54 protein-coding genes, 3 tRNA genes and 1 pseudogene are annotated in these 56,260 nt (G+C 69.8%); 21 read left to right on the top strand and 37 right to left on the bottom strand.

Annotation, left to right across the window (positions count from 1 at the left end):
- Window positions 1-53: 53 nt before the first annotated feature.
- A complete protein-coding gene (locus ABIE44_RS11280; protein ID WP_209717970.1) occupies window positions 54-1,496 on the bottom strand; it encodes an NAD(P)/FAD-dependent oxidoreductase in 1,443 nt (480 codons plus the stop codon).
- On the opposite strand from ABIE44_RS11280, the gene ABIE44_RS11275 reads away from it, so the two are divergent.
- The 3 genes from ABIE44_RS11275 to ABIE44_RS11265 are packed head-to-tail and all read left to right on the top strand — an operon-like array spanning window position 1,495 to window position 3,313.
- The gene (locus ABIE44_RS11275) at window positions 1,495-2,610 is read left to right on the top strand and encodes an ATP-binding protein (RefSeq protein ID WP_354438014.1); all 1,116 of its coding nucleotides are present in this window, start codon (window positions 1,495-1,497) and stop codon (window positions 2,608-2,610) included. The genes ABIE44_RS11280 and ABIE44_RS11275 overlap by 2 nt on opposite strands.
- Window positions 2,607-2,993: a fluoride efflux transporter FluC gene (locus tag ABIE44_RS11270; RefSeq protein WP_209717979.1), complete on the top strand. Its 387-nt coding sequence runs from the start codon at window positions 2,607-2,609 to the stop codon at window positions 2,991-2,993. The genes ABIE44_RS11275 and ABIE44_RS11270 overlap by 4 nt, the downstream gene beginning before the upstream one ends.
- A complete protein-coding gene (locus tag ABIE44_RS11265; RefSeq protein WP_209717984.1) occupies window positions 2,990-3,313 on the top strand; it encodes a fluoride efflux transporter FluC in 324 nt (107 codons plus the stop codon). Before ABIE44_RS11270 ends, ABIE44_RS11265 begins: the two co-directional genes overlap by 4 nt.
- A gap of 21 nt (window positions 3,314-3,334) precedes the next feature.
- Here ABIE44_RS11265 and ABIE44_RS11260 read toward each other — a convergent pair whose 3' ends face one another.
- Both ABIE44_RS11260 and ABIE44_RS11255 read right to left on the bottom strand, forming a co-directional pair.
- Window positions 3,335-3,610 carry a helix-turn-helix domain-containing protein gene (locus ABIE44_RS11260; RefSeq protein ID WP_209717987.1) on the bottom strand — a complete coding sequence of 92 codons (276 nt, stop codon included), beginning with the start codon at window positions 3,608-3,610 and terminating at the stop codon, window positions 3,335-3,337.
- Window positions 3,607-5,082: an APC family permease gene (locus tag ABIE44_RS11255; protein ID WP_209717990.1), complete on the bottom strand. Its 1,476-nt coding sequence runs from the start codon at window positions 5,080-5,082 to the stop codon at window positions 3,607-3,609. Before ABIE44_RS11255 ends, ABIE44_RS11260 begins: the two co-directional genes overlap by 4 nt.
- 103 nt (window positions 5,083-5,185) lie before the next feature.
- Here ABIE44_RS11255 and ABIE44_RS11250 point away from each other — a divergent pair, with 103 nt between their 5' ends.
- Window positions 5,186-5,533: a metallopeptidase family protein gene (locus tag ABIE44_RS11250; RefSeq protein WP_354438013.1), complete on the top strand. Its 348-nt coding sequence runs from the start codon at window positions 5,186-5,188 to the stop codon at window positions 5,531-5,533.
- A gap of 61 nt (window positions 5,534-5,594) precedes the next feature.
- Here ABIE44_RS11250 and ABIE44_RS11245 read toward each other — a convergent pair whose 3' ends face one another.
- On the bottom strand, window positions 5,595-9,596 hold the full coding sequence (locus tag ABIE44_RS11245; protein WP_209717996.1) for an Ig-like domain repeat protein: 4,002 nt from the start codon (window positions 9,594-9,596) through the stop codon (window positions 5,595-5,597).
- Window positions 9,597-9,823: 227 nt separating this feature from the next.
- Between ABIE44_RS11245 and ABIE44_RS11240 the strand changes: the two genes are divergently transcribed.
- The 3 genes from ABIE44_RS11240 to ABIE44_RS11230 all read left to right on the top strand — a co-directional run bounded on the left by ABIE44_RS11240 (window position 9,824) and on the right by ABIE44_RS11230 (window position 11,442).
- A tRNA-Glu gene (locus ABIE44_RS11240) sits at window positions 9,824-9,896 on the top strand.
- 75 nt (window positions 9,897-9,971) lie between these two features.
- Window positions 9,972-10,045 (top strand) — tRNA-Asp (locus ABIE44_RS11235).
- Between the two features lie 86 nt (window positions 10,046-10,131).
- Window positions 10,132-11,442 (top strand): DUF7168 domain-containing protein, encoded by a 1,311-nt coding sequence (locus ABIE44_RS11230; RefSeq protein ID WP_209717999.1) that lies wholly within the window; start codon window positions 10,132-10,134, stop codon window positions 11,440-11,442.
- Window positions 11,443-11,460: 18 nt separating this feature from the next.
- Here the strand turns inward: ABIE44_RS11230 and ABIE44_RS11225 are convergent, their stop codons facing one another.
- The 11 genes from ABIE44_RS11225 to ABIE44_RS11175 form a co-directional block, all read right to left on the bottom strand.
- A complete protein-coding gene (locus tag ABIE44_RS11225; protein WP_209718002.1) occupies window positions 11,461-12,699 on the bottom strand; it encodes a hypothetical protein in 1,239 nt (412 codons plus the stop codon).
- Window positions 12,696-13,925, bottom strand: coding sequence for a cytochrome P450 (locus ABIE44_RS11220; protein WP_209718005.1), 1,230 nt, complete (start codon window positions 13,923-13,925; stop codon window positions 12,696-12,698). The genes ABIE44_RS11225 and ABIE44_RS11220 overlap by 4 nt, the downstream gene beginning before the upstream one ends.
- On the bottom strand, window positions 13,925-14,503 hold the full coding sequence (locus tag ABIE44_RS11215) for a TetR/AcrR family transcriptional regulator (protein ID WP_209718008.1): 579 nt from the start codon (window positions 14,501-14,503) through the stop codon (window positions 13,925-13,927). Before ABIE44_RS11215 ends, ABIE44_RS11220 begins: the two co-directional genes overlap by 1 nt.
- A 1-nt stretch (window position 14,504) precedes the next feature.
- On the bottom strand, window positions 14,505-14,873 hold the full coding sequence (locus ABIE44_RS11210) for a carboxymuconolactone decarboxylase family protein (RefSeq protein ID WP_209718011.1): 369 nt from the start codon (window positions 14,871-14,873) through the stop codon (window positions 14,505-14,507).
- 2 nt (window positions 14,874-14,875) lie between these two features.
- Window positions 14,876-15,742: an NAD(P)-dependent oxidoreductase gene (locus ABIE44_RS11205; protein WP_354438012.1), complete on the bottom strand. Its 867-nt coding sequence runs from the start codon at window positions 15,740-15,742 to the stop codon at window positions 14,876-14,878.
- On the bottom strand, window positions 15,739-16,488 hold the full coding sequence (locus tag ABIE44_RS11200; RefSeq protein WP_209718014.1) for an SDR family oxidoreductase: 750 nt from the start codon (window positions 16,486-16,488) through the stop codon (window positions 15,739-15,741). The genes ABIE44_RS11205 and ABIE44_RS11200 overlap by 4 nt, the downstream gene beginning before the upstream one ends.
- Window positions 16,489-16,572: 84 nt before the next feature.
- Window positions 16,573-18,027 carry an aldehyde dehydrogenase gene (locus tag ABIE44_RS11195; RefSeq protein WP_209718017.1) on the bottom strand — a complete coding sequence of 485 codons (1,455 nt, stop codon included), beginning with the start codon at window positions 18,025-18,027 and terminating at the stop codon, window positions 16,573-16,575.
- A complete protein-coding gene (locus tag ABIE44_RS11190; protein ID WP_209718020.1) occupies window positions 18,024-18,683 on the bottom strand; it encodes a nuclear transport factor 2 family protein in 660 nt (219 codons plus the stop codon). The genes ABIE44_RS11195 and ABIE44_RS11190 overlap by 4 nt, the downstream gene beginning before the upstream one ends.
- Window position 18,684: 1 nt before the next feature.
- The gene (locus ABIE44_RS11185) at window positions 18,685-18,879 is read right to left on the bottom strand and encodes a ferredoxin (protein ID WP_209718023.1); all 195 of its coding nucleotides are present in this window, start codon (window positions 18,877-18,879) and stop codon (window positions 18,685-18,687) included.
- On the bottom strand, window positions 18,876-20,285 hold the full coding sequence (locus tag ABIE44_RS11180) for a cytochrome P450 (protein ID WP_354438011.1): 1,410 nt from the start codon (window positions 20,283-20,285) through the stop codon (window positions 18,876-18,878). Before ABIE44_RS11180 ends, ABIE44_RS11185 begins: the two co-directional genes overlap by 4 nt.
- Entirely contained in the window at window positions 20,282-21,058 is a 777-nt protein-coding gene (locus ABIE44_RS11175; protein ID WP_209718026.1) for an SDR family oxidoreductase, read from the bottom strand. The genes ABIE44_RS11180 and ABIE44_RS11175 overlap by 4 nt, the downstream gene beginning before the upstream one ends.
- 165 nt (window positions 21,059-21,223) lie before the next feature.
- Between ABIE44_RS11175 and ABIE44_RS11170 the strand changes: the two genes are divergently transcribed.
- The 4 genes from ABIE44_RS11170 to ABIE44_RS11155 all read left to right on the top strand — a co-directional run bounded on the left by ABIE44_RS11170 (window position 21,224) and on the right by ABIE44_RS11155 (window position 23,802).
- Window positions 21,224-21,297 (top strand) — tRNA-Phe (locus ABIE44_RS11170).
- Window positions 21,298-21,363: 66 nt separating this feature from the next.
- On the top strand, window positions 21,364-21,921 hold the full coding sequence (locus tag ABIE44_RS11165; protein ID WP_354438010.1) for a GNAT family N-acetyltransferase: 558 nt from the start codon (window positions 21,364-21,366) through the stop codon (window positions 21,919-21,921).
- Window positions 21,922-22,024: 103 nt separating this feature from the next.
- Window positions 22,025-23,431 (top strand): RNA polymerase sigma factor, encoded by a 1,407-nt coding sequence (locus tag ABIE44_RS11160; RefSeq protein WP_209718032.1) that lies wholly within the window; start codon window positions 22,025-22,027, stop codon window positions 23,429-23,431.
- A 173-nt stretch (window positions 23,432-23,604) separates the two neighbouring features.
- Complete coding sequence (locus tag ABIE44_RS11155) at window positions 23,605-23,802, top strand: hypothetical protein (RefSeq protein WP_209718035.1); 198 nt, start codon at window positions 23,605-23,607, stop codon at window positions 23,800-23,802.
- On the opposite strand, the gene ABIE44_RS11150 is transcribed toward ABIE44_RS11155, so the two are convergent.
- Window positions 23,785-24,255 carry a winged helix-turn-helix transcriptional regulator gene (locus ABIE44_RS11150; RefSeq protein WP_209718037.1) on the bottom strand — a complete coding sequence of 157 codons (471 nt, stop codon included), beginning with the start codon at window positions 24,253-24,255 and terminating at the stop codon, window positions 23,785-23,787. The genes ABIE44_RS11155 and ABIE44_RS11150 overlap by 18 nt on opposite strands.
- Before the next feature lie 95 nt (window positions 24,256-24,350).
- On the opposite strand from ABIE44_RS11150, the pseudogene ABIE44_RS19630 reads away from it, so the two are divergent.
- The 3 genes and pseudogenes from ABIE44_RS19630 to ABIE44_RS11140 form a co-directional block, all read left to right on the top strand.
- A pseudogene (locus tag ABIE44_RS19630) lies at window positions 24,351-24,497 on the top strand (hypothetical protein); the annotation flags it as partial.
- A gap of 118 nt (window positions 24,498-24,615) precedes the next feature.
- The gene (locus tag ABIE44_RS11145) at window positions 24,616-25,530 is read left to right on the top strand and encodes a thiolase family protein (RefSeq protein ID WP_502912731.1); all 915 of its coding nucleotides are present in this window, start codon (window positions 24,616-24,618) and stop codon (window positions 25,528-25,530) included.
- A 1-nt stretch (window position 25,531) separates the two neighbouring features.
- On the top strand, window positions 25,532-26,482 hold the full coding sequence (locus tag ABIE44_RS11140) for an SDR family oxidoreductase (protein WP_354438009.1): 951 nt from the start codon (window positions 25,532-25,534) through the stop codon (window positions 26,480-26,482).
- A 19-nt stretch (window positions 26,483-26,501) separates the two neighbouring features.
- On the opposite strand, the gene ABIE44_RS11135 is transcribed toward ABIE44_RS11140, so the two are convergent.
- Window positions 26,502-27,674, bottom strand: a complete 1,173-nt coding sequence (locus ABIE44_RS11135) for a M15 family metallopeptidase (RefSeq protein ID WP_209718047.1) — start codon at window positions 27,672-27,674, stop codon at window positions 26,502-26,504.
- A 119-nt stretch (window positions 27,675-27,793) separates the two neighbouring features.
- Between ABIE44_RS11135 and ABIE44_RS11130 the strand changes: the two genes are divergently transcribed.
- Both ABIE44_RS11130 and ABIE44_RS11125 read left to right on the top strand, forming a co-directional pair.
- Entirely contained in the window at window positions 27,794-28,564 is a 771-nt protein-coding gene (locus ABIE44_RS11130) for a DUF4184 family protein (protein WP_209718050.1), read from the top strand.
- Window positions 28,527-30,032 carry a flavin-containing monooxygenase gene (locus tag ABIE44_RS11125; RefSeq protein ID WP_209718053.1) on the top strand — a complete coding sequence of 502 codons (1,506 nt, stop codon included), beginning with the start codon at window positions 28,527-28,529 and terminating at the stop codon, window positions 30,030-30,032. Before ABIE44_RS11130 ends, ABIE44_RS11125 begins: the two co-directional genes overlap by 38 nt.
- Before the next feature lie 14 nt (window positions 30,033-30,046).
- Here ABIE44_RS11125 and ABIE44_RS11120 read toward each other — a convergent pair whose 3' ends face one another.
- Window positions 30,047-30,823, bottom strand: a complete 777-nt coding sequence (locus ABIE44_RS11120) for a matrixin family metalloprotease (protein WP_209718056.1) — start codon at window positions 30,821-30,823, stop codon at window positions 30,047-30,049.
- Window positions 30,824-30,839: 16 nt separating this feature from the next.
- The gene (locus ABIE44_RS11115) at window positions 30,840-31,064 is read right to left on the bottom strand and encodes a hypothetical protein (protein WP_209718059.1); all 225 of its coding nucleotides are present in this window, start codon (window positions 31,062-31,064) and stop codon (window positions 30,840-30,842) included.
- 169 nt (window positions 31,065-31,233) lie between these two features.
- Here ABIE44_RS11115 and ABIE44_RS11110 point away from each other — a divergent pair, with 169 nt between their 5' ends.
- Together ABIE44_RS11110 and ABIE44_RS11105 are read left to right on the top strand one after the other, a co-directional pair.
- The gene (locus ABIE44_RS11110) at window positions 31,234-32,106 is read left to right on the top strand and encodes a patatin-like phospholipase family protein (RefSeq protein ID WP_209718062.1); all 873 of its coding nucleotides are present in this window, start codon (window positions 31,234-31,236) and stop codon (window positions 32,104-32,106) included.
- A 52-nt stretch (window positions 32,107-32,158) separates the two neighbouring features.
- Entirely contained in the window at window positions 32,159-32,923 is a 765-nt protein-coding gene (locus ABIE44_RS11105; protein WP_209718065.1) for a crotonase/enoyl-CoA hydratase family protein, read from the top strand.
- An 85-nt stretch (window positions 32,924-33,008) separates the two neighbouring features.
- Here the strand turns inward: ABIE44_RS11105 and ABIE44_RS11100 are convergent, their stop codons facing one another.
- The 5 genes from ABIE44_RS11100 to ABIE44_RS11080 all read right to left on the bottom strand — a co-directional run bounded on the left by ABIE44_RS11100 (window position 33,009) and on the right by ABIE44_RS11080 (window position 37,867).
- Window positions 33,009-33,218, bottom strand: a complete 210-nt coding sequence (locus ABIE44_RS11100) for a BldC family transcriptional regulator (protein ID WP_123229164.1) — start codon at window positions 33,216-33,218, stop codon at window positions 33,009-33,011.
- A 261-nt stretch (window positions 33,219-33,479) separates the two neighbouring features.
- The gene (locus ABIE44_RS11095; RefSeq protein WP_209718068.1) at window positions 33,480-33,677 is read right to left on the bottom strand and encodes a DUF3073 domain-containing protein; all 198 of its coding nucleotides are present in this window, start codon (window positions 33,675-33,677) and stop codon (window positions 33,480-33,482) included.
- A 165-nt stretch (window positions 33,678-33,842) separates the two neighbouring features.
- Window positions 33,843-34,898 (bottom strand): phosphoribosylformylglycinamidine cyclo-ligase, encoded by a 1,056-nt coding sequence (purM, locus tag ABIE44_RS11090; RefSeq protein WP_209718081.1) that lies wholly within the window; start codon window positions 34,896-34,898, stop codon window positions 33,843-33,845.
- 46 nt (window positions 34,899-34,944) lie between these two features.
- Window positions 34,945-36,507: an amidophosphoribosyltransferase gene (gene purF, locus ABIE44_RS11085; protein ID WP_209718085.1), complete on the bottom strand. Its 1,563-nt coding sequence runs from the start codon at window positions 36,505-36,507 to the stop codon at window positions 34,945-34,947.
- Between the two features lie 10 nt (window positions 36,508-36,517).
- Entirely contained in the window at window positions 36,518-37,867 is a 1,350-nt protein-coding gene (locus ABIE44_RS11080) for a dipeptidase (protein WP_209718088.1), read from the bottom strand.
- 98 nt (window positions 37,868-37,965) lie between these two features.
- On the opposite strand from ABIE44_RS11080, the gene ABIE44_RS11075 reads away from it, so the two are divergent.
- Complete coding sequence (locus tag ABIE44_RS11075) at window positions 37,966-39,255, top strand: oligosaccharide flippase family protein (protein ID WP_209718105.1); 1,290 nt, start codon at window positions 37,966-37,968, stop codon at window positions 39,253-39,255.
- 122 nt (window positions 39,256-39,377) lie between these two features.
- Window positions 39,378-40,568 carry an LCP family protein gene (locus ABIE44_RS11070; RefSeq protein ID WP_209718108.1) on the top strand — a complete coding sequence of 397 codons (1,191 nt, stop codon included), beginning with the start codon at window positions 39,378-39,380 and terminating at the stop codon, window positions 40,566-40,568.
- 12 nt (window positions 40,569-40,580) lie between these two features.
- On the opposite strand, the gene ABIE44_RS11065 is transcribed toward ABIE44_RS11070, so the two are convergent.
- Window positions 40,581-40,871, bottom strand: a complete 291-nt coding sequence (locus ABIE44_RS11065) for a sterol carrier family protein (RefSeq protein ID WP_209718111.1) — start codon at window positions 40,869-40,871, stop codon at window positions 40,581-40,583.
- Entirely contained in the window at window positions 40,871-43,117 is a 2,247-nt protein-coding gene (gene purL / locus ABIE44_RS11060; protein ID WP_209718114.1) for a phosphoribosylformylglycinamidine synthase subunit PurL, read from the bottom strand. Before purL ends, ABIE44_RS11065 begins: the two co-directional genes overlap by 1 nt.
- Window positions 43,118-43,316: 199 nt before the next feature.
- On the opposite strand from purL, the gene ABIE44_RS11055 reads away from it, so the two are divergent.
- The gene (locus ABIE44_RS11055; RefSeq protein WP_209718117.1) at window positions 43,317-44,681 is read left to right on the top strand and encodes a glycoside hydrolase domain-containing protein; all 1,365 of its coding nucleotides are present in this window, start codon (window positions 43,317-43,319) and stop codon (window positions 44,679-44,681) included.
- A gap of 45 nt (window positions 44,682-44,726) precedes the next feature.
- Here the strand turns inward: ABIE44_RS11055 and purQ are convergent, their stop codons facing one another.
- From purQ to ABIE44_RS11000, 11 genes are all read right to left on the bottom strand, one after another.
- Window positions 44,727-45,389, bottom strand: a complete 663-nt coding sequence (gene purQ, locus ABIE44_RS11050) for a phosphoribosylformylglycinamidine synthase subunit PurQ (protein ID WP_209718120.1) — start codon at window positions 45,387-45,389, stop codon at window positions 44,727-44,729.
- Window positions 45,386-45,631, bottom strand: a complete 246-nt coding sequence (purS, locus tag ABIE44_RS11045) for a phosphoribosylformylglycinamidine synthase subunit PurS (RefSeq protein ID WP_209718135.1) — start codon at window positions 45,629-45,631, stop codon at window positions 45,386-45,388. The genes purQ and purS overlap by 4 nt, the downstream gene beginning before the upstream one ends.
- A 93-nt stretch (window positions 45,632-45,724) precedes the next feature.
- Window positions 45,725-46,195, bottom strand: a complete 471-nt coding sequence (locus tag ABIE44_RS11040; RefSeq protein ID WP_209718139.1) for an SRPBCC family protein — start codon at window positions 46,193-46,195, stop codon at window positions 45,725-45,727.
- A 55-nt stretch (window positions 46,196-46,250) separates the two neighbouring features.
- Window positions 46,251-47,687 carry an LCP family protein gene (locus ABIE44_RS11035; RefSeq protein WP_209718143.1) on the bottom strand — a complete coding sequence of 479 codons (1,437 nt, stop codon included), beginning with the start codon at window positions 47,685-47,687 and terminating at the stop codon, window positions 46,251-46,253.
- 105 nt (window positions 47,688-47,792) lie between these two features.
- Window positions 47,793-49,364, bottom strand: coding sequence for a long-chain-fatty-acid--CoA ligase (locus ABIE44_RS11030; protein ID WP_209718146.1), 1,572 nt, complete (start codon window positions 49,362-49,364; stop codon window positions 47,793-47,795).
- A gap of 9 nt (window positions 49,365-49,373) precedes the next feature.
- The gene (locus ABIE44_RS11025; protein WP_209718149.1) at window positions 49,374-49,793 is read right to left on the bottom strand and encodes an SRPBCC family protein; all 420 of its coding nucleotides are present in this window, start codon (window positions 49,791-49,793) and stop codon (window positions 49,374-49,376) included.
- Between the two features lie 15 nt (window positions 49,794-49,808).
- A complete protein-coding gene (locus ABIE44_RS11020) occupies window positions 49,809-50,723 on the bottom strand; it encodes a phosphoribosylaminoimidazolesuccinocarboxamide synthase (RefSeq protein WP_354438008.1) in 915 nt (304 codons plus the stop codon).
- A gap of 22 nt (window positions 50,724-50,745) precedes the next feature.
- On the bottom strand, window positions 50,746-51,264 hold the full coding sequence (locus tag ABIE44_RS11015; protein ID WP_209718153.1) for a hypothetical protein: 519 nt from the start codon (window positions 51,262-51,264) through the stop codon (window positions 50,746-50,748).
- Window positions 51,265-51,290: 26 nt separating this feature from the next.
- A complete protein-coding gene (locus tag ABIE44_RS11010; RefSeq protein ID WP_354438007.1) occupies window positions 51,291-52,604 on the bottom strand; it encodes an MFS transporter in 1,314 nt (437 codons plus the stop codon).
- A 48-nt stretch (window positions 52,605-52,652) separates the two neighbouring features.
- On the bottom strand, window positions 52,653-54,902 hold the full coding sequence (locus ABIE44_RS11005) for an ATP-binding protein (protein ID WP_354438006.1): 2,250 nt from the start codon (window positions 54,900-54,902) through the stop codon (window positions 52,653-52,655).
- Between the two features lie 94 nt (window positions 54,903-54,996).
- A complete protein-coding gene (locus tag ABIE44_RS11000; protein ID WP_209718156.1) occupies window positions 54,997-56,253 on the bottom strand; it encodes a hypothetical protein in 1,257 nt (418 codons plus the stop codon).
- Window positions 56,254-56,260 lie beyond the last annotated feature (7 nt).

Raw genomic sequence — 56,260 nt, 5'->3', positions numbered from 1 at the left:
TCGTGACGTGCGCAGCGAGGTCACCACGTCTCGGCAAGCTCGACGATCGGAAACTAGACGGTCGCCTTGCCGCGCTCGTTGGAGTCCGTGAGCCGGACCTCTTCGCTCGCCTTCGCCTCGAGCTCCTCGCGCGTGGGGGCGGACGACGGCTCGCTGACCAGGACGCTCGTGCCGCCCTCGAGCCGACCGATCGCCTCCCGGGCGAAGATCTGCTGCTCGGTCGCGGTCCGCTCGGAACGGTCGTTGCCGATGAAGGTGACCGCCCAGTGCAGCAGCGCCGTGACCTGGTTCTTGAACCCGGTGATGTAGAAGAGGTGCACGGCCAGCCACATCAGCCAGGCGACGAACCCGGTGATGCGGAGCTTCCCGACCGTGGCGACAGCGCTGAATCGCGAGATCGTCGCCATGCTGCCCTTGTCGAAGTACTTGAAGGCCGCCTGCGGGGCCTTGCCCCGGACCCGACCGTCGATCTCGCGGGCGGCGTACTGGGCTCCCTGGATCGCGACCTGGGCGACACCGGGGAGGTTGTCCAGGGAGATCATGTCGCCGACCACGAAGACCTCGGGGTGACCCGGCAGGGTCAGGTCCGGGTTCACCGCGATCCGTCCGGCTCGGTCGAGAGAGGCGCCGGTCTGCTCCGAGAGCGTCTTGCCGAGCGGGCTCGCCTGGACGCCTGCGGCCCACACCTTGGTCACGGCCTCGATCCGGCGGCGGGTGCCGTCACGGTCCTGGACCTCGAGCCCGCGCTCGTCGACGGCCACGACCATGGCCCCGAGCTGGACCTCGACGCCGATGCCGTCGAGCTTCTTCTCGGTCCAGGCGCCCAGCTTGGCGCCGAACGGCGGCAGCACCTGCGGCGCGGCGTCGAGGAGGATCACGCGCGCCTTGCGGGTGTTGATCGAGCGGAAGTCCTTCTTGAGGGTCTTGTGCGCGACCTCGGCGATCTGGCCGGCCATCTCGACGCCGGTCGGACCGGCGCCGACGACGACGAAGGTGAGCAGGTGGTCGATGTCCTGGCCCCGGGCCGCCATCACCTCGGCGAGCTCGAACGCACCGAAGATCCGGCCGCGCAGCTCCAGGGCGTCGTCGATGCTCTTCATGCCGGGGGCGAAGCGCGAGAAGTGGTCGTTGCCGAAGTACGACTGACCGGCGCCCGCGGCGACGATCAGCGAGTCGTACGGCGTCACCAGCTCGCGACCGAGCACGTTGGAGGTGACCGTCCGGGCGGTCAGGTCGACGTCGGTGACCTCGCCCAGGAGCACGGTCGCGTTCTTCTGGCGCGCGAGCACCTCGCGGGTCGCCGGGGCGATCTCGCCCTCCGACAGGATGCCGGTGGCGACCTGGTAGAGCAGCGGCTGGAAAAGGTGGTGGGTCGTCTTCGCGATCATCGTGACGTCGACGTCCGAGCGGCGCAGTGCCTTGGTGCCGAACAGACCGCCGAAGCCGGACCCGACCACGACGACGCGATGGCGCTGGTTCTCCGTCTTCTGAGCCATGTCTCCATTGTCCCGCTATCCCGCTCAGGGCCACAATTCTCAGGACGTCTGGTCCGTCACACGGTCCGTGAAACCTGTTCTCGGATGTGGTTTGATCGAGTCGGAGGGATGGGCATCTGCCCTGGAGACCGTCCCCGACCTCGGAGTCCTATCTGTGCCCTGGAACAAGCGAACCCTGGCTCTGCCCGCCAGCCCGCCTTCCGTCAGGTTGGCGCGTGACTGGGTGACCGGTGTGCTCGAGGAGATCGGTCGCCCCGAGCTCGCCGACAGTGCGCGCCTCGCCGTCTCCGAGCTCGTCACCAACGCGATCCTGCACGCGGACCCGCCGATGACCGTCCACGTCCGCGGCACCGTCGACCACCCGCGCATCGAGGTGACCGATCAGTCGATGGTCCCGCCGCAGCAGCGGCACTCCAGCACCGACATCGACCTGGACGACGACTTCTCCTGGTCCACGGTCGGGCGGGGTCTTGACCTGGTGGCCAGCTATGCCCTGCGCTGGGGCGCGGACATCGATCCGCGCGGGATGGGCAAGGTCGTCTGGTTCGAGCCGAGTGCCGACCCCCGGGAACAGCCCGCCGAGGGCGAGCTGTTCGACATGGACGAGGCCCTGGCCGCCCGCCCGGACCAGCACGCCGATCCCGGCACCATGTTCCACCTCCGCCTGCTGAACATGCCGGTCGAGCTGTTCTCGCACCTCCGCCTGCACTTCAACGAGCTCGGCCGTGAGCTCCGACTGCTCTCGATGAGCGAACCCGAGCGCTACCCGATCGCTGTGGAGTTCGCGGACGTCTTCCTCCAGATCGAGCACGAGCGCCGGCAGGTGGTCGGCTTGGAGGAGCTGGAGATCTCGATGGAGAAGGGCGCCGAGACGGTCGACCTCAGCTACTCGATCCCCGCAACGGCTCCTTCCTCAATGGCGAGGGTCAGCGCCCTGCTCGACGACATCTACCGCGACTTCGCTGACGACAGCCTGCTGGCGATGCGACCACCGCCGGCCCTGATGTCGCTCCAGCGGTGGTACCTCGGCGAGTTCCACCGGCAGAGCAGCGGCCACCAGCCGCTCCCGTGGCACGGGCCCACCCGCCTCACCCCCCGGCAAGAGGTCTCGTGACCGAAGCACGACTCCCCGCAGCTCTCGCAGCGGCTGCCGCAGGCGGGGTGATCGGGTCGCTCGCCCGGTACGGACTGACCGAGTGGTTGCCGATCGCCAGCGGGTTCCCCTGGACGACGTTCGGCATCAACGTCGTCGGGAGCGCCCTGCTCGCCGCGGTCGGGGCGTTCACCGTCGTCCGGCGTACGCCGTGGCTCGGGGTGTTCCTCGGCACCGGGATCCTCGGCGGCTTCACGACGATGTCAGCGGCCTCGGAGCAGAGCGTCGTGCTGCTCGAGCACGACGGCGCCGTGCTCGCGGTCCTGTACGCCGGCGGCACCCTGCTCGCCGCTCTCGCGGCGGTCGTTCTGGTGGACCGGATGGCTCCGCGGACCGAGGTGTGAGCGCGCTGCTGGTCGCCCTCGGCGCGGCCGTCGGCGCACCCGCGCGACTCCTGGCAGCGCGCCTCCTCGACGGTACGACGCCCTGGGGCACCCTGACGGTGAACGTGCTCGGCTCCACGCTGCTCGGCGCGCTGGTCGGCCTCGGTGCTGACGGCAACGCGATGCTGCTCCTGGGCACTGGTTTCTGCGGTGCGTTCACGACGTACTCGGCGGTGGCGGTCCAGTCCGTCGACCGTGGGGGTCGTCGGGGCGCGCTCTACGCCGTGGCCACCGTGGTCGCCTGCTCCGGTGCGGCCTGGCTCGGGTACCACTTGAGCTGAACGCCGGTCCGGGCAGGACGCTCAGGCACGGAGGTGCTGGGCGGCGTTGCGGGAGAACTCCCTCATCCGGCTCCCGAGCGCGAACCCGTGCAGGTCCTGGCTCCGCACCAGGAACTCCTCGGCGACGAGGTGCTTGATGATCCGGTAGACCGTCGCCCGGGGCATCTGCAACGACTGGTGGATCTCCTTCGCCGTGATCCCCGGCGGAGCTGCCGCGACGACGTGCAGGATCGAGAGTGCGTTGCTGACCGCCGAGGGCTGGCGCCCGTCGAAGACGTGTTCCTGGCTGGTCGTCACGAGGCGCTCCAGGCGTCCGCGGCGATCGACTGGTCGTGCACGCCCATCCTGCGCAGGGCAGCCGGACGCCGACGCAGCAGTGCCCGGTACCAGCCGATGGCGACCGGGACGACGACCAGGGCGACGACCGCGACCATGGCCGTGTCTCCGCGCTCGCCCTGGAGCCAGATGTTGCAAGCCATCGCGCCGAGCACGACGACCACGCCCAGGGCGGAGGCGATCAACGCCGGCGCACTGACCTCGTTGAGCCGGTGCAGGAAGACCGGTACAGCGAGGCAGACCAGCAGGTAGGCCACCAGCATCACCAGGCCCGAGGTGTCCAGGAGGCTGGCCAGCACCGTCTGTCGCGGGTGGTCGGCGGCCACCAGGAACGCGCCGGGGGCGATGACGAGCGGCGACGTCCAGAGCACTGCCAGGTACGGCGAGTGGTGCCGGTCGTGGGTCCGCCGCAGCGCCGGGGGCAACGCACCCTCGAGGGCGAGGGTGAAGACCAACCGGGTCATCGCGGCCCAGATGGCGAGGATGCAGGCGATCAGGCTGAGGATCCGAACGACCCGGAACAGGGTCGTCACGGTGGCCCCGCCCTCGGGGAACCAGATTGCCTCCATCCGGACCGACTGGTGCAGGGCGTCGAGCATCGCGGCCGGGTCCGCCGTCAGGACCAGCGTGGTGAGGAGGCTGAGCGCGCCGGTGAGCAGCAGGGAGGACGTCATCGCGCGGGGGACGGAACGGAACGGACGGGAGGCCTCGGCACCGTGCGACGCCGAGCACTCGAAGCCGACGAGCATGGCGAGCACGATGCTCGCCCCGCCGGCGATCCTGAGCGGGTCGGCACCCTCCAGGGAGAACGGCTCGGCCAGTCCGGGACCCGCCGCGAGGACGGCGACGACGAGGACCAGCACGGAGGCGACGGTGACGATCTGGATCACCAGGGTGGTCGCGGTGAACGTGCTGACACGCCGGATCAGGAGGAGCCCGCAGCCCAGACCGATCGCGACGACCACCAGGACGTCACCCAGCTCGAACGGTCCGGTCACCCCCATGTCCTGAGCAGCCAGCGAGCGCGCGGTCAGACCAGCGTTGGTCAGTGCGTAGCCGCTCGCGAACGCGTAGGCGAGCAGCATCGCCACCGCGCACATGAGTCCCGCGAACGCCCCGAGACCACGGACCACGAAGGTGTAGAGGGACCCCGACGTCACCACGCGCGAGGTGAATTCGTCGATCACCCGACGCAGCAGCAGCGCGGCCAGCACCGCGAGGACGACACTGAGCCAGGCGCCCGGTCCGACGAAGGCGGTGACGACGACCGGGACCACCAGCGCGGTCGCAGCCGGCTTGGTCGCCGCCAAGGACGGGGCGAGCACGTCGGCCGAGGCGAGCGAACGACGACGTAGGCCCTCGAGGGCCGGAGTCGTCCCGAGACCCTCGGACTCCGGTCGGTCGTGCAGCGCACGGCTGATGGCGTCATGCATGGTGAGCTCGCATCCGTCGACGGTACGAAGTGTCTGTTACGCGCACGTGTCCGTTGTGTCGCGAATCGGTAGCCGCTGGGTCCTGCCACCTAGGCTGACGCGCGTGGAGATCTCCGAGGACGCCTTCGACGAGCTGGTCGCCGAGGCGCTCGACGCGATCCCCGAGGGCCTGGCAAGGCTGATGGACAACGTCGTCGTCCTGGTCGAGGACGAGCCTCCGCCCGACGACCCGACCCTGCTCGGTCTGTACGTCGGCACGCCGCTGACCGAGCGCGACGGCAACTACACGTTCTTCGCCCCCGACCAGGTCTTCGTTTTCCGCGGCCCGCTGCTGCGGATGTGCCGCGACGTCGCGGAGCTCGCCGAGGAGATCGAGATCACCGTGGTCCACGAGATCGCCCACCACTTCGGCATCGACGACGAGCAGCTGCACGAGCTCGGCTGGGGCTGAGCGCACCGAACAGGACGACGGACCCACGGCAGCGCCGTGAGCCCGTCGTGTCCTGCGGTGCCTACTTCTTCTTGCTGACCACCACCGTCTTCACGCCGCTGGACGAGCCGGCGAAGGACGCGTTGCCGACGTACGTGGCCTTGTAGCGCAGGTCCTTGCCCGACGCGGGTGCGGTCGTCGTGAGCTTCACGATCCCCTTGCTCGTCTGGGTCAGGGTCCTGGTCGAGACCAGCTTGTACGCCCCGCCGCCGACCGACTGGTAGATCTTCAGGTCACCGGCCGGGTAGGTGCCCGCCACCGAGCCCGCGACCGCGAAGGTCACGGTCAGCGACTTGCCGCCCTTGGCCGTCGACGGTCCGCTGACGCCCACCGAGGTCGGCCGCTTGCCCACCACGAGGGGTGCCGAGGCGATGGCGCTGGCCTCCAGCACGCTCGTGCCGAGGAACTGGGCCGTCACGGTGTAGCTGCCCGGCGCCAGCGTGGCCGGCAACGAGAACTTCCCGGCCCCGTTGGCCAGCGGCACGACCGTGGTCGTGCTGCCGTACTTCACCGTGACCGAGCTCGCCGAGCTCTCGCTCACCGAGACCTGACCGGTGACCACCGTCCCGAACGTCGAGGACGTCCGCGAGGTCGCCATCAGCAGCGTGGTCGGCTTCTTCGACACCGTCAGCGGTGCCGATGCGACCGGGCTGGCCTCGAGCTCGTCGGAGCCGAGGTACTGCGCCGTCACCGTGTAGCTGCCCGGCGCCAGCGTCGCCGGCAACGTGAAGCCGGCGGAGCCGTTGGTCAGCGGCACGACCACCGTGGAGGTGCCGTACTTGACCGTCACCTCGGCTGCGCCGACGGCACCGACGGAGACCTGGCCGGTCACCGCGGTCCCGTACGTCGAGGCGTCGGTGGAGATCGCCATCACGATCGGTGCCGCGCCCTTCACCAGGGTGATCGACACCGGACCTGACTCCGAGGCCTGTGCGGTGGCAGTGGCACCGAACTTCGCCACGAGGTCGTGGGTACCCGCCAGGAACCCGGACGGCTTGCTGAAGGTCGCGACCCCGTCCACCGTCGGCGCCGACCCCAGCAGGGTGGCCCCGTCGAAGAACTGGACCGTGCCGGCCGTCTCGTCACCCTCCACCGTGGCCGTCAGCGTGACCGCCTGCTTGATCTTCGGCGCCGACGGGGCGAGCTCCAGCGACGTCGTCGTCGTGGCCAGCACCGTCACGCTTCCCGTGCCGGTCAGGGCCGAGCCGGCACCGACCGAGCTGATCGTCGTCGGACCGTACGCCGCGTCCGCCGCCAGGGTCAGCGGGAGCTCGACGACACCGGAGGCGTTGGCGACCCCGACCCCGACCGGCGTACCGGCGACGGAGAACGTGACGCCCTCACCGGGTCGGTAGCCCGAACCGGTCACGGTGATCTGCTGACCGGGTGCCGGGGTGGTGTCGGAGAAGCTGAGCGCGGTCGGGGTGGCCGCCGCTGCCTTCTCCGCGCACGGGTTGCCCTGGACGCCTGCAGGCGGCAGAGCGGTTGCGCTGCCCGTGACGCCATCGTCCTCCCGGACGGTGACGTTGGTGAAGGCCTTGTCGCCCATGACCGCCCCGCTCGTGTTGATCACGGTCGTCTTGACCAGGGTCGAGTTCGACGTGCTGGTCGCTGCGTCACCGAGGATCGGGGCCGTGACGACCTTGCAGGTCTCACCCGGTGCGAAGGCGACCTTCTCCAGCAGGATGCCCCCGCGACCCGTGGCCGAGCCGAGCACCGAGACCCACCCGACCGCCGTGCCGCTGGTCGAGCCCTCACGGAAGACCGCGACGTCCGCCGTCCCCGGGCCGTTGCCCTCCTCCACCACGGTCGGAGCCACGTTCAGCGTCGCCTCCTTCTTGACCACGGCAGTGCCGACCGAGGAGCTCTCGAAGGCGAGGTCCGAGAGCAGCACCGCGCCGGTGGCGAGGGCATCGGCCCCCGTGGCCGCCTTGAAGGAGACCTCGCGGATGTCGCTCACGTTCAGACCCGCCGTCGCCAGGGTGGTGACCGGGACGTTGACCTGGGAGAGCACGACCTTCTTCAGGGTGGTCGAGTTCGCCGAGGTCGGGAAGCGGGTGACCGCGAACGGGTTCAGCGCGGAGACCAGCGAGCTGTAGCTCGCACCGGCGCCGTCCTTGACCGTCAGCGTCACGTCGGTGCCGGTGGTGACCGACTCGTCGGCGGCGACCTTGACCGAGAGCCGCTGGTAGCCGCTCTGGTCGCGCTTGCCGGCCGGGACCGTCACGCGAACCTCGCCGGTGCTGCCGGTCCACGCCATCCGGGTCATCGGCGTCGCCGGGACGTTGCCGCCGAAGCTGGCGGGCGTCCAGTGCGGCACCATCGCGCTCGCCGAGGTGGTGGCGCAGTACGCCAGGTCGACCGGCACGGTGCGCCCTGCCAGGCTGGCGCACGGGGTCGCCGTTGCCGTGCCGACGGTCCGGATCAGCGAGCTGGTCGACTCGAACGTGGTGATCGTGTTCCGCTTGCTGGCCGGAGCCGTCGAGAAGCTGCGGACGTCACGCGGGACGGTGGTGGGCACCGCACCCGAGCCGTCGAACAACGGCAGGAACTGGTTCTCGCCGCCCATCGTCATCCGGAACCAGCCGGCCATCCACGCCGTGCCGACCTGGTACTGCTGGTCGGGCGTGAGCCGGATCGACGTCGCCGCGACCGCAGGGGCCGTGCCGCAGATGGTGTCGTTGGTCCGGGTCGTGCTGTTGCTCCAGTCGTCGCTGGTCGAGTACGGGTACTTCGCCGGCGTCCAGCGGGTGTTGAAGAAGTTGTGGTTCGCCCCCATCACCCACACCGCGGAGCGCAGCACGTCGTCGCCGAACGCGTAGCGGCTGTCGTCGATCATGTGCTGGCCCTGCTGGTTCGAGACGTCACCGTCGCAGTACGGGAGGATCACCTGCATCGGGATGTCCGCGACCGTCATCCGGCCGAAGTCGACGGGAGCCAACGGCAGCACCGAGGTGATGCCCCACGGCGTCGGCAGCGCCTGGTTGAGGGTGACCGCAGCGGTCGCGCCCTCACCACCGCGGGAGTGGCCCATGACGCCGATGTTCGTCAGGTCGAAGCGTCCGACGAGCTGCGCAGGCGTCAAGGTCTCGTCGGGGGTGTCGGCATCGGCCGGGTCGTTCGGGTCCTTCGCGGAACCGAGAGCCTCGGCGAGCGTGACGTCCTTGTCGAACTGGGCGTCGTGGTAGGTCGGGTTCTGGTTCTTGGACGCCTTGTCGAGCATCGCGATGCTGTCCAGGATCAGCTGGCCACGGGCGAGAGCACCGTTGTCGAGGGTGAGCTGGGCATCGTTGGCGTTGATCGCGTTCGCCGCGATCGAGACCACCGCGTAGCCGTGGCTGGCCAGCGCGCGGCCGGTGCCGTCGTACCCCTTGTAGCTGGGGACGTTGATCTGGTTCGCGCCGCACGGCCAGCGGTTCGGGTTGGCCGTGCCCTGGCTGCAGGACGTGTGCCGCCCGTGCAGCAGGATCACGGTCGGGCGGGCGCCGCCGCTGTCGGGCAGGTAGATCTTGCCCTGGAGCTCGCCGCGGATGCCACCGATGCCCGCCATCGGGATGGACTGGGCGCCGAAGTTGTACGTCGCCTCGGTCCACTCGTAGCTGCCGATCGAGGTGGGGTCCTCGTCGATGGCTGCCGCTGCGCTCTCCGGCACGTCGGTCAGAGCCCTGGAGGTGCTCACGCCCGGGGGCTGGCTCGCCCAGCCGGCCTCGATGGTCTCGGCGCTCAGGACAGAGGCGTCGGTGGTGACCAGGGAGAGCTCCTTGCCGTCCTTCGACTCCTTCGCGATGCCGAGGCTCTTGCCGTCGGCCTCGAGCGAGGGCGCGTCGTCGCGGATCGGGAGCGGCTTGTCGAGCTCGACGGTGACCTCGTAGCCGCCGGGGACCTTCTCGACGGTGAAGTTGTCCCCCGAGTTCGAGTCGACGGCGACGGCAGGCGAGATCGTGAACGCGGCGAAGGTGCCGGCGACCAGACCCGCGGAGAGGGTGGCTGCGAGCGCGCGCCACGGACGAGATGTGAGCTGCAAGGGGAACTCCTGAGGTAGAACGGGACGCCGCTGCACAGGGCAGCAACGGCGTCTGGCCGAGGCCGGACCCAGGTTCGCCGACCGCCGTTGAGCCGCCGTGTCTGCCGCGTTAAAGGTTCTGTTCAGCGAATGAGACAACCGCTCGCGGGGGCCTGGACCGATTTGGTCGGCCCTCTGCCGGAGCCCTATGCTGAGTCGGTTCGGAACGCCTCGGCAGTCCGGACGAGGCCCCCATCGTCTAGTGGCCTAGGACGTCGCCCTTTCACGGCGGTAGCACGGGTTCGAATCCCGTTGGGGGTGCGATTGGGAGCGCAGCACCTTCGTGCGTTAACATTCCGTGGCTTCGAAAACAGATCCACTCGAAGTCACAAGCCAGGCCCCGTAGCGCAGTTGGTTAGCGCGCCGCCCTGTCACGGCGGAGGCCGCGGGTTCGAGTCCCGTCGGGGTCGCAGAGAACGAAGCCCGGACCACCAGGTCCGGGCTTCGTTGCGTTCCTGCGCTGGCGCTGTCGGTGCCCTCTGGCATCGTGGTCCGGGTGGAGGACCCTGACCGGAAGACGACGTACGACGCCGAGGACATGGTCCTGGCGTGGCTCGATGCCGCCGATCCTGCGACCGGCGAGGTGCAGGTGAGCGTGCGCCGGGACGGCGAGGCGCGCACGATGACCTACACCCCTGAGACCGAGCCCCGGTTCACCCGCCCGGAGGACGTCACCCGCTTCACCGAGCAGGTCCTCGAGCGCCTGCGGGGGCAGACCCGTGCTTTCGGGACCCGCTACCGGGGTCGAGAGCAGCGCGACGTCACCGTCGTGGCCCACACGGGCTGGCGGAAGGCCACGTACCGCGACGGCATGATCTACCTGCCGCGACGCGAGCGCGGAGGCTCGTGGGCCCTGCGCGGCATGGTCGTGCTGCACGAGCTGGCCCACCACCTGAACACCGGCGTCGACGGGACCATCATCGACTCCCACGGCGAAGGCTTCCGGGCGACGTTCGTCCGCCTCGTCGAGGACCTCGGCTGGGCCGAAACCGCGGCGATGCTGCGCGAGGCGTACGACCAGGTCGGCCTCGACCGTCGACCCGGCAACGACGACGGCATGCTCGCGAAGGTCGGGAAGATCCTCCGCCACGCCGAGGGCGCCGGGACCGAGGCCGAACGCGAGACGTTCTTCTCCAAGGCGCAAGAGCTGGCCGCGGTGCACTCGATCGAGCTGGCGGTGGCTCGCGCCGCCCACGAGAAGGCAGAAGCCGGCCGGGCAACGCCGACCTTCGAGTCCGTGCGTCTCGGGCACCGCAACCAGCGGAGCAACGTGCGCTTCATCGAGCTCATCCTCGCGATCAGCAGAGCCAACGACCTGCGCTGCACGATCCGCGGTGACAACACCGGGGTCACCCTGTACGGGTTCCAGGGCGACATCGACGTGACCAAGGCGCTCTACGCCGTGCTCGTCGTCCAGATGGTCGCCGACGCCGATGCCTACCTGCGCTCCGGAGCGCACCGGCCCGTGCACGGCCAGACTGCTCGCGCTGCGTTCTACGACGGGTGGACCGACCGCATCGGCGAGCGCCTGGCCGACGCACAACGCGCCGCCCGCGCTCGCACGGAAGCGGCCCAGCAACCCACCGGGCCTGCGGCACCTGCGCCCTTGGCCCCGGCTTCGACGGCGCTCGCACTGGCGGCCAAGGAGGTCGAGGTGCACGACTACTTCGACCAGATGAGGGTCGAGCACGGGGTCCGCGGGACGTGGCGCGGCAGCGCCGGAGGCTTCGACGAGCACTCCCTCGGCCGCGGTCAGGCCGCCGCCGATCGCGCGCGCTTGGGGCAGGAGAAGGAGCTCTCCGCCTGAGGCACCGTCGCGCCGCGCTCAGACCACGATGAGCGGTAATGCCTTCCGGTGCTCGAACTCGAACGCGGCGCCCGTGCTGAACCGGGTGACCGCGACCTCCCCGGCCTCCGCAGCCGCCTCGTTGCGGCGTACGACGCGCAAGGTCCAGGTCTCGGCAGGCTCGACCACCGGGGAACCTGACACCTCGACGTCGAGGTAGGGGTCCACGGCCCGCACGAGTGCCTGCAGGGGCGCGAGGCGCTCGGGGCCGACGATGGAGATCCAGGAACCGTCGTGGTGGGCGGGGCTGTGCGAGACCTGAATTGTGCCGTCGGCGACCGACGCCGTCACGTACGCCGCCGGGTTCAGCAGCGGGTGCAGCTCGAGGACGCGCAGCGCACCGGTTTCGTCAGCAGGCAGGTTCAGCGCAGCGCGGATACGCCCGGCCGCGATGCCGGCGAGGCCGGTGAGCTGCTTGGTGGCGATGTCCAGGTACTGATCGGTCTCGGTGCGCCGGTCGATCGCCCGCAGGTAGGACAGGTTCAGCAGGTGCATCTGCAGGCAGACCTCGTCGGCGATGCGGACCAGCGCCGAGTGCGAGAACTCCGCGAAGTCCAGGTCTGCCAGGACGTCGCCGGAGTAGTCCGAGCGCCCCTCGTCGGTCTCGTCGATCGGCGCCAGTTCGGTGAGCGCTGCCTTCGAGCCGCGCAGCGCGGTGCAGTCGGCGGACTCGAACACTTCCGGGTATGACTCGTCGATCTTGACCGTCCACGCGCAGTGCGGGTTCCTGTCGGCCGGAACCCGGGGTGGCCGGTGGATCGGACGGATCTGGGCCCTGGCGTTCGTCGCCACCGCGGTCGCATCGAAGGTCGGGTCCTCGATGTCGTGGCACATCGAGCGGACGTACTCGGGCCCCATCGGCTCGACGTCCATCAGCGCACCGCAGTGGTCGAGGTGGAACTCGCCGTTCCAGCGGTCGTGGATCGTGTAGCGGAAGTCCATGAACTGCGGCGGCGCCCCGATGTCGAGCTGAAGGCCCTTGAAGATCGTGAAGATGTCGACACCCTCGTACTTCAGTGCCTTCTGCATCCGCAGCGTGTAGATCGGGCTGGCGCCCATCCACTCCTCGATCGCGACCTGCGCCATCTCCTCGCGGCCGAAAGCGCTGATGCACCAGGCCATGCCGGACCGGTCGATCAGCTGTCCGATCAGCAGCAGCTCGGGAACCAGCGTGGCGAGCTCGTCGCGGGTCAGGGACTCGTAGCGGCTCGCCGTCATCGGCGCGTGACCTTCACCGGCAGCGAGGCGTAGCCCCGCACGTTCGCGGAGTAGAAGCGCTTCGGCTCTCCCGACACCTCGATCGACGAGACGCGCTCGACGAGCTGCTGCAGCGCGATGTTCGCCTCGAGCCGAGCCAGGTTCGCTCCCAGGCAGAAGTGTCGCCCGCCGCCGAACGCGATGTGCTTGGACAGCTCGGCCTTCTCGCGGGTGATGTCGAACTGCTCGGCGTTCGTGAACACGTCGCTGTCGTGGTTGGCGGCACCGATCGCGAACATCAGCTTCGAGCCGGCGGGGCAGGTCACGCCGCCGATCGTGAAGTCCTCGAGCGTGAGACGGCCGAGGAACTGGCTGGACGCCTCGTAGCGCAGCGTCTCCTCGATCCACGGCTCGACGAGCGCCGCGTCGGCGAACACCGCGGTGCGCTGGTCGGGGTTCGCCGAGATGTTCGCGACCGCGTTGCCGAGGAGCTTGGTCGTGGTCTCGTTGCCGGCGACGACCATGAGGAACAGGAACGCGGTGAGCTCCTGGTCGGTCATCCGCTGGCCCTCGTCCTCCGCGTTGATGAGCGCGTTCACGAGGTCGTCGGTGGGGTTGGCCTTCCGGTCGGCGATCAGCTTCCCGTAGTAGCTGAACAGCCAGCCTGCAGCCTCGAAGCCCGCCGGCGGGACGTCGCGCAGGCCGTCCTCACGGATCACCAGGTTGTCGGCGTAGTGCCGCACCTCGTCGCGGTCCTCCTCCGGCACACCGAGCATCTCGGAGATGACGTCCATCGGGAACTTTCCGGCGAAGTCTGCGATCCAGTCGAACTCGCCCTTCTCGACCGCGGCGTCGAGGTACTTCGCGCTGATCTCGGTGATCCGCGGCTCGAGGTCGGCCACCCGCTTCGGGGTGAACCCGCGGGAGACCAGCTTGCGCAGCCGGGTCTGCTCCGGCGGGTCCATGCCGAGGAACGAGGTCACGTAGTGCGCGTTCTCGTTCCACGAGCTCGGGTCCAGCGAGACGCCCATCCGGTTGGAGAACGTGGTGTCGTCACGGAACGCCTGGTGCAGGTCCGCGTGCCGCGTCATCACCCAGAAGTCGTGCTCCTCGTTGTGGTACAGCGGCGCCTCCTCCCGCATCCGCGCGTACGTCGGGTACGGGTCGTCCTGGAGGGCGTGGTCGTAGTGGTCGAAGTTGATCGGGCAGCCGCCCGCCTTCGCCGCCTCGGTCGCGTCGGTGCTCATCAGTGGCCTTCCATGATCACGGCGACGACGTCGTCGAGCCGCTGGGAGAGTTCTTCGTAGGTCATCAGGCCCATGCCGGCCTGCAGCAGCGCTCCGGAGAACGCCAGGGTCAGGGCTTCCACGACGCGCGGGTCCGACGGCTCCCCGATCGCCTCGCGGAACCGGTTCACGAACTCGGCGCCGATCACCAGCCGGAGCCGCTCGACCTCGGGATCCGTCCCGAGCAGGGCGATGTTCGCGGCGGTGGCCAGGTTCGGCGAGCGACCGAGCATGGCGGCGTAGTGCCGGGTGACCACACGGATCCGGTCGACTGCCGTCGCGCCGGCCGGCTCGGGACCGGCGTCGGTCACGATCTTGCGCCAGAACAGCTCGGCGAACAGGTGGTTCTTCGAGGCGAGGTACGTGTACGCCGTCGCCGGCGACACCCCCGCCCGTTGCGCGACGGTACGGATCGTGAGCGCCTCCGGGCCGACCTCCTCGAGCTCCTGCTCGCCCGCGAGCAGGAGCTTCTCCACGGTCTCGGCCTGACGTGGGTTCAGACCGAGCCGGAGGTGCGAGGTGACGGGTTCGGAGGCCACCTCAGCGACCCTTCGCGATGGTGTCCTCGACGAGGCTGTTCAGCCGCGCACCGACCGGCCAGCCGGCGTAGTGGCAGACCATGATGACGATCTCGCGCAGCTGGTCCTCGTCGAGCTCGCCCGCCTTGAACGCCGCGGGGATCTGGATCGACAGGACGTCCTGGGCGCCGTGGGTGCAGAGCATCCCGATGAGCAGCAGCCGACGGTCACGGTCATCGAGGCCGGGTCGGCTCCAGATGTCGGCGAACAGGTGGTCGGCGGTGTAGCGGAAGAAATCACCGTCCATGTCGGACATGTCGAAGCCGTAGACCTTGTTCATCTTCTCCAGCCCGCGGCGCCTGGTCTCGGGGAGGTCGTCGTACTTGCCCATCACTACTCCTTCGGGAGGCCCAGTGCCGGGCCGAGGTTGTCGAGCGCGAACTGAGCCATCGGTACGTCGACGTGCAACCGGTCCGCGAGCTCGATCGCGTGCGAGAGGTCCTTGGCGCCGAGCGCGTGCACGTGCTGGAAGATCGAGAGCCAGAAGTCGCCGGGCTGGATCTCCTTGGCCGTGTCCCGGAGCATGATCGCTCCGGGACCACCCGTGATCGAGTCGGTGTGCCGGACGACCTTGCCGAGCACGGTCAGGTCGATGCCGGCTGCCTCCGCCAACCGGAGGGCCTCGCCCGTCGCGGTGAACGAGACGAAGTGCAGGAGGTTGCGCGCCAGCTTCGCGGCGGTGCCGCTGCCGATCGGTCCGCAGTGCACGACCTCGGTGCCCATCAGCCCGAGCGGTCCGCTGACGGCCTCGAACGCGGCCTCGGTACCGCCGACCATGATCGCGAGCGTTCCCTCCCCCGCACCCATCGAACCACCGGAGACCGGGGCGTCGACCACCAGCAGGTCGTTGCGGCCCCCGAGGTCCTCCAGACGCGGCGGCAGGTCCGGCGAGATGGTCGAGTGGACGGCCACTACGGTGCCCGGCTTGGCCGCACCGAGGATCTCCCCCATCACGTCGCGCACCTGCTCGTCGGTGTTCACCATCACCGAGATGTACCCGCACTCGGCAGCAAGGTCGCCCACCGACGACGCGACCCGTGCGCCGGCCTTCTCGGCCTCGGCCAGCGGCTCGGGCGCGAGGTCGAAGACGGTCAGGCCGCCCTCCCAACCCGCGAGCCGGAGCGCCATCGGCTTGCCGATGTTGCCCAGGCCGATGAACCCGGCCCTGGTTTCGACAGGCTCAACCAACGGGGAGGTCACGAGCGGAACACCTGACCGCCGTCGACGGCGAGGATCTGCGCGGTGACCCACGACGACTCGTCGGAGAGCAGGAACAGTGCGGCGCCGACCATGTCCTCGACCTGCCCGATCCGCTTGATTGCCAGGCTGTTCTTGACGATGTCGTGCGCGGCGTCGCCGGCCTGGGTGCGGGTCGCCTCGGTGTCCACCGGGCCCGGCGCGATCGCGTTGACCCGGATGCCCTGGCCGCCGAGCTCGTGGGCGAGCTGCTGGGTCAGGCTGTTGGTCGCAGCCTTGGCCAGACCGTAGAAGCCCGAGTACAGCCACGACGCGGTCGAGGACTGGTTGACGATGGAGCCGCCGCCGGTCTTCGCCATGTGGCCGTAGACCGCACGCGTCACCACCAGCGATCCGTCGAGGTTCACGCTCATGAACTTCTTGTAGTAGTCCCAGTCGACCGTGATCAGCAGGTCGAAGGCCATGTCGCCGTAGATGGCCGCGTTGTTGATCAGGCCGTCGATGCGCCCGTACGCCGACATCGTCGCCTCGGCCATCGCGTTGGCGGACTCGGCGTCGGAGACGTCGGTGCGGACGAAGATGGCCTTGCCGCCGGCCTCCTCGATCGCCGCGACGACCTGCTTGCCGGAGTCCTCGTTGAGGTCGGCGACGACGACCGAGGCACCCTCGGCGGCGAGCGCCTTGGCGTACGCCTCGCCGATGCCCTGGGCAGCGCCGGTGACGATGACGACCTTGTTCTCGAAACGCATGTTCATGTCCTTGTCCGTTGGTTGAGGGTTCCGGTGATCGAGCTTGCCGAGATCGGGTGACGTCTCGGCAAGGTCGACGACCGACTACGCGGGTTCGGCGATGGTCTTGGTCTCCAGGTACTCCTCGAACCCGGCGACGCCCATCTCCCGGCCGATGCCGGACTGCTTGTAGCCACCGAACGGCGCGTCCGGGCTGAACCAGACTCCGCCGTTCACTGCGAGCGTGCCGGTACGGATCCGAGCAGCCACGGCCTTCGCGCGGGCGAGGTCGCCGGAGTCGACCGACCCCGAGAGCCCGTACGCCGAGTCGTTGGCGATCCGGACCGCGTCGTCGTCCCCGTCGTGCGGGATGACGACGAGCACCGGCCCGAAGATCTCCTCCTGCGCCAGACGCGAGGAGTTGTCGAGCCCGGCGACGACGGTCGGCTGGATCCAGAACCCGTCCTGATCGATGACCGACCCACCGGTGGCGAAGGTGCCGCCCTCCTCGAGCGCGAGCTTGAGGTAGCCCTCGACGCGGTCGCGCTGGACCGCGGAGATCACCGGCCCGCAGATCGTGCCGGGGTCCGTCGGGTCCTTGGCGCCGATCGACTCCATCGTCGCCGCGGCGACCTGGACGGCCTCGTCGTACTTCTCGCGCGGCACGACCAGACGGGTGGTGATCGCGCAGCCCTGGCCGGCGTGGATGCAGGCGGCGAACGCGGTGGCACCGGCGACCGAGGCGACGTCGGCGTCGTCGAGCGCGATCGCGGCGGATTTTCCGCCGAGCTCGAGGAACACCTTCTTCAGCGTCGGAGCAGCGGCGGCCATGATCGCGCGACCGGTCTGCGTCGAGCCGGTGAAGGAGACCATGTCGATCCGCGGGTCGGTCGTCAGCACCGCGGCGACCTCGTTCGACTTCGGCGCGACGACGTTGAAGACGCCCGCCGGGATGTCGGTGTGCTCCGCCACCAGGCGCCCGAGCTCGTAGGCCAGCCACGGGGTGTCCGGAGCAGGCTTGAGCACGACGGTGCACCCGGCCGCCAGAGCCGGGGCGACCTTCGCGAGGTTGATCTGCGTCGGGACGTTCCACGGTGTGATCGCCGCGACGACGCCGACCGGCTCGCGGCGGACCGTCCGGCGGCTCGGGATGCCCATCGGCGAGGCGACGCCGAGGTCGGTCTCGAACTCGTAGGACTCCGCGGTGTCGGCGACGAAGGTGAGCCCGTCGACCGGACCGTCGAACCCGGCCGCACCGATCATGAAACCGGGCATGCCCACCTCAGCAGTGGTGAGCGCCTTGAAGTCGTCGGCGTTGTCGTACAGCGCCTTCTGGAGCTGACGGATGCAGCGCACCCGCAGCTCGAGGTTCGTCGACCAGTCGGACTCGTCGAAGGCGCGCCGGGCCGCGGCGATCGCTGCCTCGACGTCGTCCGCGGTGCTGTCCGGTGCTTGGCCGATCTCGGCACCGGTGGCCGGGTTGAGGATCGCGTACGTCGCGCCGTCGCTCGCCGGCGTGAGCTTGCCGTCGATCAGCTGCAGGGGTGCGGGGGTGGTCATGCCGTCGCCTCCGTGGCCTCGGCCGTCGAGCCTGCGGAGACGTCGGTCGGGGTCTGGGTCAGGTAGTTCCCGGCTTCGACCGGCGGCGGCCAGACCGGCGAGGGGATGTCCTCGTAGTGGTAGTGCCCGGGGACGCCGTGACCGCTGACGGCCATCCGCTTGAGCAGCGTCTCGGGAGCCTTGTTCGCCTTGATGATCTCGACGAACGTGTGCGCGGTCGACGGCATGTCGAACCAGTCGCGCTGCCAGGCGAACTTGAGCTTGCCCGCATCCTCGCCCTCGGTCTGACGCTCGACACCGAACCAGGATCCGCCGATGCCAAGGATCTCGAACTCCTTGCCGGAGTCGTCGAGGATGCCGGACTTCTGCTTCCAGAAGCCGACGATCATTCCCTTCTGGTCGTCGATCAGCGAGGCCTGGTAGTCGTAGTGCCAGCCGTCAAGGCCGTCCATCTCGATACCGATCGCCCAGTCACGGATCTGATCGCGACCGACCGCCATGAAGTGCTCGTCGGGGGCGTACATCCAGCCGTACGTCGCATCGACGGCGTAGTGCTCGGCCATGATCCGCCAGTCGCCGATGCGCTCGGCCTCGCGGTTGACCGCCAGCCAGGAGTCCCAGAACTCCTCGAGCTCGGCGCGGGTGTAGTCGGGCATGTCAATCCTCCAGGGTGAGAGCCATTGCAGGGCAGTACTTCACGGCTTGCTGGACCTGCGACCGCAGGTCCTCGGGCGGGTTGTCGTCGAGCAGGACGACCTTGTCCTCGGCGTCGTTGAGGCCGAACACGTCAGGTGCCTCGAACTGGCACATCTGGTGTCCCTGGCACAGCTCCAGGTCGGCTGCGACCTTCACGGCGTCTCGACCCCGCTCGACGAACGGCGCCGGTAGCGGACGGTGGCGGGGCTGGCGAGCTGGATCACCATCTTCGAGGTGTCGTCCTTGTACTCCTCCGAAGGCAGCACCATCTCGAAGGTGTAGTCACGCAGCAGCACCGAGAAGATCGCCTTGAGCTGCATCATCGCGAAGGCGTTGCCGACGCAGCGGTGCTTGCCCGCGCCGAACGGGATCCAGGTCCAGCGGTTCTGCAGGTCGGCCTGGTTCGGGTCGAGGTAGCGGCCGGGGTCGAACGCGTCGGGGTTCGGGAAGTCCTCGGCGATCCGGTTGGAGACCCGCGGGCTGGCCCCGACCATCGTGCCGGCCGGCAGCAGGTGCCCGCCGATCTCGAAGTCCTCCTGGGCGACGCGCAGCAGCAGGATCAGCGGCGGGTGCAGCCGCAACGTCTCCTTCAGGGTGGCCTCGAGGTTCGGGATCGAACGCAGCGCCTGGAAGGAGACCTCCGACCCGTCGGCGTACAGGTGGTCGAGCTCGGCCACGATGTCGGCCATCGCTGCGGGGTTGCGGAGCAGCTCGATCAGCGTCCACGCCGCCGTACCGGACGAGGTGTGGTGCCCGGCGAACATCATCGAGATGAACATGCCGGTGATCTGGTCCGCGGTGAAGTGGTCGGTGCCGTCCTCGTTCTTGAGCGAGATCAGGACGTCGAGCAGGTCGCGGTCCTCGCGGGCGACCTTGCCGCGCACATGGCGCTTGTCGATGATCGCCTGCACCAGGTCGACCAGCTTGAGCCGGGCGGCGTCGCGGATCTCGAAGGACTCGACGCCCTTCATGTACGGGTCGACGTAGGCCAACGCATCGGTGCCGCGCTCGAGCTCGTGGTAGTACTCCGCGAACCGGCCGTCGAGCTCGGAGCGGAACGGCATGCCGATCAGGCAGGCCGAGGTGGTGTAGATCGTGAGCTCGGCGAAGAACGCGAGCAGGTCGATCTCCCCCTCCTCGCCCCAGTCGGCGACCATCTGGTTGATCTCGTTCTCGATGGTCGCGGCGTGGCCGCGCATCATCTCGCCCTTGAGCGCCTGGTTCTTCAGCGCCTCCGACCGCTGCTCGGGCGAGGTGTCGAAGACGACGCCCTTGCCGAAGATCGGCGTCATGAACGGGTACGCCGCGGCCTGGTCGAGGATCTCGTCGGGCGCCCGGAAGAACGCCTCGTTGGCCTCGGCTCCGGTGACCAGGACGACGTCGCGGTCGGCGAGCCGGAAGCGGCCGATCTCGCCGCACTCCTCGCGCACCCGGTGCAGCAGGTCGATCGGGTCGTCGCGGAGGTCCTCGAGGTGGCCGTGCGCGTCCTCGGGGAACCGGCGCGACACCTCCTTGATGCCGTCGATACCGCTCCCGGTCATCGAGCTTGTCGAGATGCTCATTTCTCCTCCAGCGGTGCTTCGGGGTTCACTTCGATGAGGTTCAGGTGCACGCCGCGCGGCGCACTGACGACGGTCTCGATGGCGTTCGCGAGCGCCGCCGGCTTGAGGAAGTGCGAGTGGCGTGCGTGCCCGAACTTGATCCAGGCGGTGAGCACCTGTGCGCCCGCATCGGCGTCCCAGTCCCCGCCCATCTCGCTCCAGGTCGGACCTGGCCGGACGATCGAGATCCGGATGCCCGATCCCTCGAGCTCCTGCTGCATCGCGTGCGCCATGCCCTCGAGCCCCCACTTGCCGGCCGCGTACGCCGACATGAACGGCCGGGCGCGCACCGCCACGTCGGAGCTGACGAAGAGCACGTCCCCCCGCTGGCGCTCGACCATCCCGGGGACGAAGGCACGGACCAACCGGTGGGCACCGAGCAGGTTCAGGTCTATCTCGGAGGCGAAGCGCTCCGTGCTGACCTCGTGGATGATCCCCGGCGCGGTGTGGCCGGCGTTCGAGACCAGCACCTCGACCGGACCGAGGTCGGACTCGACGGCCTTGGCGAAGGCGTCGACCGAGGCCTGGTCGGTGACGTCGAGCGGGTGGGCGACGGCCTCGCCACCCTCCGCGCGGATCTGCTCGACCAGCTCGGCGCACTTCTCCACGCGGCGAGCGCCGAGGGCGACCGGGAAGCCGGCGGCCGCGAGGGTGAGCGCCGTGGTGGCGCCGATCCCGGACGAGGCTCCGGCGACGACCGCTGGGCGGCGGTCGGGGTGAAGAGGTTTGGGCATCGAAACCTTCCGATGATCGAGCAGCGAACGAAGTGAGCTCGCGGACGAGATCAACTGGACACTGAACTGGACAGGTGTCCAGTTCTACTGGACGAACTCCCACCGCGCAAGAGCTTCGGCCCGATTCGGCGCCCGGAATCGATCCCGGTATGCTTCTGCGCTGTTGGCCAGGTAGCTCAGTTGGTACGAGCGTCCGACTGAAAATCGGAAGGTCGGCGGTTCGACCCCGCCCCTGGCCACGTCCTCAGACCCCCGTCGCACTGCGGCGGGGGTCTGCTCGTTGTCGTTGGGGCACGATGGGGCCCATGCTGGCAGCGCCGACCCTCAGGACCGAACGCCTCGTGCTGCGCCCGTTCACCTCCTCGGACGCGGCCGACCTGTACGCCCTGCACAGCAACGCGTTCGTGCTCCGGTACTGGGACTCGCCGCCCTGGACCGAACCCGCGCGGGCCGAGAGCTTCCTGGACGGCTGCCGACAGCTGGCCGAGGAGGGCACCGGCGTGCGTCTGGCCGTGGAGAGCGCGGGCGGCTTCCTCGGCTGGTGCAGCCTGACCCGCTGGAACCCGGCGCACCGCAGCGCAGCGATCGGTTTCTGCTACACCGAGACGGCCTGGGGACACGGCTTCGCGACGGAGGCCGCCGCGGCCCTCGTGGAGTGGGCCTTCGAATCGCTCGACCTCCATCGGGTCCAGGCAGAGCTCGATACCCGGAACGTCGCGTGCGCGCGTGTGCTCGAGAAGCTGGGCTTCGTCCGGGAGGGGACGTTGCGCGAGGACTGCGTCGTCAACGGCGTCGTGTCCGACTCCTGGGTCTACGGGCTGCTCGCGACCGATCAGCTCCCTGGAGGACCGCAGCACTCCTGACCTGCACCTTTCCGTATGTCCAGCGCCCTTTGACCCGTAGGATCGACCCCGAGCCCTCTCGAGCAGACGGGACAGGCGGAGCAAGCACGGACGGGAGTCGGTGATGGCGCAGCAGATCGTCGACTTCTTCGACGACCGCGACGAGTCCGACCTGCTCGCCGACGCCAAGGCCGGCGACCTCCAGGCCGCCGACGTCCTGTGGATCCGCGTCCGCCCGGCCGTGCTCGCCACCGCCCGGAAGGTGGCCGGCAACAAGTACGACGCCGAGGACCTGGCGTCCGAGGCGATGACCAAGGTGTTCGCCGCCATCGCCCAGGGCCACGGCCCGTCGGAGTCGGTGCGCGCGTACCTCTGCACGACGGTCCGCAACCTGCACATCACCGCCGTACGCCGGGAACAGCGCACCGGGACGCCGCTCGAGCTCGACGAGGAGCGGGTGCTCAACCTGGTCGCTCCCGAGGCCGACGCGATCGAGTCCGACATCGTCGCAAACGCCTTCAAGAACCTGCCGGCCCGCTGGCGCTACGTCCTGTGGTCGAACCTCATCGAGGGTCGCGACGGCAGCGAGCTCGCCGGCGAGCTCGGCATCAACCCGACGGCCGTGCACGCTCTGAAGTCCCGTGCCCTGGAAGGACTCCGTCAGAACTACCTCACCGAGCACGCCAAGCTCGGCACCGTCACCGAGTGCGCCGACGTGCACCGGGACCTCGCCGCGATCGTCCGAGGCCGTGCCCGGAAGTCCACGAACACCGACCAGGTGTGGGGTCACCTCCGCAGCTGCGAGCACTGCGCCGAGGGCTACCGCGAGCTGAGCGCGATCAACAACCGGATCGGCGCGATCATCGGCGCCCCTGCCCTCGGCCTCGCCGCATTCGCAGCGAAGCCGACCTCGGGCACCCTGGTCGAGCTGTTCAAGATCCCGGCGACCATCGGCAACGTAGCGGTGGCTGCCGGCGTGGCAGGAGCCATCGCGATCTCGGTGACCGCGCTCCCGCACACGACCGAGGCGATCACCAGGCCCGGACCGCAGACAGCACAGGCCCAGCTTCCCGCGCCCGGGGACGATCCCACGGAGCGCGTCGGAGCGAGCAGCAGCTCGACGAGGTCGGGCGCCCAGGGCAAGGGGGGCGTGGCGTCCCCGTCCGACGCCCCGACCCCGACGTGCAGCGACGTCGCCCTGCCCCCCGCGAGCCTGGCAGCGGTGACCGACCACCTCGGTGGCCTGCTGTCGACGTTTGCCTCGACCTCCCAGCCGGCCCTGTCGAACTGCGTCCACGACACCACCCGCTCGGTGAGCGCCGTCCCGGACGTCGGCACCAGCTCGAACGGCTCCGCCCCCGACGTACCGGACCTGGCCACGGTCACCGACGCGGTGCCCGACCTCGCGGTCGACCCGCTCTCCGAGAAGTTTCTCCCGGACCCTCAGGTCCAGGTCGATCCTGCCGATCTCCTAGGATCGAGCGACCCCTCGCTGCTCTCCGAGGTCCCTGTTCTGGGCTCCCAGCCCTGAGGTGGACTAGACAGATCTGTCGGACCGACGTTGGATCCGTGGTTTGGCGTCGTCTCGAAGGTGGGAGAAACAACGGGGGTGTCGCCCGGCCGCTCCTGAACCTCGGCTGGTCGGGCGACACAATCCCACGCACCACGTCCACGTGAACCAACGCCTCAGCTCGGGAGACGCACATGGCTCAGCCGATCAGCAAGGGCCGCCGGCGGCGCGCCGCGGAGAAGACCCGTAAGCGCGACGCCGAGGACACCCTCTCGACCCCCGACGGCACCGCGATCCCGATCTGGCAGTCCGGCGCCGGCGACCCGGTCGCCCATCTCGCCGACGTCTTCGACCAGCTTCCCGGTCGCAGCCGCTCACTCACCAGCCGCTGATCCGGCTGAGTCCAGCTCGAGGCCGTCGCGGGTAACCTCCTCCCCGCAGGCCGCGCACACCGTCCGAGGTCGGTAGACCTCACCGCAGCTGTGCCGGAACACCACCGGCGGTCCCTCGGGACCAGCCAGGTGAGCGTCACCCCAGTCACGCAGCATCGTGATCACCTTGTCGAGGCTCCAGCCGAGGTCGGTCAGCCGGTACTCGAACCTGTCCGGCCTGCTCTGATACTGGACCCGTTCGACCAGGCCGTGCTCCTCGAGCTTGCGGAGCCGCGTCGTGAGGATGTCGCGCGGCGCGCCCGTACGCCGGACGATCTGCTCGAACCGCCGGCTTCCGAGCATCAGCTCGCGGACGGCGAGCAACGTCCACTTCTCCCCCACGACGTCGAGCGTGCGGGCGATCGAGCACGTCCGGACGCCGTCCGGATCGAGTGCGGTGACGAGTTCAGCCATGCCCCCAGTGTAGTGAGTTGGAATACACAATCAATCAGTTTGGTTTTCCAACTCACTGACCTAGCCTGAGGTCACCAACGAAAGAGGGGCACACCATGAGCACAGCGAGCACCACAGCCGTCATCGTCGACGCCGTCCGTACTCCCAGCGCCAAGGGCAAGCCCGGCGGGGCCTACTCCGAGATCCACCCGGTCGACCTGCATGCGCACGCGCTCCGCGCCTTGGTCGACCGGACCGGCATCGATCCGGCCGTCGTGGACGACGTGATCAGCGGCGCCGTCGCGCAGATCGGCGAGCAGTCCGGCAACACGGCGCGGTGGGGCCCTGCTCGGCGCCGGCTTCCCCGAGTCGGTCCCCGGCGTGACGGTCGACCGGCAGTGCGGCAGCAGCCAGCAGGCCCTGCACTTCGCCGCGCAGGGCGTGATCGCCGACGCGTACGACGTCGCGATCGCCTCCGGCGTGGAGTCGATGAGCCGCAACCCGATCGGGTCGCAGTTCGTCGGCAAGGACTTCTTCGGCCCGAAGGTCAACGCCCGGTACGCCGGCAGCCTGGTCCCGCAGGGCATCAGCGCGGAGCTGATCGCGGACCGGTGGAAGCTGTCGCGCCAGCAGCTCGACGAGTTCTCCGCCGAGTCCCACCAGCGGGCCGCGCGCGCTTGGAAGGACGGCCTGTTCGACTCACAGGTGACCTTCGTGAACGAGCTGCACACCGATGAGACCGTTCGCCCGGAGACGACCGCTGAGTCGCTGGCCGGTCTGCGCCTCGCCTTCCGCAACGACGACTGGGCGGCGGCGTACCCGCACATCGACTGGAAGGTCACCGCAGGAAACTCCTCGCCGGTCAACGACGGGTCGGCCGCGCTGCTGGTCACCAACGAGGACGCGGCGACGCGCCTCGGACTGACCCCGCGAGCGCGGGTGCACTCGTTCGCCGTGGCCGGCGACGACCCGGTCTTCATGCTCACCGGCATCATCCCGGCCACCCAGAAGGTGCTCGCCAAAGCTGGCCTCAGCATCGCGGACATCGACGTGTTCGAGGTCAACGAGGCGTTCGCCTCGGTCGTGCTCGCCTGGCAGCAGGAGACGGGCGCGGACCTCGGCAAGGTCAACATCAACGGCGGCGCGATCGCGATCGGTCACCCGCTCGGAGCGTCGGGCGCGCGGCTGACCACCACGCTGCTCAACAACCTGGAGCAGACCGGCGGGCGCTACGGCCTGCAGGTGATGTGCGAGGCCGGCGGCCTCGCGAACGCGACGATCATCGAGAGGATCTGACATGACGGACATCAAGGGGGCGGTCGTCCTCGTGACGGGCGCCAACGGCGGACTCGGCACCGAGTTCGTGACGCAGGCGCTCGACCTCGGTGCGAGCAAGGTCTACGCGACCGCACGCAACCCGCGGGACTGGGGCGACGACCGCGTCGTACCGCTGCGGCTGGACGTCACCGACCCGGCCTCGGTGGCGGTAGCTGCCGAGGTCGCCAGCGACGTGACCGTGGTGATCAACAACGCCGGGGCTGCGACGGGTGCGAGCCTCACCGACCCCGACCTGACCGCGACCCGGGCCCTGTTCGAGACCAACTTCTTCGGACCGCTGGAGGTGGCGAACGCGTTCGCTCCGGCGCTGGCGAAGAACGGAGGGGGCGCCCTGCTCAACGTGCTCTCGGTTCTCAGCTGGCTCGCCCTTGGCGACACCTACAGCGCGACCAAGGCGGCCCTGTGGTCGGCGAGCAACACCCAACGGCTGGCGTGGCAGGCTCAGGGGACGCTGGTCACCTCGCTGTACCTCGGGTACACCGACACCCCGATGACCGCCGGGGTGGGACGCTCCGAAGAACGATCCGGCGGACGTCGTCCGCGACGCGTACGCCGGTCTCGTCGCGGGGGAGTTCGAGGTGCTGGCCGACGACCTCAGCCACCAGGTCAAGGCCGGGCTGGCCGCACCGGTGACCGCGCTGTACCCGCAGCTGGCCGGCTGAGCGTTCCCACCCGGGGGGCACTCGTGCCCACCGGAACGCCGAGAGGGCCCAGATGTCCCACCGGCGTGCGCCGAGGGGGCCCAGATGTCCCACCGGCGTGCGCCGAGAGGGCCCAGATGTCCCGCTCAAACCCGTCGACAGGGCCGGGATGCACAGCCCTCGTCGGTCGGCACACCCCGGTCGGGACATCTGCGCCCGGTCGGCACACCCGGGTGGGACATCTGTGTCCGGTCGGCACACCCGGGTGAGACATCTGTGCCCGGTGGGCTAGCGGCCGACCCGCATCAGTTGAGCGAGCTCGAAGTGCATCGGGTCCGGGTCGCGCCAGGTGCCGCCCCAGGCGAAGCCCCAGCGGTTGAAGATCTGGACGATGCGCGGATCCATGGTCCCCGCGGTCCCGCGCAGGTTTCCCGGGACGTTGAGGTCCACGGCCAGACCCCACGTGTGCAGCGAGAGCCCACGCGTGGGGTCGCTGCCGATGAACCGCGGGACGTAGCAGCCGCCGTACTCGCCGGGATTGATCTCGTCCGCCAGGTCGCTGGCGGCGATCTCGGCGAGAGCGGCGCGCAGCTGCGGCAGCATCGCCTTGCTGCAGGTGACGTTGCCGAGGATCGGCACCCGCTCGGTGCGGATGTACTGGCTGATCCACCGGGGGTCGGGATTCACCGAGCCGTCGGGGTTGATCGTGTAGGAGAACGAGCCGACAGCGGCCGCGAAGCCGCCCGCCGGCACCGCCCGCCCCGACGTGCTCCCCGACGCGCTGAGCGGCTCGACCGCACCGTCACGTCCGGCGAGCTTCTTGAGCTTCCTGACCGCCGCCTCGGTGTCGTCAGCGGCGACCGAGAGCAGCACCGCGTTGCCGGGCGGCATGCCGAGGCGTCCAGCCCAGGCCGAGTTCACCACGGCGTCGATGCCGGACCCGACCACCAGCTCGTCGGTGTAGTAACCGACGTGGGCGGTCAGGGACCCTCCGAGCGGCACGACGTCGCCGGCCAGCGGGACGGAGTCGCGCAGGGTCGAGCGGAGCGCGACCTCCCCGTCTGCGATCCGGTTCCACAACGGTTGGGTGCGCGCGGTCTGCTTGACCGCGAACCGGCGGAAGGCGCCCGGGTCGACAGCCGCGAAGGTGATCGGCCGATCCTGCGAGCGCACCTGGGCGAGGGAGAACTGCACGTTCGCGCCGACGCCCGGGACGGCTCGGATCTTCTTCAGCACCCGCGCCGGGATCGTGTCGGAGCGCCACAGCATGAGCTCGGCCGTCACCACGTCGGCGCGCAACGGACCGGGGTGCGGGACCGACTGGGCGCCCCCGGCAGCGGGAGCTCCGGCGGCCGTCAGGTTGTTCTGGGAGCTGCCGGCGGGCTCCAGCGATCGGCCGCACCCGGCGAGGACGAGGACGGCCAGCAGGCATGCGGCTGCAGTCCCCCGTACTCGTCTCACCCGTCCAGTCTGACCGATGAGACGAATTCTCGCGCTCGTCCGGCGAAGAGCCCGAAGTACGAGACCGGCGGTACTCCAGGACGATGCCGGCGTCCGGGAGCCGTTCCTAGGCTCGAGCGGTGCCCTTCACCCTCGCTCATCCCGCGGCGGCACTCGTCCTCCGCGGCCTCCCGCTGCCCGTCGCCGCCGCCGTCGCCGTCGCGGGGACAATGGCCCCGGACGTACCTGTCTTCCTGAGGACCTTCGGTGAGCCGTACCGCTTCACCCACAGCGTCACGGGCGCCGTGACCGTCGACCTCGGCGTCAGCCTCGTCGGACTCGCCCTCTGGTTCGGCTGGTTGCGCGACCCGCTGGTCGACCTGGCACCCGGGGCGATCCGCGAGCGCCTGCCGGCCTCGGCCGGCTACGACCGACGCCAGTGGCTCCTGGCCGTCCCGGCGTCCGTCCTGGGCAGCCTCACCCACCTGTTCTGGGACGCGTTCACCCACGACGGACGCTGGGCCTCGGACCGCATCGGCTGGCTGCAGCACGAGCACGGACCGCTCACCGGAGCACGCTGGGCGCAGTACGCCTCGAGCGTCGTCGGCCTGAGCATCTGCGTCGCCTGGGCACTGGTGTCGCTGCGCCGCCGGCAACGCCGACGCCGCCCCGCACGGTTTCCGGTCCTGCAGGTGGCCGCACTCGCCCTCGCCCTCGGCGTGGCCCTGATCGCCCCGGCACCCGCTCTGGTCCTGGCACGCAGCCTGACCTGGTCGGTCGGGCTGACCGCTGTCATCGGCACCGTCCTCGCGGCAGCATCCCTCCTCCTGGTGGCCTCCCTCTGGCAGGTCCGCTCCCGCTACGTTGGGGTCCATGAGGACCCCGGACACCAGCGCAGCCACACCTCCTGACCACGAGGTGATCGTGGTCGGCGGCGGCTTCTCCGGCATCGGTGCGGCGATCATGCTCGACAAGGCAGGATTCGACGACTTCGTGGTCCTCGAGGAGGGCGACGGCGCGGGAGGCGCCTGGCACTGGAACACCTATCCCGGCGTCGCCGTCGACATCCCGTCGTTCTCCTACCAGTTCTCCTTCGAGAAGGTGAGCTCGTGGAGCCGTGTCTACGCGCCCGGCCAAGAGCTCAAGGCGTACGCCGAGCACTGCATCGCGAAGTACCGGCTCGACGACCGGTTCCGGTTCAGCAGCGCCGTCGTCGACACCGCCTGGGACGACGGGACAGCACGCTGGACCGTCACCACCTCCGACGGCACGGTGCGGACGACCCGGTACGTCGTGAACGCGACCGGGGTGCTCACGAAACCGAAGCCGCCCGCGATCCCGGGCCTGGAGTCCTTCGAGGGGGAGACCGTGCACACCGCGCGCTGGGACCACGGCCTCGACCTGCGCGGCAAGCGCGTCGCTGTCATCGGGACCGGCGCCTCGGCCGTGCAGCTGATCCCCGCGATCGTGGATGAGGTCGAGCACCTGACGGTCTTCCAACGTACGCCGATCTGGTGCCTGCCCAAGCCGGACGCCGCCCTGTCCGGGCCGATGCGCGCGATCCTCGGTCGCGTCCCGGGAGCGCAGCTGCTGACCCGACTGGCCAGCCAGACCTACGTCGAGCTGACCTTCCCGCTGGCGGCCCACTTCCACCACCCGCTGCACCTCGCGACCTCGGGCGAGCGGCTCGCGCGCAAGGCTCTCCGAGACCAGGTGCACGACCCCGTCGTGCGGGAGAAGCTCACCCCTCGGTACGCCGTCGGCTGCAAGCGGCCCAGCTTCCACAACTCGTACCTGTCGACGTTCAACCGGGACGACGTCTACCTCGAGACCGACGGCATCGAGGCGATCACCCCGAACGGCCTGCGGACGACGACCGGTACCGAGCACCCGGCCGACGTCCTGGTCCTCGCGACGGGCTTCAAGGTCTTCGAGCGCGACAACATGCCCGGCTTCCCGTGCGTCAGCCGCGGCGTCGACCTCGGCGACTGGTGGGTGGAGAACCGGGCGCAGGCCTACGAGGGCGTGAGCGTGCCCGGGTTCCCGAACATGTTCTCGATCCTCGGGCCCTACGGGTACAACGGCTCGTCGTACTTCAACCTCATCGAGACCCAGATGGCGCACATCATCCGTTGCCTGGGCGAGGCTCGGAAGCGGGGCAGCACCGTGATCGAGGTCAGGCAGGAGGCGAACGACCGGTACTTCGCCTCGGTGCTGGCGCGCCGGCCGCGACAGGTCTTCACCGAGGAGTCGTGCGCGGTCGCGAACAGCTACTACTTCGACGAGAACGGCGACACCCCGTTCCGGCCGAGCACGACGATCGAGACCATCTGGCGCGCAGGTCACTTCCCGCTGGAGGACTACGCCTTCGTAGGCTGAGCGGCCTCAACGGGTCAGCAGTCGATGCCGCCGATCTTCGCCAGGCCCTGGAGATCGCCGGGACCGAACCCGAGCCGTCCGACGTTGTCCTCGTTCATCAGCTCGCCGGGGTCGTCGACGTGCGCGAGGCCGAGCAGGTGCCCGAACTCGTGCAGCAGGATCGCCAGCTCCTCCCGGCGACCCGCCGGCGAGTCGTGGATGTCGGCGAAGTCGTCGACGTCCAGCGTGATGCCGCCGGTGACGTAGCGCTCGGTGCCGTTGCCGTCGGGGAAGGAGACGCTGCCCCCGACGCCTGCGACGTCGCCGGCCAACGCCTCGACCTCCTCGGAGTCGGCCCAGCTGACCAGCACCGGGGAGGTCCGCACCTGGCCCATGATCACCGGCACGGTCTCGGCCTCCCACTGCGGTCGGCGCGACGTCGTGCCCTGGTAGTCGAAGCGCAGCCCGCTGGCCTGCTCGACGACCTCCATCGCCTGCTGGACCAGCGCGAGGCTCTTCGGGGGCGCACCCTGCGGGTTCACCCGGATCGCGATCCGCTCGCACGGCGAGTAGCCGACCGGGGTGTTCCGGTCACCCGGCTGGGTCGCGAGGAACTCGTAAGGACCGGTACCGGTGGGAGTCGGCGGCAGGGCCACCCGCTCGGGGCCGATCCCGAGCAGGTCCTGCACCCGCTGGGGCAGCAAAGACGGTACGACGGCGACCATGCCGACCAGTGCGACGGCAGCGACCACCAGGGCGATCAGGCCGGTGCGGTCGACGGAGCGGCCGCGTGCTGGTTCTCCGTAGGACACTCCTGAAGCCTACGGATCAGTCGAGGACCCGGACCGACCCGACCTCGTAGAGCCGCATCGCGAACGCGATCGCGGCCGGCGTCAGGTTCTCGACCGGCACCAGCAGCAACAGGCGCCCAGCGTCGTGGACGGCGGCGACGTTCCCGTGCAGCCAGGCCGACCAGACCTCGTCGTGGTAGCTCGTCAGGACCTCGGTCCCGTCCCACGTCGCGACAGCGACGGGCTCGTGCAGATCGATCATGTCGACCCCTCCCCAGGTCTCGACAGCCGCGTCGTTGCGGCGTATCCCCCAGATCGGCCGCGGCGGGCCGGATCTGTGTCAATAGTACCCAAATACTCATTTCGGACATACGGAAGCCGATCATTTTCGCGCAACCAGGAAGGTTCTACCGAAGGCACAAGGAGGTGCCATGAACGAGAAGCGAACCCCGAGGGACGTTTTCGTCCTCTCCGGCGGAGCCGCGCGCGGCGCGGTGCAGGTCGGGATGATGCAGACCCTGATCGAAGCGGGCATCAAGCCTGTCGGTCTCGTCGGCACCTCCGTCGGCGCCCTCAATGCCGCCTTCGTCGGCTGGCACCCCGACAACGACCGGGTCCACGACCTCGCCGAGCGCTGGTTGCGCCTGACGACCCGGGACATCTTCCCGGGCGGGAACTGGACCCGGTTGGCGCACCTCGCCCAGCGCCACGCCTACCTGTTCTCCTCCGACGCACTCCGGTCCCTGGTCCGGGCATGGATCCCGACCACCCGCCTGGAGGACCTCGGTACGCCGGTGCGGGTCACCACCACGCCGCTGGCCAGCTCCGCGGCCTGCTACCACGACGAGGGGCCGATCGAGCAGCTGCTGCTGGCCTCGGCCGCCGTGCCCGGGGTGTTCGCTCCGGTGGTGCTCACCGACGACCAGGGCCGGCGTACGACGCACGTCGACGGCGGGGTCGCCGACCTCGTCCCGGTCGCCGGCGTGAAGGACTTCAACCCGACCCGGGTGTTCGTGCTCGACGCCACCGTCCCGGCGCGCCTGCCGCACGCCCGGACCCCGATCGAGATCGTCGTCGCGAGCCTCGGGGTCGCGATGCGGGTGCGCCCGGCGCCGGACCTCGGCGAGGGCGTCGAGGTGCACCACCTCACGGCTCCGGACCTGGGCACGGGCATGACCGATTTCTCGCGGACCGCCGACCACCTGGCCCTGGGGCGGCGCGTCGCCGCGGCTCTGGTCGACGGGCTCGACGACACCGCGGCTCCCGGACGCCGGCCGAGGTGGCGTTTCGGTCGGGCCGCCTAGGTCGGGCCGCCTAGATCGAGCGCGACGGTCCCACCGGGTATTGAATGGGGCCATGACGGTCCACTACGAAGCAGCCGACGGAGTCGCCGTCGTCACCATCGACCGCCCGGAGGCGCGCAACGCCGTCGACGGGCCGACCGCCCGGGCTCTCGCCGACGCGTTCCGCGCGTTCGACGCCGACGCGTCGCTGTCGGTCGCGATCCTCACCGGTGCAGGCGGCACGTTCTGCGCCGGGGCCGACCTGAAGGCACTCCCGACCGAACGAGCCAACCGCCTCGCGCCGGAGGGGGACGGACCGATGGGCCCCTCGAGGATGCGGTTGTCGAAGCCGGTGATCGCCGCTGTCGAGGGCTACGCCGTCGCCGGCGGTATCGAGCTCGCCCTCTGGTGCGACCTGCGGGTGGCCGCCGAGGACGCCGTGTTCGGCGTGTTCTGCCGGCGTTGGGGGGTGCCTCTGATCGACGGCGGCACGATCCGGCTCACCCGGTTGATCGGGGAGTCGCGTGCGATGGACCTGATCCTGACCGGACGGCCGGTCGACGCCGTCGAAGCCCATGCCATCGGCCTCGCGAACCGGGTCGCACCGTCGGGCGGCGCGCTCGCTGCGGCCCGGGAGCTGGCTGCTCAGATCGCCTCCTTCCCGCAGGCTTGCGTCCGGTCGGACCGCGCGAGCGCTCGCGAGCAGTGGGCGCTCGACGAGCCCGACGCGCTGCTGAACGAGTACGAGCACGGGCTCGGCGTCCTGCACGAGGCTCTCGAGGGGGCGGCTCGGTTCGCCGGTGGAGCCGGGAGGCACGGCAGCTTCGGGGACGCCTGACGCACGAAAAGCACCGGAACCCGACGCCTGAGCGGCGTCGGGTCCGGAAAGAGCTGGGTACTGCTGCTGAGCGGTGGCTCGAAGATCAGTCGGCTGCGCCGCGCTGCGTCGGGATGACGCCGCCCAGGAGCTCCTTGACCTCGGCCTCGCGGTAACGACGGTGACCGCCGAGCGTGCGGATGGCGCTCAACTTGCCGGCCTTGGCCCACCGGGTGACGGTCTTCGGGTCAACGCGGAACATCGCGGCAACCTCTGCAGGCGTCAGCAGGGTCTCGGTTTCGGAGTTGTGCTGCATCGTGGGGCCCCTTGTCTGGGTGTTTCAAATGCTTGACGACAGAATGAGCATGACACTCACGGCAACTCGTGTAAAGCCGACCAAACGGACATCGCCCTCACGGTCTAGACCGCGGCACAAATCGGGCAGACCGCGCGTAACCAGCCGCGCCTCTGATCGTAGGAGGCGCGCACCCGCGCCCCTCAGCCCGGCGAGCGGAGTCCCGGAGGCATCTGGGCATGCAGGAAGAACCCGAGGGAACAACCAGGCAGATCGACCCGGTCAGTCGCGCGAGGACGACGGCGAGTAGTCCGCCCAGTCGTCGTACGGGTCGGTGTCCGCAGAGGAGGAGTCCGAGGACGAGGAACCGGAGTCCCCGTGCAGCTCGTTCGCCAGTGCGCTGAAGTCGGTCTCGTGCGTCTGATACTTCAGATCGCGAGCAACTTTGGTCTGCTTTGCCTTAGCTCGGCCGCGTCCCATTGGGTCGACCCCCTCGCACACAGGGCCGGCGCACGGTGGCTGCCGGCTGGTTTCGTCATCTCGTGTAGGTAACCGTACCTGGCCCGGTGGCATTCCTGCACATGGGTTCAGCAACTGAGCGGGCGAGCCCGCCCACTTCTGCTACCGGCGGCCCTCGCTCCGCCCCTAGGCGTAGTCGTTGACCAGGCGTACGACACCGGCGTCCTCAGCGTTCTCCGCGGCAGCCACGGCTCCCGCGACCCAAGCCTCGATGCCGTACCCGGCGAGGATCTCGATCGCCGCGTCGACGTCGTCGGCCGGCGTGAGCGCGACCATGCCGACGCCGCAGTTCAGGGTCTTCTCCAGGTCGGGGCGCTCCACGTTCCCGGTCTCCGCGACCAGCGAGAAGATCGGCGGGAGCGACCAGGTCGACCGGTCCAGGGTCACCGTCACCTCGGGGGGAAGCACCCGCTCCAGGTTCGCGGCCAGGCCACCACCGGTGATGTGCGACATCGCGTGCGTGCCCGTTCCGCGAGCCAGGTCCAGGCAGGCCTTGGCGTAGATCCGGGTCGGCTCGAGGAGCTCCTCGCCCAGCGTGCGGCCGAGGTCGTCGACGTGCTCGGTCAGGCTGCGGCCGGCCGTGTTCAGCAGCACGTGCCGCACCAACGAGTAGCCGTTGGAGTGCAGACCGCTCGACGCCATCGCGATCGCGACGTCACCGGGGCGGACCAGGGTGGAGCCGAGCAGGTTCGCAGCGTCGACGACACCGGTCGCAGCGCCCGCGACGTCGTACTCGTCGGGGGCGAGAAGACCCGGGTGCTCGGCGGTCTCGCCGCCGGAGAGCGCGCACCCGGCGAGGACGCACGCCTCGGCGATGCCCTGGACGATCGCAGCGATCCGCTCCGGCACGACCTTGCCGGTGGCGATGTAGTCCGTCATGAACAGCGGCTCGGCGCCGCAGACGACGAGGTCGTCGACGACCATGCCGACGAGGTCGTGGCCGATCGTGTCGTGCTTGTCGAGTGCCTGCGCGATCGCCACCTTGGTGCCGACGCCGTCGGTCGAGGTCGCCAGGATCGGCCGCTCGTAGGACTTCAGCGCGCTGGCGTCGAAGAGACCGGCGAAGCCGCCGATGCCGCCGAGCATCTCAGGACGACGGGCCTTCTCGATCCAGACCTTCATCAGCTCGACGGCCTTGTCGCCCGCCTCGATCGAGACGCCGGCCGCTTCGTAAGTGGACATCAGTTCTGCTTTCTTGTTCAGGCGTCTCGACAAGCTCGACGACCGGCTACGGCCGGTCGAGGGCGTCGGTGGCACCGCCGCCGGCCAGCGAGGCTGCCAGCCCGTCGACGTCGAGCGCGCGGTCGGGGATCACCGCCGCGACCTCGAGCAGGTTCTTGCCGAGCAGCTCGGGCTCGGGCAGCTCGATCGGGTAGTTCCCGTCGAAGCACGCGCGGCAGAGGCTCTTCGACGGAACGGTGGTCGCCTCGACCAGCTCGTCGAGCGAGATGTAGGCCAGCGAGTCCGCACCGATCGAGGCGCAGATCTCGTCGGTCGAGAGACCGTTGGCGATCAGCTCCGCTCGGGTCGCGAAGTCGATCCCGTAGAAGCACGGCCACTTCACCGGGGGGCTGGAGATCCGGACGTGCACCTCGCGGGCGCCTGCTTCGCGGAGCATCCGGATCAGAGCGCGCTGGGTGTTGCCGCGGACGATCGAGTCGTCGACGACCACCAGGCGCTTGCCCTCGATCACGTCGCGCAAGGGGTTCAGCTTGAGCCGGATGCCGAGCTGGCGAATCGTCTGGCTGGGCTGGATGAACGTACGACCGACGTAGGAGTTCTTGACCAGACCGACGCCGTACGGAATCCCGCTGGCCTCGGCGAAGCCGATGGCCGACGGCGTGCCCGACTCGGGCACCGGGATCACGAGGTCCGCGTCGGCGGGGTAGGAACGGGCGAGCTTGCGACCGATCTCCACCCGGACGCTGTGCACCCGCTGGTTGGAGATCCGGGTGTCGGGGCGGGCCAGGTAGACGAATTCGAAGAGGCAACCCTTGGGGTCGGCCTCGGCGAAGCGGCGGGTGCGCAGTCCGTCCTCGTCGACGGCGATCATCTCGCCGGGCTCGACCTCACGGACGTAGGAGGCGCCGACGATGTCGAGAGCGGCGGTCTCCGAGGCCACCACCCAGCCGCGTTCCAGCCGGCCGAGCACGAGCGGGCGGACACCCTGGGGGTCGCGGGCGGCGTACAGGGTGCCCTCGTCCATCCAGACGAAGCAGTAGGCGCCCTTGACCTGCGGCAGCAGCTCGGCGGCGCGGTCCTCCAGCGACTGGTCCGGGTGGTGGGCCAGCAGCGCGGTCACCAGCGAGGTGTCGTTGGTGCTGGTCTCCAGGTTGCGGGCGTGGATGTCGAGCTCGCCGTCGTCGCTCGGCAGGTCCGCGACCATCTTGGCGAGGTCGCTGGTGTTGGTCAGGTTGCCGTTGTGGCCCAGCGCGATCGAACCGTGCGCGGTCGGCCGGAAGGTCGGTTGCGCGTTGTGCCAGGTGCTGGCGCCCGTGGTCGAGTAGCGCGCGTGACCGATGGCCAGGTGACCCTTGAGCGAGGACAGCGTCGACTCGTCGAAGACCTGCGAGACCAGACCCATGTCCTTGTAGACCAGGATCTGGCGGCCGTTGCTGACCGCGATGCCGGCCGACTCCTGGCCGCGGTGCTGCAGCGCGTAGATGCCGTAGTAGGCGAGCTTGGCGACTTCCTCGCCCGGCGCCCAGACGCCGAAGACGCCGCAGGCGTCCTGGGGTCCGCGGTCGTTCGGATCGATCTCGTTGGTCAGAAGTCCATCCCCGCGGGCCACGGGCCGAATCTTACCGGGTCAGCGAGGCCAAGTTGGCCAGCAGCAGCGTTTCCGCGAGACAGACCTTCTCGAACTCGGCGAGGTGCAGACCCTCGTTGGCGCCGTGGGCCCGGGTGTCCGGATCCTCGACACCGGTGACGAGCACACTGGCGGCCGGGAACGCTTCCAGGAACTCGGCGATGAACGGGATCGAGCCGCCCACTCCCATGTCCACCGGACTGACCCCGTCCCAGGCTTCGGTGAACGCGTCCCGCGCGATGTCGTACGCCGGTCCGTCCGCGTCGATCGCGGTGGCCTCGCCGGTGTCGACGACGGTCATCGTCAGCTCCGCGCCCCAGGCGATGTGCTTCTCCAGGTGCGCCCTCAGGCACGCGGCGGCGTTCGTGGTCGTGTCCCCGGGCGCGATGCGCAAGGAGATCCGTGCGCTCGCCGCCGGGACCAGGGTGTTGCTCGCGCCGAACACCTTCGGGGCGTCCAGACCGGTGATGCTCAGCGCCGGTTTGGTCCAGAGCCGCTCGACGATCGGCCCGGACCCGATCCAGCGGATCCCCGGGACTGCGCCGGACTCGGCGCGCAGCCGCTCCTCGGGGTACTCGACGTCGTCCGCGGGGCCGGCGTGCAGGCCCTCGATGACGACGTTGCCCTCGTCGTCGTGCAGGCTGGCGATCAGCCGTGCCAGGGTCATCAGGGAGTCCGGGACCAGGCCGCCCCACATGCCCGAGTGCACCGCGTGCGTCAGGGTGCGGACCTCGACGTCCATCCGGACCAGGCCGCGCAGGCTGGTGGTCAGCGCCGGGACCCCGATGTCCCAGTTGCCGCTGTCGGCGATCACGATCACGTCGGAGGCGAGAGCCTCCTTCTCCTGGGCGAGCAACGCCGGCAACGAGTCGGAGCCGACCTCCTCCTCGCCCTCGATGAACATCGTCACGCCGATCGCGAGGTCCTCGCCGAGCGCACGGATCGCGGCGAGGTGCGCCATGATCCCGGCCTTGTCGTCGGCAGCCCCCCGGCCGTAGAGACGACCGTCCCGCTCGGTCGGCTCCCACGGCGGGGAGTCCCACTCCGCGTGGTCGTTCTCCGGCTGCACGTCGTGGTGGGCGTAGAGCAGGATCGTCGGGGCTCCGGCGGGGCCGGGCTTGTGTGCGATCACCGCCGGGGCGGAACCTTCCTCGGCACGCGCGATCCGGGACTCGAAGCCCTCGGCGGCGAACAGCTCGCGGACCGCCTCGGCACTGCGCTCGACCTCGTCGAGGCGCTCGGGGTCGGCACTGACCGACTGGATCCGGACCAGGTCCTCGAGATCGCGACGGACTCCCGGGAGCACGCCGGCGACGCGGTCGCGCAGTTCTGCGGTTTCCATGCCGTCCACCCTACGGGCGACCGGACGTAAGGAACCTCGGGCCCCGGGCGTCCCCAGACGTGCTGCCCGACGAGACCGGACGATCCTCGACCCGACCGGTGCTCCGCAGTGCCGCCGCCCGGATCGCCGCGTTCGGGCCGCAGGTCCTGGCCACCTTCGCCGTGACGCGGCTGATCGTCGAGCAGTACGGCGTGGACACCTACAGCTCGTTCGCGCTCGCCCTGACCCTGATCGCACTGGCCCCGATGAACGGGCTCGGCGTCGGTGCTGCCGTGACCGACGCGATCGCCGTCGACGGCGTCACGAGCGACCGCGCGCGCCGGGTGCTGCTCACCTCGGCACGGGTGCTCGCCTGCTCCGGTCTGGTGACCGCGCTCGTCGCGCTGGTCCTCACGGCGGTCGGGGCCTGGCCGACGCTGCTCGGCCGCGGTGCCGGCCCGGGGTGGGCATTCGGGGCGGCGCTCGCCGTCTACGCGCTGGCGTTCGTGCCGGGGCTGGGCGCCGACGTGCTGCTGGGCGTGCACCGCAACCACGCGGCAGTCGCTGCTCAGGCCCTGACGGCCCCGCTCGTGCTCGGCCTCGTCGCGATCCTCGTCCTCACCGGCGCTCCGACGGGTTGGGTGCTGATCACCCCTGCGGCAGCACTGGTCGGGTCCAACCTCGTCACGGCCGTCCTGGCCGGCCGGGCCGCGGGCATCTCCTGGTGGCCGGTGCTCGGAGCACTACCGCGCCGGCGGCGGCACCCGGGCGCACGCATCCTTGCCGTCTCGGGGCCGATGCTGGTCGTCTCGGTCACGGGCCAGGTCGGCATGCAGCTCGACCGCGTCGTCGTCAGCCATCTGGCCGGCCCTGGCGCGGTCGCGGCGTACTCGTTGACCGTGCAGGTCTTCGCACCGGCGATGGCGCTGGCAGCGGCTGCCGGCCCACCGCTCTGGCCGGTGTTCACCGAGGCGCGGGCGCGCCACGAGCCGGGCCCACCGATCGGAAGACTGGTCGCCGGGTTCTCCGCGGCGGCCGCGCTCGGCGGCGTTCTCCTGGTGCTGCTGTCCGAGCCGGTCGCCGCGGTCGTCTCGGACCGTCGGATCACCGTCGGGCTCGAGCTGCCCCTCGCTGCCGCCGCCCTGCTGGTCGCGCTGTCCGCCTCAGCGCCGGTGGTGGCGAGCATGATGGACGCCGCCGGCCTCCGGCTTCTGGCGATCGCGGGAGTCCTCGGGCTAGTCGGCAACCTGACGCTGTCGTGGTGGCTGGCCCACCAGATCGGTCCGGCAGGCCCCCTGTGGGCCAGCGCCGTGGTGGTCACGCTCATGACGGCGCCGTTCCTGCTGCGCACCCGCAGCCTCCAGCGGTACCGCGGACGACACCGGAGCAGGCCGACCGAGCTCCCGTGAACAGATCGCCCCGGGGAGGGTCGGGTTGACCGGCTGCGGTGGCGCTCGCTGGGTAGGGTGCATACGGCCACGCGGTCCGACACCGGAAGGGGACCGCCGCGGAACACGGGACGGGGGACGCAGTGACGCAGGAACCGCCCGACCCCGAGAGCGCTTCCGAGTCGGCTCCACAACCGCCCGGGCGCGAGCTTCCCAAGTACAACGCTCTCGAGGACCTCCCCGAGATCGACCCCGACAGGTCGCTCCTGAGCGACGAGGACCTGTCCTGGGTCGACGAGCCGGGGCTGAGCGACGAGGAGATCGAACGTCGACGGGAGCGCCGGGAGGAGCGCCGCAGGAAGGTGCACCGGCGCCGCCGCAACAAGCGGCTGCTCAAGGCGGCCGGCGTCCTGTTCGCCACCTTCGTGGTCCTCTTCGCGTTCTGGTTCTACTGGACGTTCAACGGTCTCGAGCGGATGCCGGCCAGCGCGGGCCAGGCAGGTCTGGACACCCCGGGCACCAACATCCTGCTGGTCGGCGTCAACCCCGAGGAGCCGGACGAGCAGAAGATCCCCGGCCGCGGCTGGCCCCAGGCCTTCGCCGCCAGCGACATGGTGATGGTGCTGCACCTGACCCGCGACAACGACGCGATGTACGTCTTCTCCATCCCCGGCGACAGCCTGCTCCCGATCCCGGCCGACGGTGCCCAGCCGGCCGTCCAGGGCAAGCTCGAGGACGCCTTCAGGCGCGGCGGTCAGGAGCTGTACGTGAAGACCGTCGAGCAGTTCACCGGCGCACAGATGGACCGCGTCGCGGTGCTCAACCTCAACGCCCTGCGCGACATCACCGACGACGTCGGCGGCGTGATCATGGACGTCCCGGTCGCCGCCTGCAACATCCCGGCGGGGCCGCGACGGTTCAACGGTGCCCAGAGTCTCCAGTACGTCGCGCTGCAGAAGTGCTTCGGCGGCTCCGACCTCGACCGGGTGCAGCGGCAGCAGGGACTGCTGCGCGCGTTGATGCGCGGCGCCATCGACAACGGCTCGGCCGCGAACCCCTTCACGATCAGCAAGCTGCTCAAGGCCACGGCGAGCAACTTGACGCTGGAGAAGGACTTCTCCTACCTGAGCATGTTCGGCCAGACCTTTTCGATGCGGGGCCTGCGATCGAGCAGCACGGCGTTCATCACCGTCCCGTACGCCGAGGACCCGTTCGCTGGCGGCGCGGACACGATCACCCTGGACCCGGACAAGGACGCCGAGCTGTGGGACGCGATGCGCCGCGACAGGGTCGGCGAGTACCTCAACCTCAACAAGGACGTCACCGTCCGCTGACGGGTTCGCCGATCAGGTCAGCGGCAGGTACTCCGAGAGGTCGGTGCGCTCGCCCGAGGCACGCACCTTGCCGGACTCGACGGCCTCGGCCCAGCTGAGCTCGCCGGTGGCCACGGCGAGCCAGGTGTCCGGGTCGGTCTCGACGACCGCCCGCGGGGTGCCCCGGGTGTGCCGCCCGCCCTCGACGGCCTGCACGGCGCCGTACGGCGGCACCCTGACCTCGACCGAGTAGCCCGGCGCCTTCTCGGCGAGCCGGGCGAGGTACAGCTTGGTGAGCTGCTTGGGGGTCAGGTCGTCCGACATCAGGCCAGGACGGCGGGGAGGGTCGCGGACCAGGCGGCGCGGACCTCGCTCAGCGGCAGCGTGAACTGGCCGTCGACCTCGACGGCGTCCCCACCGGTCACCCCGAGGGCCGTCGCAGGCACGCCGTGCTGCGCGGCCAGCTGCTGCAGCTTCTCCGCGTCGGCGGAGTCGACGGTGACGACGACACGGCCGGCGGACTCCGCGAACAGGGCCACGAACGGATCTCCCGTCAGCGTGGCGATGATGCCGACGTCGTTGCGCAGCGCCGACTCGACCAGCGTCTGCGCGAGCCCGCCGTCGGAGACGTCGTGCGCCGAGGTGAGCAGTCCGACGCCCTCGGCGAGAAGCTCGGCCAGGGCCTTCTCCGCCGCCAGGTCGACCTTCGGCGGCGTGCCGCCCAGGTGGCCGTGGACGACGTGCGCCCACTCCGATCCCGACAGCTCCTCGCGGGTCTCCCCGAGCAGGAACGCGACCTGACCGGGCGCAACGAAGCCGGTCGGCGTACGGCGGGTGACGTCCTCGATGACGCCGAGGACGGCGACCACCGGCGTCGGCAGGATGGCGGTCTCCCCGGTCTGGTTGTAGAGGCTGACGTTGCCGCCGGTGACCGGGATGCCGAGCTCGAGGCAGGCGTCCTTCAGGCCGCGGCAGGCCTCGGCGAACTGCCACATCACGTCGGGGTCCTCCGGCGAGCCGAAGTTGAGGCAGTCGCTGATCGCGAGCGGGCGGGCGCCACCGGTGGCGACGTTGCGGTAGGACTCGGCCAGCGCGAGCTGGGCGCCGGTGTACGGGTCGAGCTTGGCGAACCGACCGTTGCAGTCGGTCGAGACCGCGACACCGAGGTTGGTCTCCTCGTCGATCCGGATCATCCCGGAGTCCGACGGCTGTGCCAGCACGGTGTTGCCCTGGACGTACCGGTCGTACTGGTCGGTGATCCAGGACTTGTCGCAGAGGTTCGGGCTGGCCGCCAGGCGCAGAACGGTCTCGCGGAGCTCCTCGCCGGTGGTCGGCCGCGGCAGCGCCTCGGCGCCGTCGGCCTGGAGTGCGTCCTGCCAGGACGGGCGGGCGAAGGGTCGCTGGTACGTCGGGCCGTCGTGGGCCACCGAGCGCGGCGGCACGTCGACGACGGTCTCGCCGTGCCAGTCGATGATCAGCCGGTCGCCGTCGGTGACCTCGCCGACCACCACGGCCTCGACGTCCCACTTCTCGCAGATGGCCAGGAAAGCCTCGATGTCGGACGGTTCCACGACCGCCATCATCCGCTCCTGCGACTCGCTCATCAGGATCTCCTCCGGCGCGAGCGTGGAGTCGCGCAGGGGGACCCGGTCGAGCTCGACGTGCATGCCGCCGTCACCGGCCGAGGCAAGCTCGGAGGTCGCGCAGGACAGGCCCGCGCCGCCGAGGTCCTGGATGCCGGCGACCAGGCCGGCGGCGAAGATCTCCAGGGTGCACTCGATGAGCAGCTTCTCCATGAACGGGTCACCGACCTGGACGCTCGGACGCTTGGCCGGGCCGTCCGCGTCGAACGTCTCGCTGGCGAGGACCGAGACACCGCCGATGCCGTCGCCGCCGGTCCGGGCGCCGTACAGGACGACGAGGTTGCCGACGCCCGACGCCTTGGCCAGGTGCAGGTCCTCGTGCCGCAGGACGCCGACGCACAGCGCGTTCACCAGCGGGTTGCCGAGATAGGTCTCGTCGAACACGGCCTCGCCGCCGATGTTCGGCAGGCCGAGGCAGTTGCCGTAGCCGCCGACGCCGGCCACGATCCCGGGCAGCACCCGGGCGGTGTCGGGGGCGTCCAGCGGGCCGAAGCGGAGCGGGTCCATCACGGCGACCGGGCGGGCACCCATCGCGAGGATGTCGCGGACGATGCCGCCGATCCCGGTCGCAGCACCCTGGTAGGGCTCGACGAACGACGGGTGGTTGTGCGACTCGACCTTGAAGGTGACGGCGTAGCCCTGGCCGACGTCGAGGACGCCGGCGTTCTCGCCGATGCCGGCCAGCATCTTGCCGACCGGGGTCTCCTGGGGGATCTCGGAGAACTGCTTGAGGTGCACCTTCGTGGACTTGTACGAGCAGTGCTCGGACCACATCACCGAGTACATCGCGAGCTCGGAGCTGGTCGGTCGGCGCCCGAGGATTTCGCGGATCTCGGCGTACTCGTCGGGCTTGAGGCCCAGGTCGGCCCAGGGCTGCTCCCGGTCGGGGTCGGAGGAGGCGACGGCGACGGTGTCGAGAGTGCTCACGGGGGCAAATCTACTGGGTGCGCGGCCCGCTCCGGCGCCCGCGTCCAGCCGTGAAACCGAGGGTCCGGACCTGCGCGTTCCACTGTGACTGAAGTGACGGATGAGGTTATCGTCTTCTGAATACCCTAGGAGAGCCGTCTTGCCTTCCCCTCATGACACAGCCCCTCTCGGCCCAGCTCGCGACACCGCACCGAGGCGCGTGCGCCGCGCGGTGACCGCGCTGCTGGTCTCGACCCTGGTCGCCGCCGGCGCGATCGTCGCGGTGACCACCTTCCGGCCCGACCCCGAGAACACCGCGTCGGCGACCAACCCGATCACGCCGGGCAACTTCACCGGGTACGGGTTCGACCAGTGCGAGGCCCCGAGCCAGGCGAAGATGACCGCCTGGCGGAAGAGCTCGCCGTTCCGCGCCGCCGGCATCTACATCTCGGGCTCGCTGCGGTACTGCCAGAAGCAGACCTACCTGACGCCGACCTGGGTCTCCACCCAGCTGGCAGCCGGCTGGAAGCTGCTGCCGATCCACCTCGGCGCCCAGGCCTCCTGCACCACCCGGGACCGCTACCAGAAGAACAAGATCAGCTCGAGCTCCACCGATGACTACGCCAAGGCGCGAGCCCAGGGACGGTCCGAGGCGAAGATCGCAGTGGCCGCCGCCCAGCGTCTGGGGATCGTCCCGAAGAGCACGATCTACTACGACCTCGAGGCGTTCAACCCCAAGATCGCCAGCTGCAAGTGGTCCTCGCTGTGGTTCCTCGCGGCGTGGACCAACCAGCTGCACAGCCTCGGCTACGTCTCGGGCGTGTACTCCAGCGCGGCCTCGGGGATGAAGGTCCTCGACGATGCTCGCGTGACGCCCGGCAACCGGATCGCCCTGCCCGACCAGATCTGGATCGCGGACTGGAACAACAAGGCCGACGTGAAGTCGACCTACATCCGGTCCGACGGCTGGCCGGGGGCTCGAATCCACCAGTACCAGGGAGGCCACAACGAGAAGTGGGGCGGCGTCACCATCAACATCGACCGCAACTACCTCGACCTCCGCAACCAGGCGACGACTCCCCCACCGGTCACCACGCCGGAGGGCTCGACGTCCTACGACCCGAAGTGCACGACGGCCTCGATCAACCGCACCTCCTACCGGTCACCCACGCCGACCACCCGACCGGACATGATCATCCCGATGCAGTGCCTGCTCAAGCAGCGCGGCTTCTACCCCGGAGCGGTCAGCGGGCACTGGGGCTCGAAGACCACCAAGGCAGTGGCCGCCTTCCAGGCGAAGGTGAAGCACCCGGTGAAGAAGAAGTTCACCCGCTCCGACTGGGTGGCGATCCACTCCGCCGGAAGCGCGCGCAAGACGCTGAAGCCGGGTGTGCGCGGGGCCGACGTCATCCGGGCGCAGCGTGCCCTGAACGCCGCGACCAGCGCGAAGCTGAAGGTGACCGGGATCTACGACGCCGCCACCCAGAGGGCGGCGGCGGCGTACCAGCGCAAGAACGGGATCAAGCCGACCGAGGGCATCATCGCCAGGCTGACCTGGACCTCGCTGGGGAAGGGCATCTGGTAGCCCGGTAGTCGAGCCGGCCCGGTGGTCGAGACTGTCGAGACCCGGTCAGACGGACACTGAGCCCAGCGAGGTGAAGAAGCCGAGCCCGTCGGTGCCGGGACCGCACAGATCCTCGATCGCGTGCTCGGGGTGCGGCATCAGACCGACGACGTTGCCCGCCTCGTTGCTGATCCCGGCGATCGCACGCTGCGAGCCGTTCGGGTTGCCGACGTACCGGGCGACGACCCGACCTTCGGCCTCGAGCATGTCCAGGGTCTTCTCGTCGGCGACGAAGGATCCCTCACCGTTCTTGAGCACGATGGTGACCTCCTGGCCGACCTCGTACGACGAGGTCCAGGCGGTCCTGTTGTTCTCGATGACCAGGGTCTGGTCGAGGCACCCGAACTTGCGGTGGTCGTTGCGGATCAGCGCGCCGGGGAGCAGGTGCGACTCGCAGAGGATCTGGAAGCCGTTGCAGATGCCGAGCACCGGCATCCCACCCTTGGCCGCGTCGATGACCTCGGTCATCACGGGCGCGAAGCGGGCGATCGCGCCGCAGCGCAGGTAGTCGCCGTAGGAGAACCCGCCAGGAAGCAGGACCGCGTCCACGCCCTTCAGGTCGTGGTCACCGTGCCACAGCGCAACGGCCTCGTTGCCGCCCAGGCGAACCGCACGACGCGCGTCGGCGTCGTCGAGGGAACCGGGGAAGGTGACGACTCCGACCTTCATGCCTGGACCGACACTGCGTAGTCCTCGATCACCGGGTTGGAGAGCAGCTTCTCGGCCATCTCGTTGATCTCGGCGAGGCGCGCGTCCGTGATCTCACCCTCGATCTCGAGCTCGAAGCGCTTGCCCTGACGGACTTCGGTGACTCCGTCGAACCCGAGCCGTGGCAGAGCGCCGAGAACGGCCTTGCCCTGGGGGTCGAGGATCTCGGGCTTGGGCATGACGTCGACGACGACACGGGCCACGGGGCAACTCCTGGGATGCGGGAAGACGACGCGCTCAGTCTAGAGGCACTCCGAGCGGGACCGACGCCGCGTCTCGACAGCTCGACGACCGGGTCAGGTAAGGCTGGCCGCGTACCGCGGCCACATCCCGGCGGCGTACCGGCGCCAGAAGAAACCGACCACCGGCAGCACCTGCCGCGCCAACGGATTGGTGGGGTGGATCTTCCAGCTCCAGGTCACCCGGGTCGCGTCGCCCTCGGGGACGAAGGTGAACTGCCCCTCGACCTTGGCGACCAGGGCCTTCATCGGACCGGTGAAGTCGCTGAGCTGGTAGCGGTAGCTGCCCGGGCGGGAGTACTCGACGAGCGTCTCCAGGTTGCTCGAGCCGTCCTGCAGCACGACGGTCCGGGTCTTGCCGACGGCGTCCCAGCCGCCGTCCTGCCCCGTGCACTCCTTGATCGGTGGGATCACGCCGGCGCGCTCGGTGAACAAGGTCTCCAGCGGAGCGTCCAGCACGCCGGTGAAGGCGGCGTCGAGCGACGCCGGGACGACCGTGGAGAAGCTGAGCAGGTACGGAGACGTCATCGGGACTCCTGGCTGAGGTGGACGGGCGTCGCCAGACTACCGAGTTCCCGAGCTGCTAACCGGCCGTGTTCGTGCTCGGGTTGTAGGCGCAGTCGTCCTTGGTGTTGCTGCCCTTGCTCGGCGACTTGCTCGTGTTGGCGGTGCCGTTCGTCGGCGTACCGGTCGGGGTCCCGGCCGCCTTCTTCGCCGGACGCAGCGCGGCCTTGACGGCGGCGTGCACGAACTCGAAGTCCGGGGCGTTCGGGTCGAAGTCGGCGCTGCGCTCGAAACCGACGGACTTCATCGGCTTGCCCTTGACCAGGGTGGCGAGGTCGACGAACGCGGAGAGCAGCTCCTGCGGGATGTCGGTGCGCACGATCTGCTTGGAGGCCTTGGCCAGCTTGGTGTAGCGGGTGAGCATCTTCGTCGGACTCGCCTCGGCGGCGATCGCGTTGATCGCGCAGCGCTGCCGCTCCATCCGCTTGTAGTCCGTGGAGCCGTAGCGACCGCGGGTGTACCAGAGCGCGTTGAAGCCGTTGAGCCGCTGGTTCGGACCGGGCTCCAGGTAGTCGTCCGGGAGGATGTGCGCGTCGGTGTTGCCGCCGATCGGCACCCGCTCGTTGATGTTGACGGTGATGCCGCCCATCGCGTCGACGAGCTTCGAGAAGCCGGACAGGTTGACCAGCACGTAGTAGTCGACCGGGATGCCGAGCGCGCCGGCGACGGCCAGCTTGATCGCGTCGGCTCCCTCGTTCGCGGTCTTCCCGAGGACGCCCGGGTGCACCGCGGGCACGTTGCGGTAGACCGCGTTGAGGAAGAACTCGGCGTTGTTCGGGGTGCCGTCGGTGAAGCCGTTCGGGTAGAGCTCGGCCAGCTTCGAACCCGGCTGGAACGGCACGTTCTGCAGGTTGCGCGGCAGGCTGAACAGGACCGTCTTGCCGGTCTTGGTGTTGATGCTCGCCAGCATCACCGAGTCGGTGCGCACACCGGGCCGGTGGATCGAGCCGTCGCCACCGAGCAGCAGCACGTTGACCCGCTTGCGGTTGCCCCAGGGGTTCTCCTTGGTGACGTCGGGCGTCGTGGCACTGCCGCCGTCGTCGGGGAACACCTTGAGGATCAGGTCGCGCTGCACCGCGGCGACGTAGCCGGCGTACGCCATCGGGGCGGTGACCGCACCGCACATGACGACCACGAGGAACGCGCCACCGAGCCGCGCGGCCGAGCTGACCACGTCGGCCCGGTTGCGGGCGTAGGTGCGGAGGATGAAGACGACCCACATCAGCCAGACGATCCCGATGGCGAGCACCAGCATCATCAGCTGGTCGGGGTCGAGGAACAGGTCGATGGTCTTCCGCGAGGCGACCTTGACCAGGACGAACGCGCCGATCCCGAGCACCACGGCCGGGCCGAGGGTCGCCAGCAGCGCACGCTTCAGTGCCCGCCCGACCTGGTCGGGTCGGGTCGCCTTGTGCCGTCCCCGGTGCTGGGGGACGTGCTCGGAGTCCCAGGACACGCGCAAGAGCCTAAGTGGAACTTCCAAGCCGTATGACCGGTTGGGCTCAATCCCCGTGGGTAATGTGACGAATTCGGCGTCCCGAAGGGTCTCCGGGAACCCCGGTCAGTCGACCAGCTCGCGTTTGAGGATCTTGCCCGTCGCGGTCATCGGCAGGGCGTCGACGAAGGTCACGATGCGCGGGTACTTGTAGTTGGCCATCTGGTCCTTGCCCCAGGCGACGAGCTCCTCCTCGGTGACGGCAGCGCCGGCGTTGCGGATCACGAACGCCCTCACCTCCTCGCCGTGCGACTCGTGCGGGACGCCGACGACGGCGGCCAGCGAGACGTCCGGGTGGGTCATCAGGACCTCTTCGATCTCGCGCGGGTACACGTTGAACCCGCCGCGGATGATCATGTCCTTGGACCGGTCGACGATGTAGTAGAAACCGTCCTCGTCGCGCCGGGCGAGGTCGCCGGAGCGGAACCAGCCGTCCTTGATCGCCTCGGCGGTCGCCTCGGGGCGACCGTAGTAGCCCTTCATGATGTTGTGACCCTTGATCGCGATCTCGCCGATCTCCCCGGTCTCGGTGACCTCGTTCCAGTCGTCGTCGATCAGCTTGACCTCGACCCCCCAGATCGGGACGCCGATCGAACCGGGGCGAGGGTCCTGGTCGGGGTCGCTGAAGGTCGCGACCGGCGAGGTCTCCGAGAGCCCGTAGCCCTCGAGGATGGTCACGCCGAGCTTGTCCTTGACCTGGGTGATGATCTCGACGGGCAGGCTCGCCCCACCCGATGCGCCGATCCGCAGGTTGCGCGCGATCCGCTCGACGTCGACGCTGCCCCCGGCGGCATCGAGAGCTGCGAGCAGCCCCCACCACATCGTCGGGACGCCGGCGAAGAAGGTGACGTCCTCCTTCTGCATCAGGCCGATCACCTGCTCGGCGTCGAAGCGTGGGACCAGCAGCAGGGTCGCCGCCGAGGCGAAGCCGGCGTGCATCTGGACCGTCGCACCGAAGGTGTGGAACAGCGGCAGGGTGAGCACGTGGGTGTCGCTGGCCGGCAGGTTGCCGAAGAGCCGGTTCATCGTCAGCACGTTCATCATCGTGTTCGAGTGGCTGAGCTCGGCGCCCTTGGCCTGGCCCGTGGTGCCCGAGGTGAACAGGATGATCGCGGTGTCGCTCGGCTCGGTGACCACCGCGTCGAAGACCGGCGACTTGCCGGCGAGCGCCTCACCGAGCGTCTCGGTGCCCTCGATCGAGGACGGAGCCGACGGGTCGGCCATGATCATGAAGAAGTGCTCGAGGCCCTTGCCGTCGGCTTGGGCAGCGAGGAATCCGGCATGGCCTTCGGCGCCGATTGCGAGGTCGGGGGTGCCCTGGAAGCAGAAGTACGCCTTCACGTCCGCATCGCCGAGGTGGTAGGCCACCTCGCGACCCTTGAGCAGGACGTTCAGCGGGACGACGACCGCGCCGGCCTTGAGGATGCCGTAGTAGACGATCGGGAAGTAGGGCAGGTTCGGGCAGCTCAGGGCGACCTTGTCACCGGGCTTGATCCCGCGCTCGACGAGCAGGTTCGCGACCTGGTTCGCGGCGCCGTTCACCTGGGCGTAGGTCAGCCGGGTGTCACCCAGCACCAGGGCGTCGCGGTCGGGGTGGTTGCGGGCGGAGTCCTCGAGCAGGATCGACAGATTCAGCATGCGGCCAACCTACTGGCCCGAGGCACGACCGAGAAGGATCCGCGCGGCCCTCTTCAGGTCCGACCGGATCGCGTACGGCGCCACCGCCGTGACCACCCGGCCCACCAGTGGCGCACGGACGACGGCCTCGGCGCGCACCTCGCAGCCGACAGCCGTCTCCTCGAAGGTCAGCGTGAGCTCGGCAGTGACACCGCGCCAGGTGCCGCGCTCGGTCCAGGTGTGCGGTCGGTCGAGGACCGTCGTCTCCATCGCCGGTCTCAGCCCCGGGGACGTGACGTCGATCCAGGTCTGCCCGACGGACGGGACCTCGGGGCGTACCTGCTCGACCCGACGCAGGGACGACTGCCAGAGCGGTCGGTTCGCGGGGTCGACGAGGAAGTCGAAGGCCACCTCCGCCGGGACGGGGAAAGAGGTCGGGTCAGCGCTCATCCGGACCCCGCCTCCTCAGAACTTCTCGCCGGTGAGGATCTCGTACGCCTCGACGTACCGCGCACGGGTGTGGTCGATGACGCTCTGCGGCAGCGCCGGCGGTCGCTCTCCCGACGCCTTGTCCCACCCGCTCTCGGCAGAGGTGAGCCAGTTCCGCACGATCTGCTTGTCGTACGACGGTTGCGCGCGGCCCGGCAGCCACTCGGCGGCCGGCCAGTAGCGACTGGAGTCCGGGGTGAGGACCTCGTCGGCCAGCACGATCTCCCCGGTGGTCGAGCCTGTCGGGACCCGCGAACCGAACTCGAACTTCGTGTCGGCCAGGATGATGCCACGCTCGCGGGCGATGTCGTCGGCCCGGCGGTAGATCGCCAGGGTCAGCTCGCGCAGTGCCGCGGCGGTGTCGGCACCGACCGCAGCGACAACTGCGTCGTAGGAGACGTTCTCGTCGTGGTCGCCCACCTGGGCCTTGCTCGCCGGGGTGAAGATGGCCGCGGGGAGGCGGCTGCCGTCCTCGAGCCCAGCCGGCAGCGCGATCCCGCACACCTCACCGGTGGCGTTGTAGTCGAGGAGACCCGAACCGGTCAGGTACCCGCGCGCGACGCACTCGACCGGGTACATCGCGAGCTCCTCGCAGTAGACCGCACGATCCCGCACGACGTCGGGGACGTCGGTCGAGACGATGTGGTTCGGGGCGAGGTCGGCGAGCTGCTCGAACCACCACAACGACATCCGGGTCAGGATCGCGCCCTTGTCCGGGATGGTGCTGTCGAGGACGTAGTCGTAGGCGGAGATGCGGTCGCTGGCGACCATGAGCAGGCGTCCGGCGTACGGGCCCTCGGTCATCCGGTAGAGGTCCCGGACCTTCCCCGAGTGCAGGTGCACGGCACCGTCGATCGCCGGCGCTTCAGGGATGTTCAGGTCTCCGCTCACGAGAGGAGGGTAGCGAGAGGAATTACCCCGCGACCTGGCCGACCTCGTAGCCGAGACGGCAGGAGCCGTCGTCGTTCGGGCTGGTCGAGATGATCACGGCGTAGCCCGGCTTGGTGAACTGCGCCTGGTGGTTCTTGCCCTCGATGATCTCGCCGGGCTGCTTGGTGAAGCCAGCCTCGACCAGCGCCTTCTCCGCCTCAGCGAAGCACGCATCGAGGTCCTTCGAGACCTTGATCTCGAGCACCCAGCCCTTGGACCCCTCCACGCCGCTGCCCGCTCCCAGGGGGAGGCTGACCTGGCCGTCCAGCAGTGGGACCTCGTCCGGGAAGTCCGACGGGACGCCGCTCGCCGCACCACCCGGCGTGAACGGGAAGTCCGTGGGCAGTCCGCTCGGCAGCGCGGTCGCCGTCGGCGTCACGGACGACGACGCGGTGGACCCGGGCTCGGCCTTCTTCTTGTCGTCGCCGCCGCACGCAGCCGTCCCGAACAACAGGAGGACGGCGGCCAGGGCGACCAGGGCAGCACGAGCGCGACGAGACATGTGCCCGAGCGTACTGAGGCCGAGGCTTAGAGGGAGCGCGACTGCTCTCTCCACAGGTCGGGGTCGTCGCGCCGGAGCCGCTCGCGAGCGCGGCGGCGGTAGCGCCAGATCTGCACGACCCCGATCGTCCAGAGCACGTACTGGAAGCTCATCGCCCACCGGAACGCGTCCGGGGTGTAGTCGGTCGAGCTGCCCGGCGTGCGCCAGTCCAGGATCAGCCCGATCGCGATCACCAGCACCAGGCTGGCGACGAAGCCCGCCTGGTTGATGATCCCGGTGGCGCTGGCCAACCGGTGCGGCGGGTTCGAGGTCCGGGCCAGGTCGAACCCGATCACCGACGCTGGTCCGCCGATCCCGGTGATGATCACCAGGACGACCAGCAGCCAGAGCGGCGCCGGCCCGCTCCACGCGAGCACGACGGTCCAGGTCGCCATGATGGTCGCGACCACCGCGAGCACCAGCGTCGAGCGGTGCCACGGCCGGATGGTGATCAGCCAGCCGAGGAGCGGACCGGTCGCCATGATCGCCACCACCATCACGGTCAGCAGCACGCCCGCGGTCGCCTCGCTGACGCCTTCGCCCTTCACCAGGAACGGGAAGCCCCAGAGCAGCCCCAGCACCGTGGCGCTGAACTGGGTGCAGAAGTGCATCCAGAAGCCGAGCCGGGTGCCGGGGTGCTCCCAGGACTCGGCGAGGCTGCTGCGGATCGCCGTCAGGTTCATCCTCGGCCCGCGCAGGTGCTTCTCCCCCGGGGTGTCGCGCACCGTGAGAAGCAGGGCCGCGGTCATGACGATCCCGAGCGAGGCGGCCGAGAGGTACGCCTTGGTCCAGCCGATGTTGCTGAACGCCCACGTCATCGGAACCGCGGCGATGATCGCACCGAGCTGGCCGAGGACACCGGTCACCTGGACCATCACCGGGATGCGCCGAGGCGCGAACCAGGTGTTCACCAGGCGCAGCACGCAGATGAAGGTCATCGCGTCGCCGATGCCGACGAACACCCGCGCCACCAACGCGAGCGGATAGGTGTCGGCGAAGGCGAAGCCGGTCTGCGCCAGGGTCAGCGTGACAGCACCGGTGGCGAGCACCGCCCGCGGCCCGAAGCGGTCGACCAGCAGCCCGACCGGGATCTGCATGCCGGCGTACACGAGCAGCTGCAGCATCGTGAACGACGCCAGCTGCGCAGCGGAGATGTCGAACCGCTCGGTGGCGGCGAGACCGGCGACCGCCAGGGAGGAGCGGTGGAACACCGCCAGCATGTACACGCCGAGCGCCACGGCCCACACGGTGTACGCCGTCCGCGCCGGGGCAGCGGCAGGGTGACCCGGGGACGTCGACACCGGTCCATGGTCGCAGTCCCCCGACTACCCGCGCGCACGGGTGCTGGCTCAGTCGGCGTGAGGCTGCGACGCCTGCTGGCCGACGAACCAGACGGCGATCTGGGAGCGAGACCGGAAGTCGAGCTTGCGCAGGATGCTCTGCACGTGGCCCTGCGCGGTGCGCTCGGACAGGAAGAGCGCCTCGGCGATGTCGCGGTTGCTCATCCCCTCGGCGACCAGCGCCGCGACCTCGGTCTCGCGTCGGCTCAGCGGGCCTGACCTCGGCTTCACGGCCTGCGGCTCACGCTTGCCGAGAGCCAGGTCGACGACCTCCACGGGGTCCATCGCGAGGCCGCGCGCGTAGCCGGTCTCGTACGCCGCATCTCCCAGCACCGCACGGATCTCCGGTTCCCCGGTCGCGCGGAACGCGGCGATCCCCGGTGGTTCCGCGGGCATGTTCAGCATCCGCCAGAGCGCCTGCGCCCCGCCCAGCACGAGGACCGCGTGCTCGACGTCGAACTGGATCGCCGCCGTCCAGCCGAGGGTCTCGAGCTCCAGCACCGTGGCGAGCCGGTCCCCCAGCGACGTGGACCGGAGGAGCGCGTCACGGCAGAGGTCGACTGCTGCGTCGAGATCGCCCGACATCAGCGCCGTCAGTCCGAGAACCCACCGTGCGTACGCGTCGACGTACGACTCGCCCAGCGGCTCGGTCAGCGCCAGGCAGGTCCGGGCAAGCTCGCCGGCCTGGTCGTAGTCGGCAGCGAAGACGTGGGCGATCGCCGTGTTCAGCGTCGCCTCGAGCACGCCGGGCAGGTGACCCGCTCGCTCGAACGCCGCGCGGCTCGCCGTCATCCGGTCGACGCCCCGGGCGAAGTCCTCGGCCCAGGTCGCGACCACGCCGTCGGCGAAGAGGAAGTAGCCCTGGACGAGGTCGTCACCGCCCTCGAGGAGCTCGGAGGCCTCCCGGACCCGGTCGCTGGCGTACCCGAGGTCGAGCTGGAGGGCTCCGAACCACGCACACAGGCGGAGCGCCTTCACCTTCTCGTCCCGCTCCCCCGGGGTCAGCGCGACCGCACGCTCGATCAGGCGACGAGCCTCGCCGAGGTGACCACCGCAGACCCAGAGCGGCTCGAGGCCCCGGCACATGCGCAGGGCGACCGGCGCGGTCGATGCGTCGGAGAGGGCGTGCTCCAGCGCGAGCCGCAGGTTCGGGTGCTCGGCGCGCAACCGGTCCATCCAGACGAGCTGGTCCGGTCCGAACCAGGCGGCGTCGAGCCGGTCGACGAGATCGGCGTACCAGGCCAGGTGCCGGGCGCGCCACGGCGCGGTGCCACCCGCGACGTCGAGGCGCTCCGCGCCGTACTGGCGGATCGGCTCGAGCATCCGGAAGCGCGATCCGGTCTCGCCGACCCGGGCGACCACCGACATGTCGACCAGGGCGGCCAGCAGACCCAGGACCTCGGTCTCCTCGATGCCGGCACCCGAGCAGATGCTCTCAGCGGCTTCGAGCTCGAAGCCGCCGCTGAACACCGAGAGCCTGTTCCACAGCTCGCGCTCCTCCGGTCGGCACAGCTCGTAGCTCCAGCCGACGGACGCCGCCAGCGAACGCTGGCGCGCCGGTACGTCGCGCAGGTCGGACTGCAGCGCGTCGAACCGGTCCTCGAGCCGACCCAGCAGGGCATCGGGGCCCAGCAGCCGCACCCGGGCCGCGGCGAGCTCGATCGACAGCGGGACGCCGTCGAGACGGGCGACCAGGGCCTCGACGGCAGGAGCGTTGCTCTCGGTCAGACGGAACGCCGCCATCGCCTCGGTCGCGCGCTGCTCGTACAGGGCGGACGAGTCGGAGGGCGACATCGGTGGGACCTGGTACACGGTCTCTGCCGAGATGCCGAGGGGGATCCTGCTGGTGGCGAGCAACGTGAGGCCGGGGCAGGCACCGAGCAGCTGGGCAGCCAGCAACGCGACGGCGTCGACCAGGTGCTCGCAGTTGTCCAGGACGAGCAGACCGGGGCGGTCGGCGAAGTAGGCGGCGAGGACGGAGCCGTCCCAGTTCCCCGGGGGAACCTGCAGGTCGAGCGCACCGGCGACCAGCTCGCCCAGCAGCTCGTCGTCGACGAAGTCCGCGAGCTCGACGACCCACGACCCCGGGTAACCCGCACCCGTTGCAGCGGTCAGGCGACGCGCGATCCGCGTCTTCCCGGCGCCGCCGACTCCGGTGAGGGTCAGCACCCTTCCCGGTGCGAGCAGCCGCTCGACCTCGGCGACCTCGGCGAGGCGCCCGACCAGCGGGGCGTGGCTGCTGGACACCCGCGTACTCACGGACGAAGCGTAGTAATCCGGACCGCGGTTGTCCCGGACTTCCGGAACCCTTTCTCCGAAGGGGTCCCGGAAGTCCGGGGTCACTCCCGGTGCATCAGAGGCAGAGCACGGGGATCGGGATCAGTCCGCAGACGACCGGCAGCACCTCGCCACCGCCGACCAGCCCGGTGACGAGGCTCGTCACGGTCGAGATCAGGCTTGCGACCTGGCCCGCACCCAACGGACCCGGCAGCTCGAGCCCGCCGGCACCGGCCGTGCCGAGCTGGGCCATCACCTGCGTGATCACCGAACCGAGCAGGGCCTGTCCCGCCGTCCCGGCCATGACCTGCTGCAGCTGCGCCGGCGAGAACCGGCCGCCGAGCAGGTTGGCCAGGGTCTCCGCGCCGATGCCGTCGCTGTTGAGTCCGCCGAGCATCGCGGCGAGCTGGTCCTCGTCGAAGGACTCACTGATCCCGGGGACCAGGGCGTCGATCAGGTCGGTCAGCTGGTCGACGTCGAACGACTCACCTGCACCACCGAAGGCCGACGTCAGCAGCGTGAGCAGCGAACCGAGCTGGTCGGCACTGAGGGTGCCGAAGATGCCGGCGAAGGTGTCCCACAAGCCCGTCGGGTCGAAATCGGTCGGGATCGGGAAGTCGCCGGCCAAGCCGCTGAGCTGACCGATGACGTCCTCGATCAGGTCGGCGATGGCGTCCGGCGAGGCCTCACCACCGAGAAGGTCGGTGATCGCGTCCGGGGACAGCACACCGGTCAGCAGGGCGAGCGCGTCCACCGGGTCGAGGTCGGTGCCGCCGTTGAACCCGGCCAGCAGCGCGGCGAGCTGTGCGGGGCTGAGGTTGTCGGTGACGCCCGGCAGCAGCTGCTCGAGGAGCGCGGTGAGTCCGGTCTGGTCGAGCGTCCCGAGGTCCAGGCCGTTGCCGAGACCGAGCAGGCTGATCTTCTTTCCGATGCCCTCCGCCTTCGTGCTCGAGGTCGGCGACGCACACGCGTACCGGGCACGGTCCTTGCGGTAGGAGACGGCCTTGGTCGCGGCGTCGTACCTCGCACGCGCCTTGGCGAGGACCTTCTTGGCCTTCTTCACCTTGGCGGCCCGGTGGGACGTCGCCTTCTTGGCCTTCTTCACAGCCTTCTTGGCCTTCACGACCTTGTGCTTGGCGACCGCCTGCTGGCGCTGGGCCTGGGTCAGGGCGGTCTCGGCCGAGGAGCAGTCGGCGCTCTTCACGCCGGACGCTGCCTGGACGGCCCCCGCGGTAGAGACCACGGCGGGAGCCACGCTGAGCGCGACGGACACTGCGACCGCGCAGGCCACGACCTGGGCGCGCGCAGAGAGGGATCTGGGAATGAGGTGCATGGGATTC

Origin of the sequence: Marmoricola sp. OAE513, assembly GCF_040546585.1 — a bacterium.
Classification (GTDB): domain Bacteria; phylum Actinomycetota; class Actinomycetes; order Propionibacteriales; family Nocardioidaceae; genus Marmoricola.
The sequence above is the reverse complement of the archived record's forward strand: the minus strand, read 5'-3'. Positions and strand labels throughout refer to the sequence as shown.

Bases quoted from the DNA above. Each gene is read 5' to 3' on its own strand.
- ABIE44_RS11275 (WP_354438014.1), top strand. From the start codon at position 1,495: ATGTCTCCATTGTCCCGCTATCCCGCTCAGGGCCACAATTCTCAGGAC.
- ABIE44_RS11280 (WP_209717970.1), bottom strand. From the start codon at position 1,496: ATGGCTCAGAAGACGGAGAACCAGCGCCATCGCGTCGTCGTGGTCGGG.
- ABIE44_RS11255 (WP_209717990.1), bottom strand. From the start codon at position 5,082: ATGCATGACGCCATCAGCCGTGCGCTGCACGACCGACCGGAGTCCGAG.
- ABIE44_RS11225 (WP_209718002.1), bottom strand. From the start codon at position 12,699: ATGACGGCGAGCCGCTACGAGTCCCTGACCCGCGACGAGCTCGCCACG.
- ABIE44_RS11220 (WP_209718005.1), bottom strand. From the start codon at position 13,925: ATGAGCACCGACGCGACCGAGGCGGCGAAGGCGGGCGGCTGCCCGATC.
- ABIE44_RS11210 (WP_209718011.1), bottom strand. From the start codon at position 14,873: ATGGGCAAGTACGACGACCTCCCCGAGACCAGGCGCCGCGGGCTGGAG.
- ABIE44_RS11200 (WP_209718014.1), bottom strand. From the start codon at position 16,488: ATGCGTTTCGAGAACAAGGTCGTCATCGTCACCGGCGCTGCCCAGGGC.
- ABIE44_RS11195 (WP_209718017.1), bottom strand. From the start codon at position 18,027: ATGACCACCCCCGCACCCCTGCAGCTGATCGACGGCAAGCTCACGCCG.
- ABIE44_RS11190 (WP_209718020.1), bottom strand. From the start codon at position 18,683: ATGCCCGACTACACCCGCGCCGAGCTCGAGGAGTTCTGGGACTCCTGG.
- ABIE44_RS11180 (WP_354438011.1), bottom strand. From the start codon at position 20,285: ATGAGCATCTCGACAAGCTCGATGACCGGGAGCGGTATCGACGGCATC.
- ABIE44_RS11175 (WP_209718026.1), bottom strand. From the start codon at position 21,058: ATGCCCAAACCTCTTCACCCCGACCGCCGCCCAGCGGTCGTCGCCGGA.
- ABIE44_RS11165 (WP_354438010.1), top strand. From the start codon at position 21,364: ATGCTGGCAGCGCCGACCCTCAGGACCGAACGCCTCGTGCTGCGCCCG.
- ABIE44_RS11160 (WP_209718032.1), top strand. From the start codon at position 22,025: ATGGCGCAGCAGATCGTCGACTTCTTCGACGACCGCGACGAGTCCGAC.
- ABIE44_RS11155 (WP_209718035.1), top strand. From the start codon at position 23,605: ATGGCTCAGCCGATCAGCAAGGGCCGCCGGCGGCGCGCCGCGGAGAAG.
- ABIE44_RS11150 (WP_209718037.1), bottom strand. From the start codon at position 24,255: ATGGCTGAACTCGTCACCGCACTCGATCCGGACGGCGTCCGGACGTGC.
- ABIE44_RS11140 (WP_354438009.1), top strand. From the start codon at position 25,532: ATGACGGACATCAAGGGGGCGGTCGTCCTCGTGACGGGCGCCAACGGC.
- ABIE44_RS11125 (WP_209718053.1), top strand. From the start codon at position 28,527: ATGAGGACCCCGGACACCAGCGCAGCCACACCTCCTGACCACGAGGTG.
- ABIE44_RS11115 (WP_209718059.1), bottom strand. From the start codon at position 31,064: ATGATCGATCTGCACGAGCCCGTCGCTGTCGCGACGTGGGACGGGACC.
- ABIE44_RS11110 (WP_209718062.1), top strand. From the start codon at position 31,234: ATGAACGAGAAGCGAACCCCGAGGGACGTTTTCGTCCTCTCCGGCGGA.
- ABIE44_RS11105 (WP_209718065.1), top strand. From the start codon at position 32,159: ATGACGGTCCACTACGAAGCAGCCGACGGAGTCGCCGTCGTCACCATC.
- ABIE44_RS11100 (WP_123229164.1), bottom strand. From the start codon at position 33,218: ATGCAGCACAACTCCGAAACCGAGACCCTGCTGACGCCTGCAGAGGTT.
- ABIE44_RS11095 (WP_209718068.1), bottom strand. From the start codon at position 33,677: ATGGGACGCGGCCGAGCTAAGGCAAAGCAGACCAAAGTTGCTCGCGAT.
- purM (WP_209718081.1), bottom strand. From the start codon at position 34,898: ATGTCCACTTACGAAGCGGCCGGCGTCTCGATCGAGGCGGGCGACAAG.
- ABIE44_RS11080 (WP_209718088.1), bottom strand. From the start codon at position 37,867: ATGGAAACCGCAGAACTGCGCGACCGCGTCGCCGGCGTGCTCCCGGGA.
- ABIE44_RS11065 (WP_209718111.1), bottom strand. From the start codon at position 40,871: ATGTCGGACGACCTGACCCCCAAGCAGCTCACCAAGCTGTACCTCGCC.
- purQ (WP_209718120.1), bottom strand. From the start codon at position 45,389: ATGAAGGTCGGAGTCGTCACCTTCCCCGGTTCCCTCGACGACGCCGAC.
- ABIE44_RS11040 (WP_209718139.1), bottom strand. From the start codon at position 46,195: ATGACGTCTCCGTACCTGCTCAGCTTCTCCACGGTCGTCCCGGCGTCG.
- ABIE44_RS11030 (WP_209718146.1), bottom strand. From the start codon at position 49,364: ATGCTGAATCTGTCGATCCTGCTCGAGGACTCCGCCCGCAACCACCCC.
- ABIE44_RS11025 (WP_209718149.1), bottom strand. From the start codon at position 49,793: ATGAGCGCTGACCCGACCTCTTTCCCCGTCCCGGCGGAGGTGGCCTTC.
- ABIE44_RS11015 (WP_209718153.1), bottom strand. From the start codon at position 51,264: ATGTCTCGTCGCGCTCGTGCTGCCCTGGTCGCCCTGGCCGCCGTCCTC.
- ABIE44_RS11000 (WP_209718156.1), bottom strand. From the start codon at position 56,253: ATGCACCTCATTCCCAGATCCCTCTCTGCGCGCGCCCAGGTCGTGGCC.